General features: G+C 36.6%; 56 protein-coding genes and 1 pseudogene (2 of these 57 running past the window's edge). 21 read left to right on the top strand and 36 right to left on the bottom strand.

The window, feature by feature from the left end; genetic code table 11:
• From GAB14E_RS12280 to GAB14E_RS12290, 3 genes are all read left to right on the top strand, one after another.
• On the top strand, window positions 1–636 hold the 3' portion of the coding sequence (locus tag GAB14E_RS12280; RefSeq protein WP_033082210.1) for a response regulator. The gene continues 30 nt to the left of window position 1, outside the view; the window shows 636 of its 666 coding nt (coding positions 31–666); its start codon lies beyond the left edge, outside the window; the stop codon is at window positions 634–636.
• Complete coding sequence (locus tag GAB14E_RS12285; RefSeq protein ID WP_033082209.1) at window positions 626–1,999, top strand: ATP-binding protein; 1,374 nt, start codon at window positions 626–628, stop codon at window positions 1,997–1,999. The genes GAB14E_RS12280 and GAB14E_RS12285 overlap by 11 nt, the downstream gene beginning before the upstream one ends.
• Window positions 2,000–2,230: 231 nt before the next feature.
• Window positions 2,231–3,175, top strand: coding sequence for a class I SAM-dependent methyltransferase (locus GAB14E_RS12290; RefSeq protein ID WP_033082208.1), 945 nt, complete (start codon window positions 2,231–2,233; stop codon window positions 3,173–3,175).
• A 163-nt stretch (window positions 3,176–3,338) separates the two neighbouring features.
• Here GAB14E_RS12290 and GAB14E_RS24520 read toward each other — a convergent pair.
• From GAB14E_RS24520 to GAB14E_RS0122965, 5 genes and pseudogenes are all read right to left on the bottom strand, one after another.
• Window positions 3,339–3,461: pseudogene (locus GAB14E_RS24520) on the bottom strand (YdeI/OmpD-associated family protein); the annotation flags it as partial.
• Window positions 3,462–3,526: 65 nt separating this feature from the next.
• Window positions 3,527–4,099 (bottom strand): SEL1-like repeat protein, encoded by a 573-nt coding sequence (locus GAB14E_RS12295; RefSeq protein ID WP_033082207.1) that lies wholly within the window; start codon window positions 4,097–4,099, stop codon window positions 3,527–3,529.
• 118 nt (window positions 4,100–4,217) lie between these two features.
• The gene (locus tag GAB14E_RS25660) at window positions 4,218–4,646 is read right to left on the bottom strand and encodes an MAPEG family protein (RefSeq protein ID WP_033082206.1); all 429 of its coding nucleotides are present in this window, start codon (window positions 4,644–4,646) and stop codon (window positions 4,218–4,220) included.
• A gap of 119 nt (window positions 4,647–4,765) precedes the next feature.
• On the bottom strand, window positions 4,766–5,317 hold the full coding sequence (locus GAB14E_RS12305; RefSeq protein WP_033082205.1) for a hypothetical protein: 552 nt from the start codon (window positions 5,315–5,317) through the stop codon (window positions 4,766–4,768).
• A 418-nt stretch (window positions 5,318–5,735) separates the two neighbouring features.
• The gene (locus GAB14E_RS0122965; RefSeq protein ID WP_033082204.1) at window positions 5,736–6,071 is read right to left on the bottom strand and encodes a hypothetical protein; all 336 of its coding nucleotides are present in this window, start codon (window positions 6,069–6,071) and stop codon (window positions 5,736–5,738) included.
• A gap of 644 nt (window positions 6,072–6,715) precedes the next feature.
• Here GAB14E_RS0122965 and GAB14E_RS12310 point away from each other — a divergent pair.
• A complete protein-coding gene (locus GAB14E_RS12310) occupies window positions 6,716–9,880 on the top strand; it encodes a fibronectin type III domain-containing protein (RefSeq protein WP_033082203.1) in 3,165 nt (1,054 codons plus the stop codon).
• 176 nt (window positions 9,881–10,056) lie between these two features.
• On the opposite strand, the gene GAB14E_RS12315 is transcribed toward GAB14E_RS12310, so the two are convergent.
• From GAB14E_RS12315 to GAB14E_RS12325, 3 genes are all read right to left on the bottom strand, one after another.
• On the bottom strand, window positions 10,057–11,724 hold the full coding sequence (locus GAB14E_RS12315; RefSeq protein ID WP_033082202.1) for a hypothetical protein: 1,668 nt from the start codon (window positions 11,722–11,724) through the stop codon (window positions 10,057–10,059).
• Window positions 11,725–12,210: 486 nt separating this feature from the next.
• Window positions 12,211–12,636: a GFA family protein gene (locus GAB14E_RS12320; protein ID WP_033082201.1), complete on the bottom strand. Its 426-nt coding sequence runs from the start codon at window positions 12,634–12,636 to the stop codon at window positions 12,211–12,213.
• Window positions 12,637–12,780: 144 nt separating this feature from the next.
• Window positions 12,781–13,338: a helix-turn-helix domain-containing protein gene (locus GAB14E_RS12325; protein ID WP_033082200.1), complete on the bottom strand. Its 558-nt coding sequence runs from the start codon at window positions 13,336–13,338 to the stop codon at window positions 12,781–12,783.
• Between the two features lie 104 nt (window positions 13,339–13,442).
• Here GAB14E_RS12325 and GAB14E_RS12330 point away from each other — a divergent pair, with 104 nt between their 5' ends.
• Window positions 13,443–14,183: an SDR family NAD(P)-dependent oxidoreductase gene (locus tag GAB14E_RS12330; protein ID WP_033082199.1), complete on the top strand. Its 741-nt coding sequence runs from the start codon at window positions 13,443–13,445 to the stop codon at window positions 14,181–14,183.
• Window positions 14,184–14,281: 98 nt separating this feature from the next.
• Here GAB14E_RS12330 and GAB14E_RS12335 read toward each other — a convergent pair whose 3' ends face one another.
• The 17 genes from GAB14E_RS12335 to GAB14E_RS12395 form a co-directional block, all read right to left on the bottom strand.
• Window positions 14,282–14,734, bottom strand: a complete 453-nt coding sequence (locus GAB14E_RS12335; protein WP_033082198.1) for a hypothetical protein — start codon at window positions 14,732–14,734, stop codon at window positions 14,282–14,284.
• Between the two features lie 111 nt (window positions 14,735–14,845).
• Complete coding sequence (locus GAB14E_RS12340; protein ID WP_052093660.1) at window positions 14,846–15,445, bottom strand: CPBP family intramembrane glutamic endopeptidase; 600 nt, start codon at window positions 15,443–15,445, stop codon at window positions 14,846–14,848.
• A 230-nt stretch (window positions 15,446–15,675) separates the two neighbouring features.
• On the bottom strand, window positions 15,676–16,635 hold the full coding sequence (locus GAB14E_RS24130; protein ID WP_052093659.1) for a DUF7822 domain-containing protein: 960 nt from the start codon (window positions 16,633–16,635) through the stop codon (window positions 15,676–15,678).
• A 111-nt stretch (window positions 16,636–16,746) separates the two neighbouring features.
• Window positions 16,747–17,181: a DUF695 domain-containing protein gene (locus GAB14E_RS12345; protein ID WP_033082197.1), complete on the bottom strand. Its 435-nt coding sequence runs from the start codon at window positions 17,179–17,181 to the stop codon at window positions 16,747–16,749.
• 89 nt (window positions 17,182–17,270) lie between these two features.
• Window positions 17,271–17,951 (bottom strand): hypothetical protein, encoded by a 681-nt coding sequence (locus GAB14E_RS12350; protein ID WP_033082196.1) that lies wholly within the window; start codon window positions 17,949–17,951, stop codon window positions 17,271–17,273.
• Window positions 17,951–18,505, bottom strand: coding sequence for a pesticin C-terminus-like muramidase (locus GAB14E_RS12355; protein WP_033082195.1), 555 nt, complete (start codon window positions 18,503–18,505; stop codon window positions 17,951–17,953). Before GAB14E_RS12355 ends, GAB14E_RS12350 begins: the two co-directional genes overlap by 1 nt.
• A 66-nt stretch (window positions 18,506–18,571) precedes the next feature.
• Window positions 18,572–19,123, bottom strand: a complete 552-nt coding sequence (locus GAB14E_RS12360) for a hypothetical protein (RefSeq protein ID WP_033082194.1) — start codon at window positions 19,121–19,123, stop codon at window positions 18,572–18,574.
• 133 nt (window positions 19,124–19,256) lie between these two features.
• Window positions 19,257–19,751 (bottom strand): nuclear transport factor 2 family protein, encoded by a 495-nt coding sequence (locus GAB14E_RS24125; RefSeq protein ID WP_052093658.1) that lies wholly within the window; start codon window positions 19,749–19,751, stop codon window positions 19,257–19,259.
• A 145-nt stretch (window positions 19,752–19,896) separates the two neighbouring features.
• Window positions 19,897–20,322, bottom strand: a complete 426-nt coding sequence (locus tag GAB14E_RS12365; protein WP_033082193.1) for a DUF1761 domain-containing protein — start codon at window positions 20,320–20,322, stop codon at window positions 19,897–19,899.
• Between the two features lie 83 nt (window positions 20,323–20,405).
• The gene (locus GAB14E_RS0122950) at window positions 20,406–20,864 is read right to left on the bottom strand and encodes a helix-turn-helix domain-containing protein (protein WP_156115718.1); all 459 of its coding nucleotides are present in this window, start codon (window positions 20,862–20,864) and stop codon (window positions 20,406–20,408) included.
• Between the two features lie 205 nt (window positions 20,865–21,069).
• Complete coding sequence (locus GAB14E_RS12370; RefSeq protein ID WP_033082192.1) at window positions 21,070–21,378, bottom strand: hypothetical protein; 309 nt, start codon at window positions 21,376–21,378, stop codon at window positions 21,070–21,072.
• A 146-nt stretch (window positions 21,379–21,524) separates the two neighbouring features.
• Window positions 21,525–21,956, bottom strand: coding sequence for a hypothetical protein (locus GAB14E_RS0122945; protein ID WP_033082191.1), 432 nt, complete (start codon window positions 21,954–21,956; stop codon window positions 21,525–21,527).
• A gap of 172 nt (window positions 21,957–22,128) precedes the next feature.
• Window positions 22,129–22,722, bottom strand: a complete 594-nt coding sequence (locus GAB14E_RS12375; RefSeq protein WP_033082190.1) for a Crp/Fnr family transcriptional regulator — start codon at window positions 22,720–22,722, stop codon at window positions 22,129–22,131.
• Window positions 22,723–22,846: 124 nt separating this feature from the next.
• Window positions 22,847–23,272 carry a hypothetical protein gene (locus GAB14E_RS12380; RefSeq protein ID WP_033082189.1) on the bottom strand — a complete coding sequence of 142 codons (426 nt, stop codon included), beginning with the start codon at window positions 23,270–23,272 and terminating at the stop codon, window positions 22,847–22,849.
• Window positions 23,273–23,407: 135 nt separating this feature from the next.
• The gene (locus GAB14E_RS12385; protein WP_033082188.1) at window positions 23,408–24,010 is read right to left on the bottom strand and encodes a hypothetical protein; all 603 of its coding nucleotides are present in this window, start codon (window positions 24,008–24,010) and stop codon (window positions 23,408–23,410) included.
• A gap of 116 nt (window positions 24,011–24,126) precedes the next feature.
• A complete protein-coding gene (locus GAB14E_RS12390) occupies window positions 24,127–24,414 on the bottom strand; it encodes a hypothetical protein (protein WP_033082187.1) in 288 nt (95 codons plus the stop codon).
• A gap of 117 nt (window positions 24,415–24,531) precedes the next feature.
• Window positions 24,532–25,119 carry a hypothetical protein gene (locus GAB14E_RS12395; RefSeq protein WP_033082186.1) on the bottom strand — a complete coding sequence of 196 codons (588 nt, stop codon included), beginning with the start codon at window positions 25,117–25,119 and terminating at the stop codon, window positions 24,532–24,534.
• A 362-nt stretch (window positions 25,120–25,481) separates the two neighbouring features.
• Here GAB14E_RS12395 and GAB14E_RS25515 point away from each other — a divergent pair, with 362 nt between their 5' ends.
• Window positions 25,482–26,027, top strand: a complete 546-nt coding sequence (locus GAB14E_RS25515) for a phage integrase N-terminal SAM-like domain-containing protein (protein WP_156115717.1) — start codon at window positions 25,482–25,484, stop codon at window positions 26,025–26,027.
• Window positions 26,028–26,160: 133 nt separating this feature from the next.
• On the top strand, window positions 26,161–26,457 hold the full coding sequence (locus GAB14E_RS25510) for a tyrosine-type recombinase/integrase (protein ID WP_156115716.1): 297 nt from the start codon (window positions 26,161–26,163) through the stop codon (window positions 26,455–26,457).
• 421 nt (window positions 26,458–26,878) lie between these two features.
• Here the strand turns inward: GAB14E_RS25510 and GAB14E_RS12400 are convergent, their stop codons facing one another.
• The gene (locus GAB14E_RS12400; protein ID WP_231562029.1) at window positions 26,879–27,583 is read right to left on the bottom strand and encodes a tetratricopeptide repeat protein; all 705 of its coding nucleotides are present in this window, start codon (window positions 27,581–27,583) and stop codon (window positions 26,879–26,881) included.
• Between the two features lie 56 nt (window positions 27,584–27,639).
• Window positions 27,640–28,338 carry a thermostable hemolysin gene (locus GAB14E_RS24120; protein WP_052093657.1) on the bottom strand — a complete coding sequence of 233 codons (699 nt, stop codon included), beginning with the start codon at window positions 28,336–28,338 and terminating at the stop codon, window positions 27,640–27,642.
• Between the two features lie 522 nt (window positions 28,339–28,860).
• Here GAB14E_RS24120 and GAB14E_RS12405 point away from each other — a divergent pair.
• Complete coding sequence (locus tag GAB14E_RS12405) at window positions 28,861–29,625, top strand: LamG domain-containing protein (protein ID WP_033082185.1); 765 nt, start codon at window positions 28,861–28,863, stop codon at window positions 29,623–29,625.
• A gap of 55 nt (window positions 29,626–29,680) precedes the next feature.
• On the opposite strand, the gene GAB14E_RS12410 is transcribed toward GAB14E_RS12405, so the two are convergent.
• Window positions 29,681–30,007, bottom strand: coding sequence for a hypothetical protein (locus GAB14E_RS12410; RefSeq protein WP_033082184.1), 327 nt, complete (start codon window positions 30,005–30,007; stop codon window positions 29,681–29,683).
• 231 nt (window positions 30,008–30,238) lie between these two features.
• Between GAB14E_RS12410 and GAB14E_RS12415 the strand changes: the two genes are divergently transcribed.
• Window positions 30,239–30,907, top strand: a complete 669-nt coding sequence (locus GAB14E_RS12415; RefSeq protein ID WP_033082183.1) for a hypothetical protein — start codon at window positions 30,239–30,241, stop codon at window positions 30,905–30,907.
• 85 nt (window positions 30,908–30,992) lie between these two features.
• On the opposite strand, the gene GAB14E_RS12420 is transcribed toward GAB14E_RS12415, so the two are convergent.
• Entirely contained in the window at window positions 30,993–31,616 is a 624-nt protein-coding gene (locus tag GAB14E_RS12420) for a TetR/AcrR family transcriptional regulator (protein WP_033082182.1), read from the bottom strand.
• Window positions 31,617–31,763: 147 nt separating this feature from the next.
• Between GAB14E_RS12420 and GAB14E_RS12425 the strand changes: the two genes are divergently transcribed.
• Entirely contained in the window at window positions 31,764–33,839 is a 2,076-nt protein-coding gene (locus tag GAB14E_RS12425) for an NADPH-dependent 2,4-dienoyl-CoA reductase (RefSeq protein ID WP_033082181.1), read from the top strand.
• 163 nt (window positions 33,840–34,002) lie between these two features.
• Here the strand turns inward: GAB14E_RS12425 and GAB14E_RS12430 are convergent, their stop codons facing one another.
• Entirely contained in the window at window positions 34,003–34,611 is a 609-nt protein-coding gene (locus GAB14E_RS12430; protein WP_033082180.1) for a MarC family protein, read from the bottom strand.
• 375 nt (window positions 34,612–34,986) lie between these two features.
• On the opposite strand from GAB14E_RS12430, the gene GAB14E_RS12435 reads away from it, so the two are divergent.
• The 5 genes from GAB14E_RS12435 to GAB14E_RS12450 all read left to right on the top strand — a co-directional run bounded on the left by GAB14E_RS12435 (window position 34,987) and on the right by GAB14E_RS12450 (window position 40,788).
• Entirely contained in the window at window positions 34,987–37,143 is a 2,157-nt protein-coding gene (locus tag GAB14E_RS12435) for a YHYH protein (protein WP_231562028.1), read from the top strand.
• A gap of 61 nt (window positions 37,144–37,204) precedes the next feature.
• Window positions 37,205–37,813: a hypothetical protein gene (locus tag GAB14E_RS0122930; protein ID WP_052093656.1), complete on the top strand. Its 609-nt coding sequence runs from the start codon at window positions 37,205–37,207 to the stop codon at window positions 37,811–37,813.
• Between the two features lie 123 nt (window positions 37,814–37,936).
• A complete protein-coding gene (locus GAB14E_RS12440; protein WP_033082179.1) occupies window positions 37,937–38,293 on the top strand; it encodes a hypothetical protein in 357 nt (118 codons plus the stop codon).
• A 237-nt stretch (window positions 38,294–38,530) separates the two neighbouring features.
• Window positions 38,531–40,012 (top strand): ATP-binding protein, encoded by a 1,482-nt coding sequence (locus GAB14E_RS12445; protein ID WP_081967800.1) that lies wholly within the window; start codon window positions 38,531–38,533, stop codon window positions 40,010–40,012.
• A gap of 77 nt (window positions 40,013–40,089) precedes the next feature.
• Window positions 40,090–40,788, top strand: coding sequence for a response regulator (locus GAB14E_RS12450; protein ID WP_033082177.1), 699 nt, complete (start codon window positions 40,090–40,092; stop codon window positions 40,786–40,788).
• A 60-nt stretch (window positions 40,789–40,848) separates the two neighbouring features.
• Here the strand turns inward: GAB14E_RS12450 and GAB14E_RS12455 are convergent, their stop codons facing one another.
• Both GAB14E_RS12455 and GAB14E_RS24515 read right to left on the bottom strand, forming a co-directional pair.
• Window positions 40,849–41,841: a C45 family autoproteolytic acyltransferase/hydolase gene (locus tag GAB14E_RS12455; protein ID WP_033082176.1), complete on the bottom strand. Its 993-nt coding sequence runs from the start codon at window positions 41,839–41,841 to the stop codon at window positions 40,849–40,851.
• A complete protein-coding gene (locus GAB14E_RS24515; protein WP_081967795.1) occupies window positions 41,838–43,193 on the bottom strand; it encodes a carbon-nitrogen hydrolase family protein in 1,356 nt (451 codons plus the stop codon). Before GAB14E_RS24515 ends, GAB14E_RS12455 begins: the two co-directional genes overlap by 4 nt.
• Before the next feature lie 677 nt (window positions 43,194–43,870).
• Between GAB14E_RS24515 and GAB14E_RS12460 the strand changes: the two genes are divergently transcribed.
• The 6 genes from GAB14E_RS12460 (at window position 43,871) to GAB14E_RS12485 (ending at window position 50,666) form a co-directional block, all read left to right on the top strand.
• On the top strand, window positions 43,871–46,753 hold the full coding sequence (locus GAB14E_RS12460; protein ID WP_081967794.1) for an aminotransferase class I/II-fold pyridoxal phosphate-dependent enzyme: 2,883 nt from the start codon (window positions 43,871–43,873) through the stop codon (window positions 46,751–46,753).
• A gap of 113 nt (window positions 46,754–46,866) precedes the next feature.
• A complete protein-coding gene (locus tag GAB14E_RS12465) occupies window positions 46,867–48,312 on the top strand; it encodes a biotin carboxylase (protein ID WP_033082175.1) in 1,446 nt (481 codons plus the stop codon).
• A 282-nt stretch (window positions 48,313–48,594) separates the two neighbouring features.
• The gene (locus GAB14E_RS12470) at window positions 48,595–49,242 is read left to right on the top strand and encodes a redoxin domain-containing protein (RefSeq protein WP_033082174.1); all 648 of its coding nucleotides are present in this window, start codon (window positions 48,595–48,597) and stop codon (window positions 49,240–49,242) included.
• A gap of 317 nt (window positions 49,243–49,559) precedes the next feature.
• A complete protein-coding gene (locus tag GAB14E_RS12475) occupies window positions 49,560–49,991 on the top strand; it encodes a hypothetical protein (RefSeq protein ID WP_033082173.1) in 432 nt (143 codons plus the stop codon).
• Between the two features lie 49 nt (window positions 49,992–50,040).
• Complete coding sequence (locus tag GAB14E_RS12480; RefSeq protein ID WP_033082172.1) at window positions 50,041–50,346, top strand: hypothetical protein; 306 nt, start codon at window positions 50,041–50,043, stop codon at window positions 50,344–50,346.
• 2 nt (window positions 50,347–50,348) lie between these two features.
• The gene (locus GAB14E_RS12485; protein WP_033082171.1) at window positions 50,349–50,666 is read left to right on the top strand and encodes a hypothetical protein; all 318 of its coding nucleotides are present in this window, start codon (window positions 50,349–50,351) and stop codon (window positions 50,664–50,666) included.
• 39 nt (window positions 50,667–50,705) lie between these two features.
• Here GAB14E_RS12485 and GAB14E_RS12490 read toward each other — a convergent pair whose 3' ends face one another.
• The 4 genes from GAB14E_RS12490 to GAB14E_RS12505 all read right to left on the bottom strand — a co-directional run.
• Window positions 50,706–51,302, bottom strand: coding sequence for a DUF938 domain-containing protein (locus GAB14E_RS12490; protein ID WP_033082170.1), 597 nt, complete (start codon window positions 51,300–51,302; stop codon window positions 50,706–50,708).
• Between the two features lie 72 nt (window positions 51,303–51,374).
• The gene (locus GAB14E_RS12495) at window positions 51,375–52,511 is read right to left on the bottom strand and encodes a GNAT family N-acetyltransferase (RefSeq protein WP_052093655.1); all 1,137 of its coding nucleotides are present in this window, start codon (window positions 52,509–52,511) and stop codon (window positions 51,375–51,377) included.
• 47 nt (window positions 52,512–52,558) lie between these two features.
• Window positions 52,559–54,460 (bottom strand): nitrilase-related carbon-nitrogen hydrolase, encoded by a 1,902-nt coding sequence (locus GAB14E_RS12500; protein ID WP_033082169.1) that lies wholly within the window; start codon window positions 54,458–54,460, stop codon window positions 52,559–52,561.
• A gap of 186 nt (window positions 54,461–54,646) precedes the next feature.
• On the bottom strand, window positions 54,647–57,671 hold the 3' portion of the coding sequence (locus GAB14E_RS12505; RefSeq protein WP_197061189.1) for a translocation/assembly module TamB domain-containing protein. It continues 971 nt past the right edge of the window; the window shows 3,025 of its 3,996 coding nt (coding positions 972–3,996); the start codon falls outside the window, past its right edge; its stop codon occupies window positions 54,647–54,649.

The raw sequence follows: 57,671 nt of genomic DNA, 5'->3' as shown, positions 1-57,671 counted from the left end.
TTACTTGGTGAGGGTATAAAAACAGCACTTGACCGAGAAGGCTACCAAACCGATTGGTTAAAAAGTGGCTTGCAAGCAAAACAAGCGCTATCAACCGAAGCGTTTGAGCTGGTGATCCTTGACCTTGGTTTGCCTGATATTGATGGTATAGAGATACTTACTGGCGTGAGAAAGTCGGGGGTAGATATACCTATTCTTATTTTAACCGCGCGTGACGCAGTTGAAGATAAAATTACTGGATTAGACTCAGGTGCGGACGATTATTTAATTAAACCTTTTGAGTTAAGTGAATTAAAAGCCCGATTAAGAGCATTAGGTCGACGCCGTCACGGCCATGTAGAGCCAGTTATTGAACACGGTAGAATTACTTATAATCCAGCGTCATTAGAAGTGACTTTAGATAATAAGCTCATTGATCTTAGCCGACGAGAAACAACTCTGTTAGTCGAGTTTTTGAATAATCCTAATAGGGTGATGAGTAAAGCGAAGTTAGAGGATGTGGTTTACGGCTGGGATATTGAGGTGGAAAGTAACAGTATCGAAGTGCATGTACATCATTTACGTAAGAAATTGTATAGCAGCATCATCAAAACGATTCGTGGTGTTGGCTATAAATTAGAGAGCCATGAAAAATAAAACAAAACGTTATTCAATTCGCCGATATTTAACCTTACATGTTGTAGCATGGACGTTAGCTATGACCATTATTCCTGCTGCTTGGGTGTATTATGATACCGCTAAAGAGGTTGAAGAATTATTTGATGCCAGTTTGGCGCAATCAGCCCGTGTTTTACATGGCATGATCGGGCGGGATGGTATTGAAAAACATCATGGCTCAATGTTAGAGGCGTTACTGAACAAAGAAAAGGATCCGCATTCAATTCAGCATGACTATGAAAAGAAAATTTCATTCCAAGTAATTGATGATACTGGTTTAATTTTACGATCAGCGAGTGCACCAGATCACCCTGAGTCTGATTTAGAGCGAGGTTATACTTACATCGAGCTTGGTCAGTATGAATGGCGTATTTTTATACTTTATTCTAAAGTAGATGATTGGCATTTAGTGGTAGGTGAGCGAATGGATATTCGCGACGAATTAATTCACCATATAGCACTTGATCATGCCATCCCTTTATTTCTACTGACGCCCTTTTTTGTCTTGATTGTTAGTTTAGTGATCCGTAAAGGGCTTAAACCCCTTGAAGTGATTGCCAATGATGTACAAGAAAAAAATTATAGCAGTTTAGAGAAGCTGTCTTATAAAACCGAACCAGAAGAAGTCTCAGGCTTAATCAGTGCAGTGAACACACTATTTGATAATTTGAGTGAGCAGTATGATCGCGAAAGACGCTTTTCATCCGATGCGGCACATGAATTAAGAACACCATTAGCTGCGTTGATGATACATACTGAAAATATTTTAGAAGACAATAATGATATCACCCTAGATGCCTCTATTATAAATATCAAAAGAAGTATTAACCGCTTATCTCATCTAGTGTCGCAATTATTATCGTTAAGTCGTGCTGACACACAATTAATCGCAGATGACTTTACTGATGTAGATATCATAAAAACAGTAGAACAAGTGGCTGCTGATTTTAAGCATTTAGCGGAACAAAAAGAGCAATCATTAGTTTATATCGTCTCTAATGACAATAATGAGGCTTTACCTATTAGGGGGAATCGAGCACTAATTTATAATATGTTATGTAATGTAGTGACTAACGCAATTAAATACAGTCCAGAAAATTCTAGCATTACCATCACACTTAATTGTGCACAAAAACAAATTACAGTGGAAGACTCAGGACCAGGAATTGCCTCTGCGTTAAGAGAGCGAGTTAAAGACCGTTTTTATAGAGCGCCAGGTGCCACTGGAGAAGGGTCAGGGTTGGGGTTGGCGATAGTCAATCGCATAGCTGATATCCATCAAATAAAATGGCAGTTAAATGCAGCTAATGCAGGTGGTTTAGTTGTCGAATTTAACTTTTAGTTGCATGAAAGCTTATTTTTTATGTTAATAGTTGTGAGCAGACATCTGAATCAGTTGTTTGCTAATGATTAACATTCATAATGCAATTAACTTTGCATTGGCGCCTGAATACTTTTCAAATTGACTATTTATTTTACACATTTGATACTATTTTTAAAGCCTTAAGCTTGGTTTAAGCTTAAGGCTTTATTGTATTTAATACCTACTATCAATGCAAATAGAGCGCTTAATATGAATAAATTTTCTAAAACGTCGTCAGCTGAAAGCATGGCGTTAATACGAACCCTGGGTTATAAAGAAAATGGCATAACAATGCGTACAGAAGATTACATGGCCGAAGTTTTTTTGTCGAAATTTATGGCTTTTATATTATCTTTTTCATTTTTTCGGTCTTTAATTCTAGCAATATATTCGATAAAGCTACCTGGCGGTATGCCATATATTATGGCTAAATCAAGAGCGATAGACGATATGTTGTTGCGGGCGCTTGATGGCGATGAAAAACCTGAACAGCTGATAATATTGGGCGCGGGTTATGATACTCGAGCATATCGTTTTCATCATCAATTGGCTCATATCCAGTGCTTTGAAATAGATCATCCTGAAATGATTGCCCGTAAACGTGCAGCGATGAAAAATTTAGCTACAGAAAAAGGCACAGCGTCAACTCAGCATGAGAATGATGTAAGTAGTTTAAACTCGGTTCATTACTGCGGAGCCGATTTTAATGGCAAAGATCATTTTGACCTTGATTGGCTGGTTAGCCAAGGCATTGATAAAAACAAAAAAACTTTATTTATCATTGATGGTGTCTCATATTTCTTGCAAGAAGATGCGTTTAAAAATTTATTGTCAGTTATTTCCTTATTCCCAGAAACTAGCCAAGTTATTTTTGACTATGCCTATGCTGATATCTTTACCGGGGGTATTTACCGGGGTAGTGAAGCCTTTAAGTCCTCATTAAAAAAAATGGGCGAACCTGCTACTTATGGTATTCATCAAGAAGATTTAATGAATACAATGCAAGAATTAGGCTTTGATTTAACAGATTTAATGACACCAGAACAAATCGAACAACAATATTTAACCAAGCCTAATGGTGAAAGTGTGCAGCCATATGGTTTTTTAAATATCGCATTTCTTCGAAAGGGCGCTAAAACCTGTATTTCAGGATAACTTGGCCATTTAACGAGGTAGATGAAACCTATTGCAGTAACTCATCGCAGATTTTACATCGTTGAATAGGGGAGCTGACCTTATCTTGGCATTGATTAGGTCAGCAATCCCACTGTTTTGTTCCGTTTAAATGTATTGTTATGTCTTATGATCTTTTGGAAACCTAAGTTGGTTTTATTTGGCGGGCAAGCATGTTTATATCTTTTATAAATCGCTTATGCCTGGTTTCGACTTTCTTAGCGCTTGTCAATCCGTACGCTATGACATAAAGGTTCGATTTAGCGAGTTTTTCAAAAGTTAGTAATGAAACACAGCCAACTTATGTGGACTGATTTATTAGTTTATATATCTCTACAATGTAGATTGAGCAAACTCCATTGCTTTGCGAATATCTTTAGCTGAAAGTTCAATTTTGATACTTTTAGCTCCATCCACGGCATCTTGAAATACACTCTGATCAGTTTCATCTAAGGCCTCAAAATCAGGTTGGATAAGAAAAATAGACTCATACCAACCTAAGGCTTTAATTAAATCATTTTTTTGGTAATTTTTATCGGAATAGGCCGATGCTAAATGTCTTCTAGCTTCAAAGTCACCCTTTGATACTGCATCTTTCCAGTGTTGAACTGCGAGGTTCCTATCTTGTTTTATCCCTAGACCTTGATATGTTAAAAAAGTAACGGTACTGAGTGCCATTGCTTGAAATTGATCTTCACCTTCAAATTTTAGAGGTGCTTCAATAACATAATTCCAATGAGCAGCAGCAACACTGTAAACCTTATTTCTATATGCAGTTGTTCCCATATAAAATTGACACTCTATGTCGGTGTATTCAAGCTCATTTAAATACTCAATTTTACATTTTCCGGCCACAACAGATGAACTTAAAAACAAAAATGAAATAGTTAACAGATTAATATTCAATGCATCACTCCAGGTGTGATATAACGCCCGAAATAAGGGCTATGTATTACTTTACTAAGTTGTGTAGCTCAGCGGAACCGAGACAACTGCAAAAAATCACGCTTTAACAAGTCTCATTTCAGATTACGGTTACGACCATATATGCAAACTTGGCCAACATTACCCACAAAATAATACTAGAAATGAAATATGCATAAAACCTAGCCATAACACTTTTTGAAAAACAATGATAAAAACTGTGTATTATTCTACTAACAACATAACCCCAAGCGAAATATGCAAGGGTTGTATCTATTAAGTTAATGGAAACAGATAAAATACAAATCGAATAAAAGATGACTGGCATTTCAAATAAGTTTTTTAGATTATTCGAAGGTTTGTTAATATCACTAGGTAAAACAGAATTACACTGCTCTGGAGTTTCTAATTTTTGAGCTGATATTTTATTGGTAACAACATACCTCAAACGAAGAAAGTACATGTAGCACCATACAAAAAACGTCAAAGTCATTAACGCAATTACGGGTTGAATGACGAGGTTGGACATAACTTTCCTTAGTAAACCCCAATAAGAGGCTAAAAACAGTTGGTTAAAATAAGCGAAAAAGGAACAAAAGCCAACTGTTTTCTGTCCTTTTGAATGACTTGCATGGGTGTTTCCACTTGTTATACTTTTTCAACATCTAGCTCAACATCTAGCTCAACATCTAGCTCAACATCTTCTGCATCTGGGCAGACTGGCTGTGTTAATTGAGTCACAATAAAATCACCTTCTTTAGATAAAAGAACATTATCTACTTCAATGTACCAATGGTTATTTTCTATAAATGGCTTTTTAGTTATGGCTAAATCAAAATTTAAATTAATAATTTTAGTTTCTTGAGCTAGAGATATTTCAGTATCATTGAGCTCAGTAACAATGGCGCTATCTAAATAAACAGAGTTTGTTGAACTACTTCTTGCACTCGATTCTTTTTCTACAACAACACTACAAGTTTTATATATTGCGGTACTATCCGACTGAATACTAAGAAGTACATCTTTGATATCAAAACGAGTACTTGTTTCAACTTTATGAGCGTAATGCCATGTACCAATATACACTTGTTGAGAATCTGATAGTGTTATGGGAACAACCTCTGAACATCCTGTAATAAAAAACAATAGCGGTAAAATAATCTTTTTTAAAGCTTCCATTGCTAAACCCCAATCTGACATAAAAACATAACGACCTAATAATGGATAAAAATTAATTGCCTAAAACGCTAAGGGAGATAACTGTCAACTGTATTTTTATTAATTAATAGCAATTTCAGTTAACTCACCTTCATTATTAAAGTTAACAGCCATTAGATAATTAGTATGCCTTGAGAAAATTGAATACCTAAATAACATGTGACTCATTATCTTCAGCATACAATCCAACACGTTCGATTGAAAGTGCATTTAAGAATGTAGATATTGTTAATATCTGTAGTTCCAAAAACTTCAGTGATTTCTTTAGGTTCAAATTCATCAAGATGATGCTGCAAATAAAAACGAACTGTTTCAGATTCTTCATCCAAATCTCAGTTAGAAGAAATAGCCAAAGGTTGCAAAAGTTACAGCAGTTTAACTGTTGTAATTTTGTTTTTCATTAATTCTGCTTATCTCTTTTGCATTGCTGCCAAACTTGTAATGGACACTCCCTACAGCTCAAAGGTTCATCAGGGGTAGGTCTCATGCAAGTTCCCCCGCATATCATTAATATTTTGCCATAAGTATTATTGAAGTAATATATAAGGCCATCTAAAGCTGAGTTACAATCCATTTTTACCAGCTCACCACAAATTTCAATATATTTACAGCTTGAGTTCTTTTTGGAGAGAATATTGGGGTGAAGCTCATCTAAGGCATTTTTCTCAGCATAAACGGGTACATTTATACTGGCTAAAAATATTAAAATTCCTATTACCCTTACTAGTTTTCTCACATTTCCCCCACATTTTTTTACTTCTATTGAATGGCTATTTAAAAGTTATACCTAGAAAGTTAATAAGTAATTGAACTCTGCATAAGTAGCACTTGCTCAATATTCACCTTCCTTCGATTATTAGCGTTAAATGTCGATAAATAACCTGTTATCCATAAACGTTTTCCCTCGATAATCGATTAAATTGAACGAGCATAGATCTTCTCCAACCGTTAAAAAATTTTCTAAGTTACCACGAGTAACGTTGTACAAAAATAACGCATTATCAACCGTGTGGAAATACTGCAGTATATAAAATATACAATATATAATCTATTGTGTATTTTATTTACTCTAAAGGTTGATCAGTTTTAAACCCTATTTATGGCATTGTTTATAGTGTATTGATTTTAGTTAACTAATTGTAATTACGGTTTATATTTTATTTTTTCTGTTTGTTTTTAATTCGTTTTTTGACGTTTATTTATTGGTTTTTTGATTGATAATTCAACTGGTCTGTCCGCGGTAACCTAGACATTATTCCATTACAGATGTTAATTTGATGATAATGGTATGTTGCGTACTTGTATATTATTGCAAATTTATTACATTACCATTAAATTATTATTACAAAATTGTTCGATTAACATAAAGGATTATGCATTATGCGTAAACATGTTCAAAAGCCAATTAATAAGGCTTGTTCAAGAGTAGCTTTATTGGCTACTACGTTGTTATGTTCAGGGGGGATCAGTCAGACTTATGCCGCTGAATGTTCAGTCTTAACTCAGCCAGTAAACTTATCTGTAGTTGAAAATACCGGTACAGCAGTAACGCTAAAATGGGACCCTGTCGCGGGAGTTAGTAACTACAACTTACTAAGCTATATTAATGGCGCATACAAAAGAGTAAGTTCAACCGCACCTCAAGCTACTTTTTCTAATTTACCCGCTGATTATTATTATTTTGCGGTAACTGCTCACAATAGTTGTGATGAGCAAAGCACACCGAGTGACTGGTTTGCTGTTGATGTAACGGGTATTGGGCAATGTGTATTGCCTGAAATACCTCAACAATTAACAGGATCAAATATCACAGCAAGTGGTTTTACCGCAAGCTGGGCTGATATAACTAATGCAGATAATTATCAGGTACAGTTATATACTGGCTCAAGTTGGCAAGATCGCGCTGTAACTGTAACCAGTTCTTATGACTTCACAAATTTAAACCTTGGTAGTCAACATGTAAGAGTGAATGCCAGTAATAGCTGTGGAAGTAGTGAGTTTAGTGCTCCTCTTACGGTAGAAATTAAGGGGCAAAACTGTCCAAGCTATCTAGATCGTGCGACTAATCTAGTTGCCACAGGGATTACTGCAGATTCCTTTACAATTAATTGGACCGGCGTTGTTGATGCGGATCAATACCGCATTGAAGTATGGCAAGGTTACTGGGCGGAAGTTGGTACAACACGCGAGCAATCATTTAACCTTACCAATTTAGCAGCTAAATCGACTCAATATGTCCATGTTATTGCCTTAAATTGTGATGGCAGTGCCAGCAGTGAAAGTAACTGGCTTGAGGTAAATTTAAGTCAAGTAGATCCTTGTCCGGTAGAGATCCCTCAAGCTACGGGTCTTACCTCGTCAAATATCACTGCAAGTGGCTTCACTTTAACCTGGAATAGAGTTAATGAAGCGGAGCGTTATATTGTTGAGCGATTAGTTAATGGCACTTGGACTACCGTTACTACAACAACAGCTAACACATATACTTTCGGTGGTTTAAATCAAGCATCACGCCATGAAGTTCGTATAGTTTCCGTTGCCAGTTGTGGTAGCACTAGTACTAGTATTGCACTAATGGTCGACTTAGTTGAAAATTGCCCAACTTCTTTGGCTACGCCATCTAATTTACGTTTAGCTGATTTAACAAATAGTGGGTTTAATGCAAGCTGGGGTGCTGTTACCGGTGCTAAAAAATACCAAGTTCAGTTAGCGACAGCTGGTCAATGGCAAAACTTTGGTCCTCAAACTCAGTTATCTAAAACCTTTAGTAATTTAACTGCCGGTACTTATCAGGTTAAGGTTGCTGCTGTTTGTGACAATACTTACAGTGCTGAAACAACACCACAGCAAATTATTATTGAAGATGTAATTACTACACCAAGCTGTGACTTACCTGATGTTGATGGCGGAGTTACTATAAGCAAACTAAGAGCAAGTGATGAGATTACTGAAGGTTCATTAGAAACTTATGTTTCTGTACGTAACCTTGACAACAATTACAGCATGAAGATTACTTGTGCTGGTAAATATGGTACAGCTGAACGCTCTAGAGATGATGCACCTTATTACTTAGGTTTCAAATATAATTACAATCATTTAAATGCGCGTGCTGATAATGTTGAAGAGATTCAATTTGAAGTAACAAGCAATGGTCGTGTTAGCCGTAAAACATTAAGCTGGCCTATTAGTGTGCCAGTGGTGATGCATCCGGTACAACCATCATGTGCTAATGTGAATATCGATAATGATCAAGACGGTATTCCAGATTGTGCTGAAGAGCCGGGTAAAACTTTCTTTGGTATGCCTGTTTATGATTGGGGTGCTCGCAAAAACACCACTGACATTTTCCTTGAAGTGGATTACATGAGCAAAGAAAGTTCAAACGACTTAGGTACAGAGCCACGTAGAGAAGCGTTTGAAAAAGTGAAGCAAATATTTGCCGAGCATGGTTACAATCTACATTTCGATGTGGGTAACTTATATGGTCAAGGCCCTGAAAACTTCAACTTAGGTGGTGGTCAAGCCGTTCAATATTCTCCTTGGATTGGTCTATCTGATTGGCAAAATGAATATGATGGTTATCATGATGTCCCAGGCATGAAAAATAACGATTTATACCCAGGTGTATTTAGTTACATGCCAGTGTATTTTGATAATAAACCTGAACGTGCCCGTTTGTTCTATTATTCATTGTTTGCTAGTTCTCAAGCAGCCAGTGGGCAAGGTTCATCGGGTCAAGCGCCTGATTATTTTGACCAATACTTCTATGTGTCACTCGGGAGAAATAACTGGAACTTTAGTGTTGCTAGTGAAGCAGAGACAAATCGTCTGATTAACTCACAAGCCTCATTAATTATGCATGAATTTGGACATATTTTAGGTTTAAGCCATGGCGGTTGGCCTGATAAATATCCAAGTTATGAGCCTAATTACAAACCAAACTATACCAGTGTTATGAATTATTCATATGCTTTAAGTGGTACGCCGCATAATAAAAACGGCAATGAAGGTGAAATGATTTCTGATCGTCATCATGCGAGTGTTCGCTGGAACCAAAATGCTAATTGTGCAGAATTACTTAATAATAAGTATGGTGCAGGATCTGGACGACGCAACATTCCAGGTGGTTTAAGTGAAGACTGGAGAACTTTTAACTTAGATTATTCATATGGTTCACATGCTAACCTTTCTGAGAGTAGTTATAACGAAGCAAGTGTATTAGGTGGTCAAGATTTCAACTGTAATGGAAATATTGAAAACACTACTGGTCCGTTTGATTTGAACTATGATAATAGCCACAGCAATATGCGCGATTATAATGATTGGAGTAACATTTATAACTACTTCCGTTCATTAAATTACTCTACTGAAGGTGTTTTCTTAGCACAACCTAATCCAAGAGTCGCTTATGCTAACGAACCAGCTGATATTGTACCTGGTGCAATTGCTTCGCCAACAGGGGCGTTTGCTCCATCAATACAATCGGCCACCAAGGATAGCCGCCCAATTGGTGTTCCAGAAATGCCTATGTCACCTGAACATTAGTCTGATAATAAACAGGTAAAAAGGTAAGGGCTGCAATCGCAGCCCTTTTTTATGGCAATGTCTGTATCAGCTAAATATTTATAGTAATAGCAAGCCGATTAATTATCTGACCAACTTGAAACTACGATAGTGAACTTAGAACAAACAAAATTAGTCAAGCATAGTTATTATATATTTCACTCGTTGGGTACTGGAAACACCAAATCATCTGTATTTTTAACACCAAACGTAATCAAATACCGCCTTGCTAAATCATCTGACAACCAAGGATACTTAGTGCCTTCATGACTGGCTGCTTCTTTCTGCGGTTCCGGCTTCCCATTAAATGGGTAGGTAATAAACTCTGAATCAGGTTTATCAGGATTAATCGCCAACCATAAATCTTTCGGTTTTTCCCCAACCACACACTGATAAGGTTTTAATCGATAAGGGAATGCATCTGGTAGCATATGTTGCTCAATCAATAACATATTATCTAAAGCTGGACTTCTCTCTGCCAGTGAAGAAACAGCGTATAAAAGCGATGAAGAATACAAGGCTGACTTCCAAACTTTATCTTTTCGTTCCATTTTTTTAGTCAATGAATAAAGTTCTAATTTTTTATAAACATGCGTATTAGGTAAAACAAAATCGGTAAACACTTCTTGATTAACTGCTGGCACTAGCATCACCACTGCATTAAGCGTTGACTCGGTTCTATCACCTAAATAATTAATCAACTCAGCTGTTGGTATTGAACCGGCGGAATGTGAAAGTGTATTGATTTTAAAACTGCGCTTATCCTGAAGTTTTATTAACTCTTCAATAAGGTAGAGCCCCAAACGACCGTCAGAGAAGCATTGCTTGGCGTGATCTTTTACTCTATCCCAGTGAGCCTTACCTAACTTTCCAATTTTTAATTCATCTAATACTTCTTCTTGAATAGTCGCAACAAAACCATGGTCTACTTTTAGCGCAAAGCGAGCTAGGATTCTTAACACTCGTAATTTGGATAATGTCGATTTTTGCACAATAGCTTTATTATTATATGTCCTTTTCTCTAACGATTTTTCTGAAGTTAATTCATTTAATTTATCCGCTAGCCTATCAATACTCGATGGCGTCATTGCATTTTTAGATGGCAACTTTATATCTGAAGGTATCTTTTTTGCGGTCAAAATATCTTCAAAGTACACCCTTTGTTTTTCAGTCAGCTTGTACTGACTAGTTAATGACTTTATCTCATGCTGACCAGAAGCGGAGTAAACCATATTAAAAGACTTGTATGCCCATTCATTTTCTAGCGCTTCAATCTCTTCATCTTCAAGTCCCTTGAAGCCAAAAGCCGATTTAAACTCAATTTCTAAATCTTTATATAAGGTATCTTTCAGCAATTTCGATGTTTCATCAGTAAATTCATCCCAGCCTTTTTCACCAATAATATCAGGCAATGTGTCCTTTGGATGGGCATCATAACTTAAGAAAATAGGGTAGAGCTGTCTCTTTACATTAGGAAGTTCAAACATGCTTTTCATTAAGTTTTTTCCAAGAACGTTAATCATATAATCCTGACCACTTAACCCCCCATGAAAATAAAGCACCACATCCTGTTCTGAGTTTTCGATATTACTAATAATTTTGGCTACACGCGTTTTGTCCTCCACACTCCGATCATTAATTGCCATTCGGCAACCAAGAAAATGATCAGGAAACTCTTTGGACTTGAGGTTTTTGGGTGTTAAAACAGGATTAACCACTTGGGTAAATGATCGGTCAATTGGCTTGGTAAAACAACAAGCAGCAAGATACAAGACTAAAGCGCCTGTAACTGACGCATTTAAAGTCGTTTTAATAACGTTATTCATATCACTTCCTTTTATTTTACTATCCTAAGAGGTTAGTTAGCTCAGGTATTTTTTTATTGCAAAATCAATTCTACTTGTCGTTAAACTCTCAACAATAAGTTTACCAAGTCAAATTAAATTGTTCGATTCACTTATTGATAGGTCGCACCGCCAAATGAGATGAACTACCTGATTATTGCACTATTTATAATAGTGCAATAAAAGGAACAACTGGATAAAGATTAATTTTTTTTGATGCGGAACTGATCATGTTCCGCAGTGACTTTGAGGTTCAAATTCAAAAAACGGATAGAATACCAACCCCTGACTAAGGAGAAAACAAGTTGATTAAAATAAGCGACTAAGAAGCAAAACCAACAATTCACTGTTGGAAAACGTGATAAAGGAATGTATATAAGGCTGCAATGGATCGTATTAACTAGGGAAACTTAACCTTATCGTTATTTCTGTTTTAATTGGCTTGTTATATTGGCTTGTTATATTGGCTTAAGCTTCTGAAGCAAAATACGCTTTAATTTCGGCTTCAGTCATTTCCTGAGTTTGATTAGAAAAACAATAATAATCAGGACGTTGGTCACTAAAGTATTGCAAAGCCATCACCAAACCATCAACCTTTGAAAATAGGCCAACAGGCATATTATAACTACCACTCTTATTCAATCTGTAGAATAAATGAGTTCCACAAGTAGAACAAAAACCTCTCGCAGCCCAAGGCGATGAATTATATTCTTTGACATGCTCAGCCCCCTTAATTTCAACATCTGTTCCGCATTGAACAGCAAAAAATGGTCCACCACCCCAATTTCTACATGTATCACAATGGCACACTGTGAATTTAGGATTTATATTGGTAACGCCTATTTTTACGCTACCACATAAGCAACTTGCTTCGTTTTTAATTAACTCTGACATTCAGGATTACTCTAATTATTGGTGCAACTATCGACCTAACAATGGGCAAACAATAGTTGGTTAAAATAAGCGACGAAGGAAAAGCCAACTGTTTTTTGTCCCTTATTAAACGACTTGTATACGTGCAATATAAAATAGATCGGTTTAATTTTTATAGGCAACAAGAAAAGTTCCTTTAACAAGCTGACCATGCTGGTTTACAAACCTATGTGGAATAGATGCATTGAACTTAGCCCCTTGTCCTGCTTTTAGTTGAATTTTTTTAGAAGATAAATAAATAGTAAGTTCGCCTTGTTCAACCCATAAATATTTAAGTGAGTCGGATATAGGGTTTGCCGAAAAAGAAGTTTTTCCATGCTCCGTAAAATAAAATTGGTAGAAATCAGTTAACGATGTGCTTGATCTTGCCGTTAGTTGATGACAAATAAATGCACTCTCTTTTTTACTAACTATATTTTCCTTAGTTGATATTAGGACTTGTGTTTCATGTAAATTTTTCGGATTTTTAACGAAATCTTCTAGACTGATATTCATTGAATTAGCTAATTTAGCTAATATCATAATTGTAGGACTTTTTTGACCACTCTCTACCTGAGCTATCATAGATCGACTGACACCTGAGCGATCAGCGAGTGACTGTAGGCTCTCATCATTTGCCATCCTATAACTGCGGATAAACAAACCAATATAATCAAAATTCAATATTTCATCTCCTATAGTGGAAAATACACACTATAGGGTTTTTGTTGATAAATAGAAAGTCTAATATACCAAAACTTAGAATCACAATATCAATTGGAACAAAAATGAAAAAACGTGTTATCGCAATTACGGGTGGAAATTCAGGTATTGGCTTAGCCATTTCAGAACTTTTCTTAGAAAACGGCTATAAAGTCGCGGTATTTGCACAATCTATAGAACGACTGGAAGAGTTTAGAAATAAAGCACCTTCAGATATTTTCATTTTTTCAGGTGACGTAAGTTCTATTTCTGATGTGGAAAATTTTTACAAAGAATGCAATGAATTGTGGGGAGGAATAGATACTGTTATCGCGAATGCAGGCATTGCATTACCTGAATGTATAAGTGATGTAACTGAAGAAACTTTTGACAAAAGCATTAATATTAATTTTAAAGGGGTATTTTTTACTGTCCAGAAATCATTAACATACCTTAACAAAAATGCGTCTATCATCTTGATGTCATCTATTCAGGCTCAGCGTGGTGCGGGAATTTGGTCAGTATATGGAGCAACTAAAGCCGCAGTACGTTCGTTAGTTCGTTCTTTTGCACAAGAGCTTGGTATAAGCGGTATCAGGGTAAACGCTTTATCACCAGGAGTAACTGATACACCGATTTTAGAAAAATTTGGCTTTGAAGATGCTGATTTAAAAAACATTCTAGAACAAGTATCAAACAACACACCACTTGGTCGCATAGCAACACCTCTCGAAATAGCTAAGTCAGCATTGTTTTTAGCATCAAATAATGCCTCATTTATAACCGGCGCTGACTTACAAGTTGATGGTGGACTAGCTCAAATATAGCAAGTTTACTCATAGCGCCAAATTAATGGGCTAAAAATTGTGGGTGATAATGGCGTAAAGCGAACAGTCCACTGTTTTTAGTCCTATTAAATTGCTTGTTATATTTCGGATACACTTTGTACACGAAAAGCTGCAATTATAGGATTAGTTAAAAGAATGACAATAATAGTAAAAAATATATTATTGATATAATAAAAATACAGATTTAAATTTGGGATTAAACCATCAAAAACTGTAGCTAATAAAACATATATTAAAGCTATTATGCCAGAAGACTTAGGAAAATCATGGAATGAAAAAGTTAATACCATCCAAAAAAAAGCAGAAAATAAAATATAAAATCCAGTTCCATAATTTTGTATTAATCTAATAAAGCCTTCTAAATCGTATGAATGCATCCCAACTTTAGAAAAGTTTATAATGGAAAATAACCAAAAAAATGCAGCAATAAAAACACCTCCCCATAGAGAAATTTTATATCCAGCTTGAGTTTTGGTGTTTGGGAAAAGATATTCACTAAAATGGGTAAAAATATTTAGATTGATATGCATACAGAGCCTAAAGAAATATAACGCCGTTTTAAACGGCTTGTAATTGTTTGCTAAAATGTGGAACTAAGTGGTACCGAGCAAACAGTTACGAGTCCGACTTGGAAATCCTTGTTAGATGCGCTCTTTCAAATAGCCCAATTTATTTAATACTGCTGACTTTATTAAGCCTGGTTCGATTAAACCAGTAACTATTATGTGCGCGATAATGCAAAGAGCTAAATTTCTATCGCTCATTATATATATAAGGGCAAGACCAGAACCTAGGAAAAAAGTATACAAAGTAGCATTTATAGCCGCTGATAAAGCCTTACCACCCCATACTAAGTGTGCGGTTCCAAATGCTATTCCAGAAATAATTATTTGAAGGAAATCACTGAAACCTTCTTCTTGTAGGTAATCCATCAATATTTTTCGAAATAGTATTTCTTCAAAAAATCCAGAAACTAAAGCACCTAGTAGAGCTAAATATTTTAGGTTATTAAACTTAAACATGTGTTCGCGTACATTGGAAATACTTGCCGCACCCCAAACATATGAGATAACAACTAAAGCGGCTATACCCCATGACAGTATTCCTACATTTGATAATGTCGCAAAACCAATGGAGCCGAAGAAATTATCAGACGTAATAATCCAGTAAAGTAAAACGCCTCCTTGAACTAGAATAATTGAAGAGATTATCTTTAAAGTTTGATTATCAGCAGATTGCATGGAACCTCCTTGTGAACCTAACGCTTAAATAACAGGCTTAAAGTTGTTGGCTATAATACCGAGCGCAGCGAAGGAAGCCAACTGTTTTGTTCCCTAATGCAGGAATGCTTTTATTCATTCATTTGAGAGGTTTTTGCTGTGTTTGAAAATAAGTAACGGCAGCCAACATTTCGTCACCACCACAAAGGGTCAATAACTCTTTTTGGAATGTACACTCACTAAACCTTGGCTTATGTATTTTCTTTAAAAGAGTACTCTTCAGTACTTCCTACAGCTCGTAGAGTAATCTCACCATTTTTCTTTTCTAAAGACGAAGAACTCAGTCTCCATATACCTTCTTCTCCAAAACCTTTCATTAAACTAAAAATATGCATCAGATCATGCTTTGTTTTAGGTTCAATATTAAATCTAAAATTTAATTTATCATTTACTTCTCGGTTTTCATCAACTAATAAAGCGGTAAATTCTCGTCTATTTCGATGCTCAATAAGGTGGACTTGTTTAGACTCTCTATCGATTTTAATACTCTTAAACCATGCATAAGAATCGAGGTTAGAAAGTTCAAAATTAACTATTTTAAAATAATTATAGTTTGGTGTGACGGCTTTATCTTTTGGAGGGTAAGGCACATAGTATAAATTATTACTCCACTCGTTAAACCCCAAATGATTAAGAGAGTCTTCTAAATGACTAAAATCTATCGAAGGTTTTTTAAAAATAGATGTAAATTCTTTTTTATTATTTTTGCTATACCTATGAATGAAATCTTCAGCTATTTTATTAACGTCAAAAGACTTAAGTTCAGCCAAAAGATCTTGTTGCTGTTCATAAGGACTATCGCCATTCAAAAGGTAGATTTCATAGGGTTCCAATATTAAAAATTCACCTTTATTTTCATCTTTTGATAAAAACTGAATTGCTGACTTAATTATCTCAGATGAATAAATAGATGAAACTGAGTCTTTGAAACAGTAAATATTTTTAATTGCTACCTCATAACTAATAGAGATGGCCAGAGGTTCATCCAAGTCCCATATTAAAGACTGACACTCTACAGCTTTATTTCCAGAAAAAAGTACTTTGTATAAAAGAGGGATCTCATAATTCCATTCAGACAAACCGGTTAATACTAGTGAGTTACTATCACTAGGTTCTCCGTTAGATGAAAACAAATAAGTACGATTTGCCAATTGAAACTCCTAAATACCTAACGCCGTTTTAAGCGGCGAGTAATAGCTTGCTAATATGTGAAACGAAGTAGAACCAGACAAGCTGTTAGCAAGTCCCGCTTGAAATTCTTGTTAGCTACCTTTGAAATCGTATAAGAGTTTAGTTAAATCAGACCACTCTTCATCTTTATAAAAATTAATTTCTATCGGATAGCTTGAGTGTGAAGAAAGAGATTCATTTAGCTTATCAATAAAAGCATCTCTATCTGAAATGTAAAAAACAAACTCTTTTAAATCATTACCCGTTGCTGTGTACGCAGGTAAATAGATACTTTCTTCGCCACTAATTTCTTCAAGTCCATCTTCTAACGCTATCATTTGCTTATTGTCGGAAGAGACAGGCATACCGTTATTAGTTGAACCATCATATTTCCACGATATTACAGTTAACCAAGGTAACTTTTTTTGAATAGTAATATCGGGTAGCTGACTCATGAATTTATAAATGACAGGTTTACCCATAATATTCATTTTACCAACAGTCCATGTATCTTCGGCTTGAGCCATCGTAATTACTCCGAGTAAGGCTAATATTATAATATGCTTCATAGGTGGCCTAGGTAGTCAACTGTTACGTGTCCTTGTTTATTTTCTTGTTAGCACACTGAACCACAAACCTGTGGATAAACAGTAGCTTTGATATTTTTTCGTTCTTCTGGGTCATAAATGATGAGAGTTGAATAACCTCTATAGTTTCCAGATTTACTTTCATCTAAAACCCAAACAATCCAATCAGGAAGGGAGTTGTCATTTATCTTAGCCATAGCTACAGCTTCAATAGTAAACGCCCAATCTTCAGTTTCGACTTCCACCACATTATCAAAAGACTTAAATTGTTCAGGGAAAATTGATTTAAGTGTATGTGCCTTTTCAGTACCAGCCCTATGCAATGAAGAGGGGAATGTTCTAAGATCAAGTTTAGATGCAAGTTTTTCTCCAAAACTTGAGTCATTTATTATGCTATTAGTTACGCTTGACGAGTTCAATAAAATCTCTAAAGCATCACAAATCAAGTATTCACTTTTTACCTGTTGATTATAAACAGATTCATCTACATCATACTTTGAATTCAATAAAAAGTATGAGTTGCAGTTGTTAGCAACCTCATCATTATTAAATAGTAGGTTGCTTCGCCTTTTACTAAGTGAATTATCGATATCTTGATAAGATGATTCTAAAACATCATTTACGATATGATGGTTATTCTGTGAGCTAATATTTGAACACCCAGATAAAACACAAAGACTTAATAAATATGAATAAAGAGTAAACTTCATTAAATTTTCCCCAATAGTGCAGCTTCTTTTTTTCTTCTTGTTGGGTAGGCATCGCCGAATGCTTTCAACAATTTTATTGCCTCTACCCAATCCTGAGTTGTAACGGCTTTCCAAAATTTAGGGGCTCGTATATTTAAACCGATACCATACTGAAACGAAACAGATGTAATGACAGTTTGCGCTTGATGCGGTATATCTATGAATTTTTTTTTATTTCCTGCCGCTGCATTATATTTTAACTTTAATTTGCTTATATGATCTGCCTTTACGGCTTTATCAATTGCGCTAGCCTGAGTTGAGCTAATAACCAACGGGGTCTTTTTCAGTAAAGCTTGAGCATTTACTGATTTACTGCCCAAATATGGTTTTAATTTAGTAATCAAAGCAACATTTAGTTTTAATGATTTAAGGTCTTTTTCATTACGCTGACCTAAATCGAACCCTGTAGCTATAGTTACCCCACTTTTGCTTACACCTGCCGCAGGGACGTAACCTATAGTTTTACTTCCTCCCTCAAGATTGCTTAAAAATTTGTAATCAATATTCTCTGACATAAAATACTCCTTTATTTAATGTTCGATGTGAACTGTACAGTCCTTGTTTAATTTCTTGTTAGGTGATTAATCTTTCATTGGAGCTGACATTAACTTTTCGGCTGATATACTACCATTAAAAGTACTTTGTAATTTATCCTGATTTTTCTCAAAAAAACCTTTTTGAATACCAAACTCGAAATAATCACGGGATTTCGATCTAAGAGGTTTAAGTTTCATATGACAATTATAAAACTCATATTTTCGCCATTTTACAAGTTCGAACTCGCAAGATTGAATTTCATTAAGGTATATTTCAGGCTCATTTACATCAGTACTATTTTCGTTATAGCGATAAATACAGGTATCCTGAACTTCAACTTTTGTTGTTATAAAATCAAATTTTGAATTTAACCAAGCAAATAAATGAATCCCCAGATATCCAACAGAAACAAGGCCAGCGAAAACTTCAAGTATATTGATTTCATTTTCTAGTCTGTATACAAGAGATAATGTACTGTAGCTAACAAAACACATTATTAAAATTAAAGAGGCAAAAAGGATCTTAGAGATATTTGGAGCACCACCTCTTTTATTATATTGCCAATCTGAATAACCCGAAGGTTCATACCATTGCAAGATTAATACTCCTAAAAACCTAGCGCTGTGTTAAACGACTAAAAATGGCTGCTTATAATAACGAGGAACGAGCACAGCCAGCTGTTTGTGTCCGTTTAAGAAACTTGTTAAATGCAACTATCCATAAACTAATCTAAAACATTGTATTATTGTTTTTAGATTCCTTTGGAATAGGCTGTCCAACTCCCCAATGCTCAACAATTTTCCCTTCTTTCATTCGAAATACCTGAATGCCCGCACCACCAAGTGATTCCGGTGTATGTTTGACGTGAAGGTGGAGCCAAACAAGGTCACCGTCAGAAGCGGTTCGCTTGATAGCCATTGAAAGTTCTGGGTACTTCTTATAACGGCTTGCAAACAAGCTTAACAACGCATCTCGCCCATCAGGTATATTCGGAGCATGCTCAATAAAGTTTTCGCTGTAACATTCATTACGCAAAATATTTATCCGATCCGACGGCTCAAGATCAGGTCGATTCTCAAGTATTTCCATACAATACAAGGCCTTCTTTAAGTTCGCCTCCTCTAAAGCAGTTCCTGCGCTTTCTTTTGCTTTAAGTTCACCGACTAAAGTAAGTGTGAAAACGCCAAAGAGTAAGGCTTTAAGAGATATCATTCCAGTATTCATATATTTCCTTTATATCAGCTGTAGTCAGAATGTACTTGCCAACGCCCCAATAAGGGGCTGTAATAGTTTGCAAAATGTGTAGGGTAGCGGAACCGAGCAAACTGTTATCAGTCCCATGCTGAATACGCTTGTTAGGCTACTTTTATTAAGAAAATATACCAATAACTGCACCAATTAGAGCAAGTTCAACAACACTATGGGCAGAATTTATTAATGTTAATTTTGAAGGTGTGCGCGCGAAACCATTATAATAACCTAATGATGTGACAGTAAGTACAGTTGCAATTACCGCCCCCAAAAAAGCCCCGCTTAGAACACCAGATATATTTGTTGCCGACATAAGTAAAGCAATGAGTATAGTTTTTGTTAGCCCAGAAATTAAAGATATTACAAAAGCTCCGCCAAGACCTTCGGTATTGTCAGCTTCCTCTTTAGTGAGACCTAAGGCACTTGCCCATGCTTCACCGAAAATTGCCCAGTGATACCAGCCAAAGCCAAGTACATAGCTCACTATCGTTGCGACTGCTACACCTATGTAGTTTAGGCTTTGTAATTCTAAGATAATATTCATATATTTCCTCGGCTATATACTGAGTACCAACGCCCAATCAACGGGCTAAAATGTGTAGCGAAGTGAAACCGAGCAAACTGTTTTTAGTCCCGCTTAATTGGTTTGTTATGTTGTGTGTCCCAAGCTTGATTCTTATCGCCATACCTAATAAAAACAACGTGGCTATAAAGAACATACATCAATAACAGCGCTAGTCCTGTATGCGCAGTTTCAAAGTAAATCATTATAGTTTCAAAAACAGCTAAACCTAAAAGTACTAACTCTATTCTAACTTGAGCTTTCCGTGAACCTGTCCCCAAAGCAGACATTCTAAAGAACCAATGTTGCGCTTTCCAATGTTCCGATTTTTTATCTATCACTTTAATTTCCTCTGTTAGTTTTGATATATCAATTTCAAATACAGAGGCGATAGACTTAAGAGTTTCAATACTTGCACTTTGACCACTTTCAACTCGTTGAATAGTTCTAGTGCTAAGTCCACTGAATGTTGCCACCTGTTCCTGTGACCAATTTTTTTCTGCTCTTAAATTTTTTAATATCATTAATATCTCCTCGCTACTCTGAGCGATAATAATGTCAATTTTTTTAAAGTGTCGGTGACGAAAAGTATACGACAGATGCCGACAGAGCCAATTTTAGCAACATAACGCCACAATACTAAGCGGCACGAAATTGTTGACTAAAATGTACTAGGAACGAGTGATAGTCAACTGTTTAGTCCCGTCTTAATTGGCTTATTATACGTCACTACAGATCATAATAACCCGCTGATAATATGTTAGAATTTTCCATTCCAATTCCAACACAGGTAACAACCCCATTTTTACTCCAAGTTAATTTATAACTATTACCATTATTAATAATCTCTAAATCACGCTCCGCTTGTAACGTGCCGTTTTCATCAAAATACTTAATTTGGTATTTGCCTTCGAATTTAGTGTTTGAATCACCAATCGCTAGACCAGTTCCTTGACCGCAATCATCATGAATCCAGACGGCTTTTAATTCGCCAGCTTTATCACCTTTAGAATATCGAACATGTCCAATATTTGACATTTAAAACTCCATACTTGATATGACTTATAACACCGCCATCAGCCGGCGACTAAAGCGATTTTTAGGCTAAACTGACGCTTTCGCCAAGCCCAAAAAGCGAAACGGAAGGAGGTCGGCTTGATGGCTTTGTTATACATCTCTTACGGCTACCAAAGTATTGGCAGTAATCCAAAAACTAAAAAAGTACAGGCAATTAGTGATAGTAGTGACCCAGTACGTACCATAATCTTAACCGTAAATTCGGTAGTGACGGTTGCTGAAAATCCAGTCCCAGCGATTGGAAGCGCTTTACTCGCACCTGTTACAGACGCAATAGTTATTCCCAGCCAAATAAGTATGAATCCCAATGCTGAGCCATAAGCCACAAAGTTTTCTAAAGATAAAGGTAACTCAACCAGCGACCAAATAACACCAAAAATCGCCAGAGCCATTCCGCACTGAACCGCAGTCATATGACCAGAAAGAGCCATCCGGGAATTTTTTACTGTTGGTATCAATGCACCTTGTATTAAACCGACAAGAAAAAAGACAATTCCAATAAAGATGAGTTGTGTGCCTATCTGTGTAAGTTCCATCATGATATTCCTTATGTAAGCATAACGCTAGAGTCAGTGGAGCTACTTACACTCCAGACCTTGCCAATGTATGGCGGAGAGCTTTGTTCATGTGGGCTCTTAAATTTTTGAACAGTATTCATTGTTAACCTCCATTAAAAAAATACATGGTAAACAAAGGAATACTAAATTTCATTCACCTAGATTCATTTTTTAATTTACTCAATGTCTGGGGAGCGACACCAAGATAAGAGGCTATATGATATGACTTAACTTGATCTAATATAAGAGGGTATTCGTCAAGTAAACGTTCATATCTTTCGGCTGCAGTCTCTGACATGAGAGAAAGGACACGTTTGTATGTTGCAGAATAATAGGTGTCATGTATCCATATTCTAGCTAAACGCTCCCATTTTTTTTCTTGTGATATAAACTTGTTAATCGCTTCCAGAGACGCTACATAAAAAACTGAATCTTCAAGAATTTCAAAGTTAAGCATTGACCCTTTTTTTTCAGAAAAGCTTACACTATCGTCCATAAAGTGGTTTAAACCATGCTTACTTTTTCCTCTAAAATAGAGTTGCCAAGTATTATCTTTGCCATTCATATCACTAAAATATGATCTGGCTAAACCACTTTTAATAAACCATATATCACTAAATACGTCACCTGCGTAATGTATCATTGTTCCTTTTTTGACATGTTTCATGTCAAATATTTTGCAAGCATAAGCCCACTCATCATCATTGACAGGAATGTAATGCTCAATCATTTTTCTAAAATATTTCATAGAACTACAGTTGTGAGTTTTAAACCTAACGCCCACGTTAAGGGGCTAAAAATTTGTCTGCTATAATGTGTAGCGAAGCGAAACCGAGCAAATTGTTTTTAGTCTCGCTTTAAGTGCTTATACGCTAAAACTTATACCCTATGTTGAGGGTCAATGAAAAAGATGTTTCTGTATCATCACCTCCTAATGTTTCCTCTTGACGCCTAATACCGATGCCAGTTCCAATAACTAGACCGTTGTTAGAGAAACCATTAAAGTGATAATTATATGTTGCAAAAGCAAATCCATCTTCACTAGAAACGGCCTCAGCCCCGACAGAAAGTCCAAATGAATGCTTTGAGTTTTTTTGAAAAGTTGTTTCAAAACCCGCTGATGCACCTAACAAGCCAGTAGAAATATAATATTTGCTCAATTCAGTTTTATTTGCAAATTGAGCACCTAAAACCCCACCATACTGGTGGCCAAACCCCGTTGATATTTCTAATTCTCCAGCAGAGCTAGAAACAGAAAGTAAGCCTATAAATGGCAGTACAGCTAATATTTTGTTCATTATATATCCATTAATAACAAGCTAGCTATAACTCCACTAGCGTATAACGCCCGTTTAATGGGCAAATAATTGTTGGTTAAAATACGCGACGCAGGAGCAAAAACCAACTGTTTTTTGTCCTTGTTTAACAGCTTGTTATGTACTTTTACACAACTCTTCGATAATGCTACTTTTATGTTTAGAATACAACTCTGATATGGCTTTAGCTTCCATAGCTTTCCATGACGGAAACTTAGTTGTTTTGACTATGAAGTTATTCCACTCTTGAGAATTAAGATCATTCTGGTGATCAATTTCAATATTCGAGCTATCAACATACTCTTGCAAGGAGTTTACACCGGTATTATTTTGGATAAAGTTATCTGTTAAAACTTCAATAAGTTGAAAGTTACTCTTTAATTGAGATTCACCTTTTCTATTACATTTTGAGCACAAAAAACATAATTTACTACCAATATCCCACTCATGGATTTTCATTCTTGTTGTAAATTTTTTCGAGCAACAAGAACAGTTTTGAGCAACTAAATCGTCTTGTTTTTGACGTTTATTGAAACACTTTTTACATAGAGAATTTTCTTCACCATTGACCGTAATACTATATCGATTTTCTTTTTGGTGGCTTATTACGCTATTACAATCTAAACAATTAGATTGCTTAGGGTTTAAATAGTAAATAAGAATAACTACTGATGAAATGAAGGCAAAAATCAAAGCAACTGTACTTTCTAAATCATCCATAGTTAGCTAAAACTCTCGAAGTACATAACGCCTCATTAAGAGGAAATTTGTAGTTGGCTAAAATGTTGAACGCAGTGAAAACAGCCAACTGTAAATTTTCCTGCTTTAATGCCTTGTTATGTTTTGACTTTAACCCGAAAGGATTGCCAAAAGAAACCTAATGCTGCAATTGCATATCCGATAATTGCAAACCAGAATATAAATGGGTCTTCGGTTAAAGACCAACTGTCCCGATTAACAAAGATTGTCTCTTCTATATAACCTGAATAAGATTCATATAAAAAATATCCCGAAATGATCCAAAAGAAAACTCTTGTTGGCCAAATCGAATTTTTTGATACTTGGATCGTTTTAGGAGTATGAAAAAGAGGTGTATCAATATTTTTATCAGACTTAGGATTCACACAAATACTCGTTTAGAAACATAACGCCCTATTAACAGGCAAAAAATTGTTTGCTAAAATATTGAGGGACGAAAACAGCAAACTGTTTTTTGTCCTTGTTTAATAGCTTATGTACGATTAATCCCAACTTGGGTAAGGCCATGACATTGACGTCACGACAGGATTAGCCAAAATAATTTGTTCTTTGGTAACACCAACTGGACTCATATAATCCATTCCTTTATCTTTAAACTCTGTGCTAAGTGGAATCTCAACTGAGTAATAGATAAGATCATTACCAATTGAATTGTCGAAATGGTTTGCCGAGACGAGTAAATTTAAACCTCTTTTTATTATGATTTTTTTTACGTCATCACCGATACGAATACCGTATTGATCTATGATTTTAGAACTAGTAATAACCAACAAATCAATATTGTATTGGGATGTATCTTTATCTGTTTTTTCATCGAAATATGAAACAATATAAAAAAGTTGCTCCTTTTCATTATTTTGTATTTCTATTCTATGAAAGTCTGGTGAATCTCCAAAAGCTATCTCATGGGTTACATTATGATCAGGAAATGCCTTCTTAATTTTTTGAAATGAAATCAAAGAATCTTGAGATAATTTTAGAGAGCCTAAACTTGTTTTACTCAAGATTAAATCTTTAGCTGTTGAAATATTACTAAAGCAAATTAGTAATATAAATATAGAATATTTCACCAAACCTCCTTGAGTACATAACAGTGTATTAGTGCGCATTTCGAGTTAATACAAAATCAACCTTGAATTTTAACAAGCCCTAACACACATTTTTATTAATAATTTTAGCACGTTACCAGTAACTATTAGTCTTATCAAACATTACCGCGAATGGAGAAAGTGAGCATTGAGATATGTGTGCCATAACGGGGCACACTATATACAATTAGCAAGAAAATTATTATCAATAAAACAAAGAGTTAAAAATATCTTTATAAATATTCGTGCCATTTAAAAAATTACATAGTGAGCCATATCCTTGCATTTATTAAAAAATAATTGTAACTGTGATTATATACAGCTATCGCTTAGGAGTATTTAAGATGGGAAAGTCACCTTTTATAGAATTAGTTCGCAATGAGCTCAGAACAAGACGATATAGTTTGAGAACAGAAAAAGTATATCTGCAGTGGATTAAAGGTTTCATCATCTTCAATGATAAAAAGCACCCAAAAGATATGAGGAATCATGAAATTGAAAGGTTTTTGAATAACCTAGCAGTGAATCGCCAAATCAGTGCTGCAACACAGAACCAGGCTTTATGCGCGATTATATTTTTATATAGATATATCATTAATCGAGATATTAGTAATCTAGGTTATTCTTTCACAAAGCGCGAAAAAATAATGCCAACAGTTTTAACACATGTAGAAGCTACTACAATCATCAGTCACTTACATTCTACACACTGGCTGATTGCCTCTATATTATACGGTTGCGGTTTAAGAATAAATGAAGCGCTTCAACTCAGGATAAAAGACCTTAATTTGGCTGATAACACCTTATTTATTTTTCGGGGCAAGGGGCGAAAAGACAGGTATACATTACTCCCTAAATCACTCAACTGTGCAATTGAAGACCAAATTTAAAAAGTTAAAAAAATACATGATAAAGATTTACGTGAAGGTTTTGGCTTAAGTTCATTACCTCCATCGCTACTCAAAAAATATAGTAGTGCAGCTAAAGATATCAGCTGGCAATACTTCCTTCTAAACGCGATGTGTGCACCCGTATGATGGTTATATTTGTCGTCATCACATTCATGGTTCTGCCTTTAGAAAACAATTACGACAAGCAGTATTAAAAAGTGATATTTCAAAACGTGTTATTGCAAATACATTTAGGCATTCATTTGCCACGCAATTATTGATAAATGGTTCTGACATTAGGACAGTACAAGAGTTACTGGGTCATACTGATTTAAGAACAACTGAAATATACACTCATGTAGTTGGAACGCGGTTTAGTCATACTATGAGCCCCCTAGATAGAGAGTGGACTACTCCATTAGATCTTTAATTTTCAAGGTGTTAAATGTAATAAATATTGCAAACCATACCTTGTGGTGTTGTTGTGTCGGATTGTAAAGGTCTTTAATTAACAATTATTGTTCTTAACTAAAGTTATGTGGGAGTGAAGAGGTTTATTGCTGAATTCAAGGTCGCTTAAGCAAATCAATTCTATAAAATGTCTACATAGACAATGACGCCGACAGGTAAGTTTAATCGGAACAACTACAAGAAGAAATAATTGTGCCGTAACTGCTACCTTGATAGGTTTACCCTTGGGCTTGGTTTATATTTTTTATACTGTTAAGAGCATGTTAAATGCTAAAGCACCAAAATCAGGTGCTTTAGCATTGTTTTACCATCTTATACGCTATTGGCAGAATTTAGCGAAAGGAATGAACTGATAATAATCTATGCTTTTTCACTATCCTTTAGTTATCTTTCAATTCTTCATTTACTTGGGCAAGTAATGTCTGAACTTCTAATTGCCTAAATTTATCTGCGTCTTTACGGTTTGGTCTTGCTGGGGCAGAGCTTGCAGTATTTAGGTGAAGTTTTGCTTTTTTATACTCTTCCTTCTCAATATAAAACTCTGCTAAAAAATAATTTACATCAATACCTGTTGGGTTCATTTTTAGCGCAGTTGTTAAGTGGCTTTCGGCTTCATCGTCATCGCCGAAGCTAATTGGCCATCCAGGTACTTTCAAATACAAAATACCTAGGCTTGTATGCGCCGAGCCTTGTAATGCATTTTCGTTCATAGTGAGTGCTTTTTCTAATGCATTTTTTGCATCATCAACAAATGAAAGTGCTCCTAATCCGCCTTTAAAACCAGCATAACTTGATTGAATGATACCATGCCATATCCACGCCTCGGCTTGTTTAGGAAAAGCGGTTATTAGCTCTGTTGATTTTTCTTGTAGGGCGATAAATGCTGCTTTTTTAATGTTTTTATCCTGGGCGTAATTTGTCTCTGTCCATTGATGTTGCAATGCTATTAATGCTTGATTAAAGTCACTTGAAACAGCTGTTTCAGCATATACGTTAACGCTTAAACCGCTAACAAAAGTTAGCAATATTATTGATTTTATCATTGTTGTTTTAACTATTTTGTATAAGTTTTTAATATTTTTCATGGTAATACCTCTTGTGCTTATTAAATAATGGGTTGATGGGTTGATGGGTTGATGGGTTAGCGCAGTTGTCGACAAATTTTTGCAATTTGGCTATCAAGTGATTGAAACATTCTTGTATATAACGGGTGCTCAGAAATTACAGACATTACTTCTAAAAGTGAGACCGCCATAATTTTAGGATTTGTGCTGTAGTAATTACCCCAATCATCCGTAGATGTTGATATTTTTGTATGATCAGCATTACCGATAAATGTTGTTGGCACACCTGCATTATCAAGTAGCTTGATTACTTTTTCTGTACCAGAAAACACTAAATACTTATGATTACGACAAAATAATGATACTGCGGTCACCATAAATAATGGAATGGTAAAACGTTTCGCATTACTAAAAAGATGACTAAATTCAACAATTTCTTGCCGTTCAATCTTATTGTCGATAAAAATGGCTTGCTGCTCAATAGGCCCTGATAGGTATTGTTCTAGAAACAAATCATCACGGCCAGTGCGGATACCTAGGGCAGCTTTGAAGCTACCGTTTGATAATGCTAATAAGTACGGTGTGCTAATTGAAATTTTTGCATCATATGTTTTAGCAAACCCTTGTTTAATAAATGCTTCAATTTCATTTCTATGTTCACTGCCCATTGATGCAAGTTGAATATCAAAGTTTAAGTGTTTATTAATTAAATTCCCTTTATTCCTTTTTAATGAAATTGCCGTTTGAGAATGGCTGTTTGAATTTACATTTATCATCGTATCTACTCCTGCGTGTTGATAATGATAAATGTAATAGCTGAACCTTAAAGAAGGCTTAAGGCTTAAAATATATTTTTATAGATCTGGTTTATTTCTAGAAAAGAATAATATTTATGAATTATATGTGAGGGGTTTTCTGCTTGAATGAATAAGGATTATAATATTTTGCTAATTTATTTTTTTTAATAAGGTAAAATTAATAAGCCATTGATTCAACTGCTGATCAAGAAAACTAGCACTCTAAGCTAAGACATATGGCTGTTAGAAATTTATCAGTAAGCATGCCCATATTGCCTAGTATATCTATTCGCAAAATCATAAAGCTCTGTCATACATCTTCCTATTGTGAGAATAACTCTACAGTTTCAGCTTTGTTATCAATAAGATTTTTGGTAAGTGACTGTAAATTATGCTCTTTATAATACTGGCTTACTTGCTGCAATACTTCTCATGCAGGGTGAATAATCACTTTATTAATTACCTCCTATATAACTGTGGGGGGGTTAAGAGGAATTTTAAATGAAAACTATTAAAGTACTCATTGTTAGCTTAATTATATTTTTTTATAGTGCGGTAAATATTGCTAATGCTGGATTGATAGGGTTTTATACCCTCGATGGTAATGGCAATGAATTAACCGGTTTAGGTCCAAATTTAACGGCTCCATCAGGTATAATAAATTATGTTAGTGGACTTGATGGCCTTGCAGCTTCGTTTGATGGCACAGGGAGTTCTTGGCTAAGAGCTCCGATTGATTCGAGTGGTAATCGTGTTCCTAATTTTAGTTGGGGGTCATGGATAAAACTCAATGATCCCAATGTTTGGAATATATTTTTATCGAATGATAATGGAGGCTGGGACCGTTTTTCACAAGTTCAAAATGGTAAGTGGTCAGTTAGTCATGCGGGCGTTGTTAACTCTCCCATTGCTGCAACTTCTGATTGGACTTTTATTGCCCATACGTTTGATGGTGTAACACAAAAGCTTTATGTTGATGGTAATCCCGTATTTTCATTTACTGATGGTTTAAATAATTCACAACCATTTATCGACATAGGCCGTAATGCAAATAGTGCGTTTCCTCTTAACGGTTTAATGGACGGTGTATTCTTTTTTGATCAAACCTTATCTGCACTTGAAGTGGCAACTATAAGAGCTGGCGGAGCTGGTGGTAATGGCGCGCTTGAAGTTGAGGGGATTTCTATTCCTGAGCCAGCTACATCATATGTATTTTTAATGGGTTTGCTAGGTTTTACCTTACGTAGGTCTCTAGGACAAAAGTAAAAATAAAGCTGTGGTAATTTGTTGTGACACTATACTGTTTAAACCGTATTTGGGCTTAATGCATTGTACGTTTTTGCATATCCCAAATGCTGCCTTGCCAATTTGAAATAGTTCCAGTAGCTTCGCAGGTGTCGCAATGCCAATCAATGGTGCTAAATGTGCCAATGGAGCTACATTTTGCGGCGATATGCCCGCAACATGTTAGCCCATCAGCTCGAGTATTACATTTCAAATCAAGATCATTGTATGGCTGCTCGATATCCTTCGTAACCGATAAGACAACTTGCGTTAGAAAATTGAAAACCGGTTGTGCTTGCTCAGTAAGGGCAAGTACTTTACCGTCTTCGTCAAGAAAATCCCTCAAATCTACTTTTAATGCCATATGTTTTTTCGATCACAGAATGTTAATGTTGCTAACATATAGCAGTTAACGACTTGGGTATAGCTCTGGCTACATTATTTCTGATTTCAAATAAAACAAATTTAATATCTTATCTCGTTCGGGCTTTTTTGCTTGATAAAAACAACTATAATGTAAAAAATTGGAATTAAAACCTTGGTCACTGAAATCCCTTCAGCCTATATTCAATTTATATGAAATGAGAGTTTACCTATGAAAAAAGTGTTATTTGCTATTTTATTATTACCTTTATTAAGCCAACTGAGTTTTGCTGAGGATGAAGTCAAAAAATTACCACCGTTAGATCCTGACTATATGGGCGTTCATGGCATGGTTTTAGTCAACCAGGGCTCTAGTATTTATGCATCTCATTTACCACTTTATAAAAAGCCTCATAATGTGCAATTAGTGTATAAGCTAGATAATAATGATTTGGCAGTATTGCAAACGGTTAGAGATAGTCAACTAATTACGATTAAGCCCAAGCCATTTAATTTACAACGCTTAATGCGTGGCGATAAAATAGTTATAAAAGCTGATTTATATGCTGGGCATTTTGAGCGTGGTGGTATGTTAGTTTATAAAAACATAGAATTATCTTTTGATAAGCAATTGTATGTTCGTACCTTTGATGACATTAAACCGTCAAGTACCAAACAAGAGTATGATGTTGTTTCATTAAAACAAAATTACAAATTATATATTCATAGAATCCAGCAACGACCTAGCTTTGATCATATATTGGCTGTTGATTTAGAAGCCGGTTGTTTAGGGCGATTTAACACCTCATCGCCTGTGCCCAAAGAGACTGAACTTCAATTTAAGTTTATAAATTGTGGCACGATAAAACCTTTATATTTTGAAACTGAAGACTTTCAGTAATCACTTTTGATAAATAGCTCGGCCATAAACGGCCGAGTTAAAGGTAAAGTTAAAAGATCTGATTTTGAGCTACTCTTCGTATTCACTAATGCACTAGAAACATATCAACAGCGTAATCACATATCTCTTCAACATGAGCAACGTCTGTATAAATGCCATCAATAAGTAATTTAGCAATACCATGCACGGTGCCCCAAAGCACTTGCGATGCGCGTAGGGCACTTTCTTCACCGCTGTGATTGAGCAGTTTAAGCTGCTGCCATTCTCGGGTCATAGCCACCTGATATTGAAAACAAGGGTAGGCGGCATCGCGCAATTTTTGGGTACTTTCTTTGCTACTGTTCTCATGTTTCCAAATAGTACGACCAAACATCAACTCATAAAGATCAGGGTTAGCTTTGGCAAAATTTACATATTCATGAATAAAACTTGAGAACTTTTCTTTGGTTGACGGACCTTCAGCTTTAAAACTGCTTTTATTCATTTGATGTAATTGGGTAAATCCTGATTCTGCAATCCCACAAAGTAGGGCGTTTTTATCTTTAAAGTGGTGATAAGGAGCTGTCCTTGAAACACCTACCCGGGCTGCCAGTTTACGCAACGACACTTCTTCAATGCCACCTTCTTTGAGCATTTCCCCAGCAACGGTAAGTAAAGTCGTTCTTAAATCACCGTGGTGATACTTTGATTTTTCGGGAGTATTTTTCATAAAGGCTAATTTAGCAAGCTATTGTTTATTAATCAATCTTGACACCGTCATATTTTGGCGCTATTTTAATTTACATCAAACTAGACGGTGTCTAAATTCTGTCTACGAATTGAGCATATTATTTGATAAATAAAAAGAGAGTGAGTTATGTCCGAACTTAATACACCAGCCAAAGAAAGCAATCAAAGTAATAAAAGCAAAAAAAACACCCAATTTTCAAAATTGTTAGCACCACTTGATCTTGGTTTTACCACCTTAAAAAACCGAGTGTTAATGGGCTCAATGCATACTGGTCTTGAAGAGCATCCAGACGGTGCTAGGCGTATGGCGGCATACTTTGGTGAACGTGCCAAAGGCGGTTGTGGCCTGATTGTTACCGGTGGTTATGGCCCAAGTAAGCGCGGCGCAACTCACCCAAATACAAACATTATGACCAGCGCAGAGGATATTGCTAAACATAGAGTTATTACCGATGAAGTGCATAAATACGACAGTAAAATTTGTCTGCAAATACTGCATACAGGTCGTTATGCATATAACAAGAAGCTCATTGCACCATCAGCGATACAAGCACCAATCAATCCATATAAGCCCGAAGCGGTAACGGTTGAAATGATTGAAGGAGAAATTCAATCTTTTGTTGATCTAGCCCTTAAATCGCAGCAAGCGAATTACGACGGTGTTGAGGTAATGGGCTCAGAAGGTTATTTCATTAATCAATTTACCGCCTTAAGAACCAATCAACGTGATGATGAATGGGGTGGTTCGTTTGAAAATCGCATTAAGTTTGGTGTTGATGTAGTGCGCCGTATTCGTCAAGCAGTCGGCGAACATTTTATCATTATCTTCCGACTTTCGATGATGGACCTTGTTGAAGGCGGCAGTAGCTTTGAAGAGGTGGTTAAGTTCGGTCAAGCCATTGAAAAAGCGGGAGCAACCATCATTAATACCGGTATTGGTTGGCATGAAGCGCGTATTCCTACTATTCAAACTAAAGTGCCAAGAGCTGCATTTACTTGGGTAACCGCTAGGTATAGAGAACACTTTAGCATTCCGGTAATCACCTCAAATAGAATTAATACCCCTGAAGTTGCCGAAGCAGTATTACAGCGCGGCGATGCCGATATGATTTCAATGGCAAGACCCTTTCTTGCCGATGCTGAATTTGTTAACAAAACGGCAGCAGGGCGAAGTGACGAAATTAATACTTGTATTGGTTGTAATCAAGCCTGTCTTGATCACGTTTTTAACGGTGAAATGGCCAGTTGTTTAGTTAATCCTCGTGCTTGTTTTGAAACTGAAATCAATATTGTACCTACCAAAGCTATTAAGAAAATTGCTGTAGTGGGTGCAGGACCAGCAGGTTTGTCTGCCGCTACAGCACTTGCAGAAGCGGGCCATGAGGTAACACTTTTTGATGGTGACAACGAAGTTGGCGGGCAGTTTAATATCGCTAAACAAGTACCTGGTAAAGAAGAATTCAGTGAAACTATTCGTTATTTTTCACGACAATTAGAGCTAACGGGCGTTACCGTTAAACTAAATACTCGCGTTACGGCAAATGAATTAAACAGCAGTGATTTTGATGAAGTCATTATTGCGACGGGTATTAATCCTCGATTGCCACCGATTGAAGGTATTGAACATAAAAAAGTGCTCAATTATATCGATGTGCTTAAACATAAAAAGACGGTTGGACAAAAGGTTGCTGTTATTGGCGCAGGCGGCATTGGCTTTGATGTTTCTGAATATTTGGTCCATTCAGGCACTTCAACCAGTCAGAATATTGCAGCTTATATGAAAGAATGGGGCGTTGATATGACCTTAACAGCGCGTGCTGGTATTGAAGGGGTAAAAGCCGAAATTACAGCGCCTGCGCGTGATGTTTACTTACTTCAACGTAAAGACACAAAAGTGGGTGCTGGCTTAGGTAAAACTACCGGCTGGATCCACCGAACAGGGCTAAAGAATAAACAAGTTAAAATGCTGTCATCGTGTGTTTATCACAAAATTGATGATGCTGGTCTGCATCTTTCAATAGCCGGAGAAAGACAAATATTAGCTGTGGATAATGTCATTATTTGTGCCGGACAAGATCCAGCAAGAGAGCTGACAGAAGGCTTAAATAAGCCTTATCATTTGATTGGTGGCGCTGATGTGGCAACCGAGCTTGATGCGAAACGTGCGATTAAACAAGGCTTAGAAGTTGCAGTAAGGCTTTAAGTATTAGGTAAATAGCTTTATGAATATGCCTAGTTATACAAAGATAACATGTTAATTTAACGATGTGTGACTAGGTATTTTGATTGGATTTTATGAAAGAAACAACCGGTATATGTTGGGCTACTTATTTCATCGAGTATTGCCTTGGATATGTATATTGAGGCTAAAGTGAAAAATATAGTTTTATACCTGACAAAACACTGTTTGTAGCCACCGCAGCTAAAATCATTCCCATTACCTTACTAACAATACTTGCGCCACTGCTGCCAATAAATCTATGAATCCAACTTGCCGTTAACATAAATATAAATGCAATGAATAAAACAGAAATCATTACACCGGCAGTCTGAACTTGTTGGAGAATGGTAAAGTTTGAGTTTTCGGTTAACAATACAGCAGCAAGCATTGCTCCTGGGCTAGCAAGCGAGGGAACGGCAAGAGGAAATATAGCAGTTTCACTATCATTCCTCACTAAACCAACTTCCTCATCAGGTTTACTCTCACCAAATATCATAGTTAAAGCAAATATAAATAATATGATGCCACCTGCTATTACGAAGGCAGGTAATGGTATATCAATCGCTGTTAAAATCACCTCTCCAGCAATCATAAAAAACAATAAAATACCGGTTGCCGCAACTACTGCTTGTAGCGCTATTTTGCGTTTAACTTTGTCATCAAAACGACTGGTAACAGCGATAAATACAGGGATAGTGCCGACGGGATCAATAACAGCAAAAAAGAAGATAAACACTGAAACATAATCGATCATAATCATCACCGTCAAAATGGTAAGTTGGCAGACATATGCATCTTTTCGATGCATATGTCATATTTATTACCCTATTTTACACTAATTAAAGCGCTATACTTCGGTCATTTTGTATCAGCATTTAGCTAAGTGAATATTTATATTGTTGATAGGCTACACATTTACCACACAATTGCTGTAAATCAATGCTATATCAAAAAAGATATAATTATAATCAAGGTAATACAGTGAGTTATAAAAAAATCAATCTTCATTTTTGCTGCACATTGCTTAGCCATAATTAACTTATTGAAACAATGACTAGTTTGTTAATCATTTTCAAGTTAATCAGATTAGGGTTAACCACATTCAGATTAAAAAAGTGAGGGTATTATTATGAAGAAAAATTTATATGTAATGATCAGCGTAGTTGTGAGTTTACCTTTGATAGGTTGTGGCTCTGATACCAGTGCTGATGAAGACACTGCAGCTAATGTGAATAATACAACGATCGTCAGTGATGGCACGGATGGTGGCACGAGTAGTGACTCAAGTGAAAACACTGCTGGTGAAGAAACTTCGTTTGCATTGACCAGTAATGTAATGCAAACAGGTAGTAGTTTACCAATCACCTATACCTGTGATGGTGACAGTATTTCACCACCATTAAATTGGAGCGGCGCGCCTGACAATACCACAGAATATGCCTTAGTTATGCATCACATAGCCGCTCCCGATGATGTGCATTGGTATTGGGTAATGTACAACATGACCACGGACATTAGCAGTTTACAGGCAGGTGAAATTCAAGGGACTTTAGGCACTAATGGCGTAAATGGTTTAAATGAATATGCACCACCTTGCTCTCAAGGCCCAGGTATAAAATCTTATATGTTCACTCTCTATGCATTATCAGATACACCTGATTTAAGTAACTCACTCGATGTTGATAGAGACACGTTATTAACGGCAATTACCGACCTTACTTTGGCGTCAGTTGAACTTTCCGTCAGTTATGAACGTGGTAGCACTGCCGATTTAACTCGCTGTCAAACAATTCAGCAGTCTGTAAGTGTGTCAGGATTCAATGAACATGTTGGCGTAACTTGTGATGATGACTATGCCTATATTTCGGCAGACACTTATCCTGATCATGATTTAATGAATGGTATTATCGGTACCAATGAGCAAATTCCTGTTCCGGCTACTAATTATGATGCACCAATTAAACTAACGCCGCAATTTGCCAGTGTTTTAACCACGATTGATGCAGCCGTGGGTGTAGCAATAAATGGTGTGCCTATCTACGATTATTCCTCTCAAGGTGAATTAGATTTATATAACTACAATGCCGATAGTGATACTTATGTAACCGGGCAATTAGATAACTGTGGTGGTCATGCTGGCCGTGGTGATGACTATCATTATCATGTTGCACCTACTTGTATGATAACGAGTATGATGAACCAAGGTGATGATGCCATAATTGGTTGGGGCTACGATGGTTATCCGCTATATGGTGATAATAATCCTGATAGTAGTGAAATTAGCGAGGGTGACTTGGATGTTTGCAATGGTCAAATTGATGATGATTTTGGCTATCGTTATCACACCTCGACTAAACCGCCTTATATTATCCAGTGTCTTGTTGGTGAGGTCGATACAGCTATTCTGCCAAGAGTAGCACCGCTAACCGAAGACAGTACTAATAGTGGCGCTAGAGCAAATCTTACACCACCACAGGGCGGGGTAGATAATCTAACACATTCAATTGCCGATGATGGTAGCCGTACCATGACTTATAGCTACAGCGGTAATGATTATTATGTAACCTACAGTCCATCTAGTTCTCAAGATTATTGTTATGACTTTGAGCAAAAAACAGTGAGTAGTGGCGGTAATATTGAAACGGGAACCTTCTGTCGTGACGAACAAGTTGATAGCAGTCAACAAACAGAACTAACGACATTTAAGTTAGAAGCTTGGTCAGACAATTGGTTTGCAGCTTACTTAGGAAGTGAGCTAATTGTAGAAGACGCTGTTTCTATCAATACTGAAAGATCATTCAATGCTGAAACCGCTACTTTTACTGGCAGTTATCCACTACAACTAAACTTTATTCTCAAAGACTATAAAGAAAATGATACCGGCTTAGAGTACATAGGCGAGAGCAATCAACAGATGGGGGATGGTGGTTTTATTGCTCAAATCACCGATATCGTTAGCAATACAATTATTGCGGTAAGCAACAGTGATTGGAAGTGTGAAGTACTTCATCAAGCGCCTTTAGATAAGTCGTGTGCAAATGAGGCTAATCCTATTGCCGGTGTTGGTGCATGTGGCTTTTACAGTATTGAAGAGCCAGATGATTGGAAAGCCAGCAGCTTCAATGATGCTGCATGGCAGCAAGCTACAGAGCACAGTGAAGCCGATGTTAGTCCAAAGGATGGTTATGACGAAATTACTTGGCATGCCAATGCACAACTTATTTGGGGAACCGACCTAGAAACAGATAATACCTTAATTTGCCGAGTAACTATTAGCGCCCCATAGCTGAAACTAGTTTAATCAACGGGCATAACACTGCTAAAGAATTTTTAAAAAGGATCTGACAATGAATACCAAGGCAAAGACAAAGACAAAAATAAATTCTAATTTTATTACTAAAACTATCACTAACGCTAAGACTAAAGTTAAGAGTGAAGCTAATATGAGCTTGGCTCTGATGTTAGTCATAATGGTAGTAATGATACTGACAACATTACCTATAACTGCTAATGCCCATGTTTTAAAAGAAACCAGTGCGCGTATTACCTTAAGAGATGGTCAAGTTGAAGTACGTATTTTTACAGATTTTAAGGGGTGGCAAACTCGTTTGCAAAATAATCAAGCCTGGTTATTAGGTGATATTAAGCAAATTATGCCACTTGGCTTAACGACTAAAGGGACTAAAGATTTTGTCGCAAGGTTACTGAATGAAGAAACGTCTTTGATGATAAATAATCAATTGTTCCCCTTAACATTGCAGACTATATCTGTCCCTCCAAACAGCACTGACCATCATGGATATACTGAGTTAGTGTTGACGGCTAAACATGCCTTTTCGTTAGTGGAACAGGTCACTATTCTTTTTCCTAAAAGTTTAGGCGCTGTTCATGCAAGCTTTGTTAAACCAAAATATCAATTAGTTACTGCAGGCAGTACTGCTCAGGTATCATTTTAGAAATAAGACTAAGACCGAAATAAGCTAGAACCTAACTTAACTAAAACCCAATTAGTAACTAAGTACTCATCAGAATAAAGCTTCAAATACTTTAAAATGTTTGAGGGCACTCAAGGAAAAATTATGAAAGATATATTTGTTTTAAAAACTGTTGGCACTACATTGATCTTATTGTCATTACTTACCTCACCAACGTTTATGGTGGTGGCAGGCAGTGATACTAACAATCAAAAACCTATACTCCAACATCAACATGGCAAGCCGCCACAACCAGCTATTGATATATGCCTGTCGAAAGAAGAAAACAGTGCCTGTGAATTTCAGGGGCCACAGGAAACTGAAAAGGGTATTTGTGAGTTTACGCCTGATCAACGGTATTTTGCCTGTAAACCGAGTAGGCAGGGCAGACAGCCGCGGCCTTCTACAGATAATCATCGAGTAAAACAGATGCCATCACATTTAGCTGACAAAGTTAATTAATTCAGTTATTTTGTCATGAGTAGAATAAAAAGTGCATTATATGATAATTCCTATTATGGCCATGCACTTAACTGATCATTTCTGTTGATTTAGCTCATACTATTCTCAGGTGAAGTGATAGCTGTTAGTAATTGTATTAAATACCTTTAACAAGAATAGAAAGGAAGACAACGTTTGAAGTTGCTGTATAAATTCTTTTTTGCATTTTTTATTACCAACCTTACCCTTGTAGGGGTAATGCTGATATTAATCACGGTGAATTTGTCATCAGGATTTAATGACTTTGTCAGGTCAACAGAAACTAAGCATTTGAGCGAGACTAAACAACAGCTCATCAGTTTGTACCAACAAAATAACAGCTGGCAACCAATCATTGATAACGTGCAAGTGTGGCGTGATATTGTTGATCCACAATCTAAACGTCCACCGCCACCACCTAGGCCAAGAGCAAGAGCAGATGAGCCGCGAAGAAACGAGCTTCAAAACAATAACAGTGATGGGCAAAGGTTAAAGCAAAGACCCGAACCAAGACCGGAACAAAGACTAGAGTTAAGGCAAAAACCAAAGCCTAAAAATGAACGACAGTCTGAGCCGCCTAGACCTAGCGACTTCCTACAAACAGGAAAGCGACTGAGTTTATACGATCAAAAGAAAACAGTTATCGTCGGTAAACGTTATTTAGCAGATAACGAATTAAGTGAAAGTATCATAGTTAATGGCGAGATTATTGGTTGGTTGGCATTAAAACCATCATCACTTGTTGAAAATAGCCCAGCAAGCGAGTTTTTGAGTCAGCAATATAAAAGTTATTATTTAATCGCCGTTGCCGCTATTTTACTGGCCTTCATCATGGCGTTGATATTCTCTAAACACTTAATCGCACCAATAAAACTGCTTATCGGCGGTACTAATAAATTGATCAAAGGTGATTATCAAAATCGCATCAACAAGACAACTCATGATGAATTAGGCATGTTATCGGACAATGTTAATGTACTGGCAGCAACCTTAGAAAAGAACCAAAATAATCGTTTTCAATGGATGTCTGATACTTCACATGAATTACGGACACCATTAACCGTGTTAAGAGCGCAGCTCATTGCCATTCAAGATGGAATTTTTGTTGCCGATGAAAAGCGGGTGCAATTATTCATTAATGAGATTGATAATTTAAGCCATCTTGTTAATGATCTTTATCAGTTATCTAGCTCTGATGCTGGCGGACTTACTTATCAAAAGGAAGCCTTAAATCCAATTGCCTTGTTATTACAAGTGATTGAAAATTTTAGCGCTAAATTTGAGAACAATACCTTAACCATAGATTACCCATCACTTGAAAGACTTATTGAGAATAAGCGCTGTAACTTACTTGCTGATAATGAAAGGTTAAGGCAGTTATTCACTAACTTATTGGAAAACAGTTGTCGTTATACCCAAGCGCCAGGTAGGATAATTATCTCTGCACATTGTGATAATAACTTTGTTGATATACTTATTGAAGATTCTGCTCCTGGTGTTGCCAGCGATGAACAACAAAAATTATTTGAACGTTTTTATCGGGTTGAGCCATCGCGTAATCGTAGCCATGGCGGCTCAGGGCTAGGATTATCTTTGTGTAAACAAATAGTTGAAGCGCATCAAGGCAGCATAAGGGCGTTAGACTCAGCATTGGGCGGTCTGAGTATAAAAATATCTTTCCCTGTTAATAAGACGCTTTAATAAGAAGTTGTTAATAATAACTTTAAACATAAATCTTAATAATTACTTTAATTAAAAACCTTGATTAGAAACATAAAATGGACAAACAAAAAATATTAATTGTTGAAGACGAAGAAAGTATTGCAGAAGTATTGGTCGCTTATTGTCAGCGTAATGGCTATAGCGCTCATCATTTGAATCGCGGTAGCGGCGTTATTAATTACATTAAATCAAATCAGGTTGATTTAATGCTGCTTGATCTAATGTTGCCTGATGTAGATGGTTTTGAAATTTGTAAGCAGCTAAGGCTTTTTTCACAACTGCCCGTTATTATGGTGACAGCCAAGAGTGAGGAAATTGATAGGCTCTTTGGTTTGGAATTTGGCGCTGATGATTATATTTGCAAACCTTTTAGTCCCCGAGAAGTCATGGCTCGCATTAAAGCGGTATTACGTCGTTTTGATAATAATGCTACTCAATCATCTTCGATCAATATTATCGAACAGTCGGGGTTTATTATGGAGCCCGACAAATATAAGGTGACCTTTAAAGGAACTCCGCTAGATTTAACACCTATTGAATTTAAAGTTTTAGAATTACTGTTAAATAATGTTGAGCGTGTATTTACTCGTGATGAAATTATGAATAAGGTTTATCTTGATACGGTTGATGTTTCAGACCGTAATATAGATACCCATATTAAAAATATTCGTAAAAAAATTCATTCAATCTCTACAAGCTCAGATCCCATTTGCTCTGTGTATGGTGTTGGTTATAAATGTCAGCAAACAAATTAACCAGGGTTTTGGCTTCAGTTTTCAATTTTGTATCAATAACAACCTTAAAGCAGATGCGTATTATAAGTATGCTGGTGAAGTGACACTGATATCGCCCTCAATAAAGTTATCAAAACTTTGTCGTAAAATTTGACCGCCAGGCCAGTGTAATTCAACAATGCCGAGTAACGGCTGATACCGAGCCGTGTATAATGTTCCCCAGCCGTGCCAATCGCTCGATTTTCTTAACAATGGTGACTGGAGGAATAAGCTAGTTAGTGAGTTTTCTGCTTCTCGAGGATCGTTGATTCGGGCAGATAAATACTGAGCCCTAGTGTAACTATCGGCAATGGCATCAATATCCTCAATTGGGCTACCGTCTTGATGATTAGTGGCAAAAGCTAAGGAGTTAACCAGAACCTTTTCGCCGGGACAAATTACAACGGTTTTACTAATACCGTGACGGTCAACTAAGGTGACGTTATACGGCATATGAATCGGCACACGATTTAATACTTTAACGGCTTGTTCAGTGTTTTTACAAAATTCTAATAGGTAACGCAGTACAATAGTAATAGCAAAGCCATCACCATGTACTTGTCGGCCGCCATAAGCGAGTGAAACTGCTAAGCCATGTTCATTCATGCCATCAATGACGCCCCATAAACAATCTGTCATCGCGATAACGCGAGTACCATTCCAATTGGTATGTAGTAATAAGCGGTCACATAATTGCGAAGGGAAATCATAATTGCGCACCAGTTCAATACCGTTTGTTGTTTTACTTGCTTGTGAACAACCTGAACGAAAAACCGGTGGTTTGTATAAACATAAAAAAGCACAAGTTTGTTCATCGGCACCAAATGCATGACATAAGCCATCATAGGTGCTGATTAGCTCTGGCATATAATGACGTATCTGCTCTCTACCTTCCTCTGCAGTTACTCGCTCTGGCGCACGACTTAACCAGCGATGATAAGCTGGCCAAGTTTTAGCGTAGGTTAACGCCAATTTCTCTCCAAGGAAGTGTTCTTGTTGTGACGAAAAACCTAACTTAGGCGTTTGCTCAATCATGATTTTATATATTGCTTAATCTGCGTTGAAGCTTCTTTTAGCCATTTCAAATTGTCACCCTTTGGTTTTTCCTCACTGTTACCTTTATTGCTGCTGTTATTGATATTGTAATTGGCATCGATATCGGTTGCCGGAGTTATGTTAACTGTTATGTTCACTGCGGCATCATTTTCTATACTTTCATCGCTTGTAGTAATAGTTGGCTTCTCGATGACAGACTGATCGACCAAGAAAGTATCAGCAAGGTCTGGTTCTTCAAATACTAACTCTAATGGTAAATGCTGCGCAGTTACTAATGATGCAGTAACCACTGCTGGGCCTATGGCCAAGTTATTATACTCAGCGATATCTGAGCTTGTACTTAAGCTAACCGTTTGTTCAGCAGTTTGATGAATAACAGATTCTGCTATAGCTGTATTTTCAAGTTCTGTATTCTCGAGTTCACTACTAGCCAGCTCTTTATTAGAAATAAAGGCTGGCTCAGTAGCCATATTAGTTTTGCTATGCCTTGTCGCTTTTTGTAATGGTCCCAAGCTCTCTAAGTAATTGTTATCTCGTTGTGCTTTGTTATAAACAGTAAAGTTTATTTTTGAGTCTCGGAAGCTTTTAAGTGGTTGACCTAGGTTACGTAAACCCACTTCACGTTGGCGTCGAATACTATCAAAATCAAGTTCGGTAACCAAAAACTCATCCGTTGCGCCTGCTTGGTATACAGTTCTTCCTGCAGGGTCGATAATACAAGACTGACCGATGCCGCCAACACCTAAGCCATTAATATCAATAATATAACTTTGAAAAAGAGCGCCACTACTGCGGGCTAAATTTAATTCTATATCACGATCGTTAGTGCCAGTGAGTACTGGATGTAAAATGACTTCTGCGCCCATAGTGGTCAGGGTTCGTAGTACTTCTGGGAACCACATGTCGTAACAAATACATAAACCAAAACGACCAGCACCGGGCACATCAAAAACGACAAATTCATCGCCAGCTTCTATACCTTCCTCAAAAGGACGAAATGGGAATAGCTTTCGGTGACGGGCGATAACTTCACCTTGTGGGTTGATCACAGGTGCAGTGTTAAAAATTGCTTCATTCTTAAGTTCAAAAAATGAACCAGGGATAAGCCATATATTATGTTTTTTAGCCATGGCACAAAAACGTTGTTCAGTTAAGCCAGGCATGGTTTCGGCAAAGCTATCTAAAGGGCCGTGAGCGGCAAGTTCACTCACAATGACCATCTCTACCCAGGGATACAAACACATCAATAGATTAATTTTATCTTCAATGGCATCGACATTGTTACCGTGCTGCAAATTCATTTGTATGCCAGCTATACCAAATGGCGTCATAAGTAATGTATCCAGAATGAGTGATTATAATGTGGAAAGCCTTTAAATCAGACTAGCCAATGTTTGTTATTAATGTTGTAAGTAAAGTTTGAGCACTGTCGTTAACAAACTATTTTTTGTTGTGCTGGGAAATCTATCAAACTTTATTGAGAATATGAAACATCAAGGTATAGCCATTTGTCACTAGTGCATAACTCAAGGTTAACCTTAATGATTTCTTATACAATATCGGATTGAATTTTAGCCTGCACTATCAAGAGGAAGTATGGTTAAAGCAAACCTTCAGAAAACATCCATAACAATCAAAAGCCAATACCATAAAGTATAAATACATTAATAACATGAACTTATCTCGTCAGTTATTTGTCTTGAGCTAATTACAAGCCATAAACCTTATTGTTGCTAATCTGAGCAAGTCATATTTATTCAGCTCACAGTCTTTCCCTAAAAACAGTATCAAGCCATCTATAACTAAAGGTTATTGATTAGGTCAATAACAGAATGCAATAGTTACGATTTTTCTGGGTATATTAATACTTAGGTTGATGGTATTGCAGGAAAAAAACCTCTGCTTTGTGTGTGGAAATTCTCTGCAATACTAATAACGTACTATTTTTAAGCTTGACGGTAAGCCTTGATTTTGATGCGAATAAACATGGAATAATGGATAAATATAAATGAGTAATGTTAAAAATAAAAAAACTCAACAGATGATCGGCTTTTATCATCAGCTTAACAATAAGCGGCAAGATACTTGGGTGAAATTGAAAAAGTATACTTTTCATCTTTCAACCAGTAGTCGAAGTGGAAAAGGGCATAATCGTTTAAAAAAAGCGGTTGAGCTTTCATTAATATCACTTGAAACTATTGAGGATTATACTGCTTTCCCATCGAAGGAAAATTTTCGCTATTTATGGATTCAATTTAAACAAAAAGATTATGTTGGTCTAAGCCATTCTGTCGCACAAATTCATTACTTTTTAGAAAATGGTACCTATCGCCGTAAAGACATTGATTTATCGTTATCTACTACCGAGCCAAAAGTCAATTTAGAAACAGAGGATGAAAACCCTAATAGTATTCAAGGCGCAAATAATTCCCGCTCTAGGCCTTATTTTGAAGTACTTATTGTTGATGATTTATTGATTGATGCGGAAAATCAATTGCTCAATGCAATGCGTACTATGCGCCATCACGATGATCAATTTACTTACAATGCCATCGTAGTACCTACTTTTGAAGATGCCATTATCGCGGTGTTAATTAACTCGAATATTCAAGCTTGTATATTACGTCCTAGCTTTCCGATGAAATCAAAACGTAATAGCGGCCTTATTACTCATGTGGTGGCCGCAATTGATGAAAAGTTGCGTAAATATGTCTATAACAGCAAAAATCAAGGCAGTGAGTTAGGTCGCTTAATCAAATATTTACGACCTGAATTAGATTTATACCTAATTTCAGATATGGCAATGGAAGCAGGTAATCAAGATGATGATGGATATTTTAAGCGAGTATTTTATAACGAAAATTCTAACTTAGATTTACATCACAGCATATTAGGCGGGGTCAACGAACGGTTTGATACGCCATTCTTTTCAGCCTTAAAAAAGTATAGCCGAAAGCCTACCGGTATTTTTCATGCCTTACCTATTTCTCGAGCAAAATCCATTGAGAAATCAAACTGGATTGGCGATATGCTCGATTTTTATGGCGCTAATATATTTCTTGCTGAAACATCGACAACATCGGGTGGTTTAGACTCCTTATTGCAACCTAAAGGCCCACTTAAAAAAGCGCAAGAATACGCATCACGCGCCTATGGCTCTCGTAGCTCTTATTTTGTTACTAATGGCACATCAACCGCTAATAAAATCGTCGTACAGGCCTTGGTGCAACCCGGCGATATTATTTTGGTAGACAGAGATTGTCATAAATCACATCATTACGGCATGGTACTTTCAGGTGCTCATGTAAAGTATTTAGATTCTTATCCAATACATGACCTTTCCATTTATGGTGGTGTGCCGCTAAAAGAAATAAAGCGTAACCTATTAAAATACAAAGGATTAGGGCAGTTAGACCGCGTTAAAATGTTGCTACTGACTAATTGTACCTTTGATGGTGTGGTATATAACGTGCGCCGAGTCATGGAAGAATGTTTAGCAATAAAACCAGATTTGGTATTTTTGTGGGATGAAGCTTGGTTCGCTTTTGCTAGTTTTAACCCGATTTACCGCACACGTACGGCAATGTATTCAGCAGCATCCTTAACAAGACGTTTTAAACGTTCTAAATACCGTAAAAAATATCAAGAATTTCAGCAACAACTTGCGCTGATATCACCTGATGAAAGGCATGTCTGGATGCTGGAAAATGAACTGGTACCTAATCCAGATTTAGCCCGAGTCCGCACTTACACCACACAATCGACCCATAAAACACTGACCTCATTACGCCAAGGTTCGATGATCCATATTTATGATCAGGATTTTCGTCAAAAAGTCGAAAGTACTTTTAACGAAGCGTATATGACACATACGTCGACCTCACCTAATTACCAAATTTTAGCATCTTTGGATATTGGCAGGAGGCAGGCTGAGTTAGAAGGTTACGAAATGGTCAACAAGCAACTTGAATTGTCGATGACCATGCGTCAAACAGCCTATCAAAGTCAGCGTTTGAAAAAGTACTTTGATGTATTGGTGAATAAAGATCTGGTTCCAGCGCAATACCGTGAATCGGGTATTGAAAGCTATTTTAATGTTGATACCGGCTTTAGCCAGATGGAGGAGGCATGGGCTAATGATGAGTTTGTCGTCGATCCGAGCAGGATCACAGTGCACGTTGGTAAAACGGGTATAGATGGCAATACCTTCAAAGATAAATATTTGATGGACAAATACGGTATTCAAATTAATAAAACCTCCAGAAATACTATTCTCTTTATGGTTAACATTGGTACCTCACGAAGCTCAATCATGTACTTGCTAAATTGCTTATACAAAATTGTTAAAGAATTAGAAATACGTGATGAAGAAATGAGTCCTGCCGAGCAAGCTATCCATCAAAAGCGGGTTATTTCATTAACCAAAGAGTTACCGCCTTTACCTGACTTTAGCTGCTTCCATCGTGCTTTTTTACCTGGACGAACACTAGGCACCGAAGAAGGTGACATTCGAAAAGCCTATTTCTTATCTTATGATTGTGAAAATTATGAGTATATGAATTTAGACAGTGGTGAGCTTGAAAGAAACATGCAAGCGGGTAGAGAGCTTGTTTCAAACACCTTTATCATTCCTTATCCTCCTGGTTTCCCTATTTTGGTACCAGGGCAAGTGATAAGCCCAGAAATATTGGCATATATGAAAGCGCTCGATGTAAAAGAAATTCATGGTTATAACCCTGAGCTGGGTTTAAGTGTTTTTACTGAGCAAGCATTAAGGCGAGTTGAACAAAAATTGCCACTTGAATTGACGGTGAATAATCCAACTGCAGATAAGGTCAAAGTAATAACAACAATAACTAAACAAAAAGAAAAACAAAAAGTACTGCAATAAAGTGATCGATAACTACTTAATCAACTTGGTATAAAACATCCGCTTCTGGAGCATAACTCACAGACGGTTAATCACATTCACTTTCACATTCATAATAAAAAGAGAATACCGCTATGAAAAAACTTAATGGTTTAACTGAAATATATAAATTTTTTCGAACCTACAAAAAGCCGATATATTTTGTTTCAGCATCGCCTTTTAATATTTTAGGGCTAGGTCAATTAGTTCCTTCGTTGACCTATGTTAACTACTTTGATTGCTTTGATGGTGTCCATCATCGAGTTTTTACCCCAAAAGACCGTGGTTCGCCAGAATTCACCTGCTTAGAGGATGTGGTAAATTACCTGTTAGATCATAATGAAACCAAAACCTTTATGGAAAAACAAGGTGAGGGTGGTCATATGATGGCCGTGATGTTTAATGAAAAAACTGAACAACTTGCCAAAAGTAGGGGAATTAATCTCGCGATGCCATCCTATGAATTGCGCAATCATTTAGACTCAAAAATTGTCACCACACAAATGGCTAATGAGGCAGGGGTTGCTAGTGTGCCAAATGTATTAGGTGAAGCTGATACTTTTGAACAACTTATGGATTTGGCTAAATCAGGTAAGTTAGGTAAAGATTTAGTGGTGCAAACACCTTACGGAGATTCTGGTAAAACTACCTTTTTTATCGCCTGCAAAAAAGATTGGCAACAAGTTGAAAAATTAATTGTTGGCCAAGAAATAAAAGTGATGAAACGTATTGATCCACGTTGCGGCACTGTTGAAGCCGTAGCAACTAAACACGGTACCATTGTTGGTCCTATTTTAACTGAGCTTGTTGGTCATAAAGAGCTTACACCGTATAAAGGTGGCTGGAGCGGTAATGAAGGTTTTGCGAATGTGCTGGAAAAAACTGCCCGTACAAAATTAGAACGCATGGTGAAAAAATTTGGTGAGCGACTTTACCAGGAAGGTTATAAAGGCACTTTCTGTATTGATTATTTAATTGATAAAAAAGATGGTCGTATGTATTTGGGTGAATTAAATCCACGTATCAGTGGCGCTTCACCTATTACCAATTTACTGACACAAAAATATGGCGGTATACCCTTATTGATGTTTCATTTACTTGAGCACATGGGCATTGATTATGATATCAACATTCGTGAGATCCAGAAACGCTGGAGTGATTTTGATACCTGGTCGCAAGTCGTGTTTAAACATACCGGTGATGATGTTCGATTGTTGAAACAAGTACCCCGCTCAGGTATTTGGCGAACCACACAAAATAATGATGTTGAGTTGGTACGACGTACTGCCGATTGGAGCAATGTATCGGGTATGGATGAAGCATTTTTTCTTCGGATTTTAGGACCGGGTGAATACATTTATAAAGGTGCTGATATGGGCGTATTATTAGTCAGAGGTCATTTACAAACCAAAAATGACAAACTTACCCCCCGGGCAAAAAACTGGGTTGGGGCGATGAAATCTCGATTTCAATCGGCAAGCCTAGAGACTGAAATACATCCAAGTTTATCTGATACAGATATTCTAGGTAAGATATTCTAACCCTAAGTCCTAGTGAGAAAACCCTACTGTATTAGTATCAGTTAATAAAATGTAGTTAACCGCAATCACCTTACAAGCCCTCGGGGATTTGCGGTTAGTACATTGTTTATATTGCATAAAATTAACGTATATTGCTATCCTATTCCTACGCAATACTTCTAGAAATGATAAAGAGAAAGGTAAGTGTTTATTGCTAGAATACTGAGTTATCTTTTGGCATATATTGTCTTAAAATAATTAACGTTCTACAATTAATGTAACTTTAAAAAAGAACATCTCATTATGCCTTCACTTACTGATCGATTAAGAAAATATAAAAATTCCTTCGAAAAATCAGTACCAGCTGAAGTACTTGAAGTTTTAAGCCGAAATATTTCTTTACTTCAAAAAAAGCACAGCCTGCAAAATAAATTAAATGTCGGTAGTGTGATAGAACATGGACAAATATATGGCAGTAAAGGTCATATTGTGGAATTAGATAACGTGTTGTTACAAGCACCGATCATTATCAACTTCATCAGAGGTGCCTGGTGTCCGTACTGTATGTTAGAGCTACAACAATGGCATAAATTTATAAAATCAGTTGATGAACCAATAAATTTCATCGTCGTTTCTGGTGAAATATCTTCTCTGTCTGACCAAGCAATAGAAGATAATAAACTGGGTTTTCCTATCTGGGAGGATAAACATTATCGGTTAGCAACAAAATTTGGTCTGACTTATGGCGTAAACGACGAAATGAAGGAGTTATTGCTAAAGTGGGGCATTGACCTAACAATACGTACCTGTATTGATGACTTTGTTTTGCCTACCCCAGCTACCTATATTATTGATAAGAGTCATACCATTCGTTATGCTTTTTTAGAAGAAGATTACACCGAACGAGCAGAGCCACTAGATGTGTATAATGAATATAAAAAATGGTTGTAGCGAGTTAATCTAAAACTAACCTAAATTTTCGACAGCACAATAATTTTTCGAGTTATTCAGCAAAGGCTGTTATCAAGGTGATTGGCTTATTGTTTTTCTTCTAACTTTAAACATTCTCTTCTTTCTACCTTCTCTGTAAGGCATTCAGCCTAACTTCTTTGTACCATTAAGCTCACAGTTTCTAACACTTCTACTACATTAACTAAACAGTAAAGTACATGTCTTGGTTACAATAAATCGTATAATTGTCACACGTTTTATCACTAATGTTTAGTCACTAAACATTAGTAAATCACATTAACAATAGGTAGGCATATATGCCGATAAAATTGAAAAGTATATTTGGGCTTAGTTTTTTTCTCATTGGTGGATGTAGCCAGCTTCACCATGTTCATATAGGTGAGATAGATCAGTCACAGGGGACGTTAACGCCATTTGCTATTCAAGTAAATGAGCTTGGTTTTGATGCCGCTAAAGCTGCAGAGATTGGCTCAGAAGTAGCAAAATCAGCTTCAACAAGTGAAGATTTAGAGCTGGTGGCATTTATCTTAGCAATCAGTAACTTTGGCCCAACAACCGGTAATCCGGTATATGACGATGCATATGCTGATCAAGTGCTGTCTGAAGTTATCAAAGCCTGTCCCAGTAAAAAAATAACCGGCTTAACGTCTGTTCGTGAAGCGACCAATGTTGGACCAGTAAGTGGCGAGGTTGTACGCATCAAGGGCTACTGTATTAATTCAATTTAGTGAAATCTAGCTCAATCCAGACAAATCTAATTCAATTTAGGAAAAACATATGTTTAAAAATACATTATTAGTATCACTAGTTGGTATAACACTCAGTGGTTGTGTTGGTTTAAATACAGTATCAATGACACAGGTACCAGCAGAAAGAGAAAATATAATTAGTACCAATTCATCTAGCTGGAATCTCATTGGCATCAATTTTAGCAATGCTTTTGTTGATGAAGCCATTGGAAATCTTAAGGCACAATGCCCAACAGGAAAGATAGAAGGGGTATATACCAAACATCAAACTACAGGTTATGTACTTGTCTTTAAAAGAGAAGTTATTGTATCTGCTTACTGCAATGAGGTGTAGTGATGAAAAATCTATTTTTGTTGCTTAGCATACTTACCATAATGATGTTAAGTGCGTGTACTAGTAGCATTCATATGTCACAAGTTGATGTTGGCAGTAATAGTCAAAAGGAACTTGAGCATGGCAAAATCATTGCGATTGAAAAATCTCAAAAAAATATTCTCGGCTTTGTTTATAACACCGGTTATGTTGACCAAGCATATATTGAGCTTTTACAGCAATGCCCAACGGGCACCGCTATGATCAATGTTGAGTATTTAACGAATCATGGTTTTCTCAGGTGGACAGACAAAATCCGCATTAAAGCTATATGCCAATAGATACTGTCAACAAAATGTGGCTGATTTAGCTACATTTTGTTATATCTTCGAAAAAACCAATAGACGGTTATTAGCAGGCATAACATGATCGTCTATTAACTTCAGGCCTGCGGTATTTGCTAAGGTAAGAATCGCTTCTATATCACGAATACCACTCTGGCTGTCTCGCTCTTTAAGCCAAATATCAAAATTAGCATTGCTTTCGCTGGTAAATTTCCCTTGGTAATTAAACGGACCATATATGCAAATATTAGCTTGTGATGGCAAGTTTTGTGCAAGGCCTTCAAAAAAGTTAACCACTAATGGCCAGCTTATTATATGCAATGTATTCGCTGTATATATAGCATCAATAGGCTGAGTACAGGCAGGCCAACTATTATTTAAGTCAGCAATAATAGGTCTTTGGATGTTGGTTAAATCGGCTTCGTCTAACCAGGCATTAATGCCTGGGTGATTTATTGCTAAATCACTAGTCTGCCAAGTGATATGTGGTAAGTGCTGGCCGAAGAAAATAGCATGCTGACCTGTTCCTGAGCCAATCTCTAATACATGATTAGTGTTTGAGAAAACCTTGCTCAAAATATTTAAAATAGCTTGTTTATTATTTTCACAGGCTTGGGAGAATGGTTTGTTCATTATGTTTTCTTATAGTAGATATATTTATTATGTGGGATCGGTAACTTACTTAAAGTCTGACGTTTTAAAAGTTTATTGCTTAAAAGGCAGCATTTGCCGACATTGTTGTTGATACGTTAACATATGCCGTTGCTCTTGTTGGCAAAAATCTTTAATTGCAGGTCTAAATCCGGGATGTTTTATCCAGTGATAAGAGTAGGTTAATACCGGTTCAAAACCTCTTTGAATTTTGTGTTCGCCTTGAGTGCCAGGATTAAAGCTTTGCAGTTTGTTGTTAATGCAAAACTCGACGCCTAAATAATAACAAAGCTCAAAATGTAAGTTATTAACTTGTTTAGTACAGCCCCAATACCGACCATACAATTGATTATCATCATAAAAGAACAGTGCAGAGGCAATATCTTCTTGCTCATCACTGGCGATGATCAGTAAAACGTTGTTCGCCATGTTAGCGACTATCTGGTTAAAAAACTCAAAACTTAAATGAGGTTGGTGACCACGTTTCATGTAGGTTAGCTGATAGGTTAAATAAAAAAACTCGAGGTCTTGTTGATTTATTTGGTGATTTTTCAATTGACGCACTTTAATATTTTGTTGGGAGATAGACAATCGTTCTTTACGGGTATTTTTTCTTTTACGTGAGGTGAATGTACTGAGAAAATCTTCGAATGTTTTATAATCACGATTAAACCAATGAAATTGCACGGTGTTACGTTGATAAACATCCTTAGGTAAAGGTGCTTTAATTTCATCGCAATACAATATATGCCAGCTATTAATATTTTGTTGTTGGCAATGTTCAACTAAAGGTTCAAATAACTGCTGTATTTGCAGTTGTGCAGAGAGTAATTTATTACTACTAATCGGCGTGAATGGGATAGTAGCAACTAATTTAGGGTAATACTCTATACCATTACGCTTAAAAGCATCCGCCCAGTCCCAATCAAAAACATATTCGCCCCAAGAATGACTTTTCAAATACATTGGCATAATTGCCGCCATTTCAGTTGCCGTTGTTGCGACTAAATGGTGTGCTTGCCAACCTTGCTTAGCACAGACAGATTGGCTTTTTTCAAGGGCATCAAAAAATTCATATTGTAGAAAAGGGCAGGAGGCGTTATTTAAATTCTGCCAATGACTCGCAGTAATGTTGTCAATATTGTCTACAAAATTAAAAGTTATGTCGGCATTCAATTGATAATTTCTCACTAGCGTGGCTGTTTATATAATACCTTTTTGAAGTCGCTTGGGTATATTTACTTAGTACAAGCGGCAATGGGGTGAATTACTGCTTTGGTGATTTTACCATATTGAAGTTTAACCAATGGCTGATTGATATAACCATTAAATTTTTGTGTCTTCCACTGAGGTAACAACTCTGGCTCGGTGGATAAATTAGCAATAAGCCCCGTAGATTTCTGTGCTTTAACTTTATTCTTATGATAAATATTGTTTTTAGTGTTAGCTGCCGGTAACTCGGGGACAAAACTTTTTTCGCGACTCGCGGCGACAATGCAAATTCTATTTTCAGCGGCGCGAGCTATCAAGTTATATGCTACTTCACACGGCTCTTGAATATCAAAAGGTACCAGTAATAAGTGGCAGCCATGTAAAGCTGCTATTTGAACTATTTCTGCTATGTTAGCATCATCAGCGGTTAGCATCGCAAGGTTAATACGACCTTGTTCTAAGGGTAATTCTATAATATTTAATTTTTCACCTAATTCAGTCCATTGATATCGTTGGCAAAAATGTAATTGCTGCTGTGTAGCTAATAAACCCTGTTCGCTTATTAATACCGCTTGATGTACACCTTCAATAATTAAACTTGTGCATAGGTACTGAAAAGGTCTAAGCACGGCGCTTACCTGTTTAATTAGTTGCTCACTTAGGTTGGCTATTTGCTCTCTTTGTTTAACATCATTAGTAATTGTTTTATCGGCAATAAAGAATAATTCTGGTAATTGAATGATGTCAGTGAGGTTATTCTCAATGTAATGACAAACATCTTCAATGGCTTGTTCATTAGATTTGTATGTTGCAAATATAGCCACATTGGCCGTCACAGGAACATTCTCGACCTTCATAAATGTATTTTGGAATGTGTGTTTAATACTCGCTTTTAGCCTTTGATAAAGTTCCGGGCGCAGCTGTTTAATAAGCTGTGTGCCGTCAGGGCGGAATTTATTATTTAAACCTACAGTTATTTCCACTTCTGTTTCGGGACTAGCGGCTGTTTGGGTCACAGATAAGTCGATGTCAGCAAAAATAAAACCTTCTTGTTTGTTATCAAGCTTTGCTAGGACTCTACCGTTGGCAGCAACTATTTGGCTTTGACCTGCGCCAACGCGAGTACTGAAAAGCTCGTCTTCGAGCATTAAATCCTGTGTTTCTGCTATTGCTTGCGATTGTTCCAGCATTTGCTCAGTAGAAAGTAGGGACCCGACTTTATTGGCGGTAGCAAAAAAAACGTTATTTTCGCAGGCGCGAGCAGGATCATGTAAATGACTTTGATCTAGAGCAAATGAATTAATAGAGTTACACAATAATTGCGCACCACTGAATGCTAATTTTCGTGCTGGATCGAAGCTCATGGTATCGCTTAACAGGCCCAGTTTACCGATAGGTGTTGCTATCACCTCAGACACTTTACTCGTGCTAATGAAATATTCTTTTTCAGAGCCAACTAAATTTTGTTTATCTTCCTGGTGAATAAGCTTACCAAGCGGGCAGTACAAACATGAAGTGATGCTGATATTAGATTTAGTGTTTGGTTCTGAGTTCGAGCTGGCTAGGCCGCCGCTGTCATTATCGGGTAGATTAGACGAAATATTTCGGCGTAAAGTCACATTGATCACAATGTAGCAGTTATGCTGTTTTGCTTGCTCAGCTATAGCTTGTAAAAAAGGCCCCTCAATGGTTAGGGCTTCATGCCATGCTTGGTCATGATTGGCGTAACAGGTCAAACTTTTATCAAACTGTGTTTTACTCTGTGGTACATAAGGAACAAGTACATTAGAAAACAGTGTATTACAAAATTCAGGTAGCACGATCAGTGATGGTTTACATTGAGCCGCCTGATTTATCATACGAATACAGCTTGCTAGGTTTTCTTGAACATTTGAGGAGGTGGCAAACTGAACAACGGCTACGCGCATGATTTTTATTTTCCAGGTAACTTAAGATTATTTGAATTTAACAATGTAAATGAACTATGCCAATGCACTGTGTGAAAGATATAGCCTAGCCGATAGATTTTACCTTAAAATATATAGGCTAGGCTATTTTTATACATTTTTTATAGCGGCAGTTTTTATCGTTCAAAAAAAACGCAACTGTAAACATCAATCAATATCAAATGAATAATAAAGATCACTTGATTGTTCAATGCCACTGACAATCTCTAACCATAATCGATTAAGTAAATATAATCTTACCGTCAATTCATTAATAGGTTCGTATACACCAATACCGTATTTCAAGTAGACACGATCACCCACATAACCACTAATGGTTGCTTGTGTGGTATCGCCTTCACCTTCAGTATCAACGGCAATATTACTAATCAGTGGAAGTTTCTCTAGTTGATCAAATAAACCAACACTATTTGTTACCCCAAAACCTATCAGCATGCTTGCGGCTGCGGAGCTACTGCCGCCACCTGAATCTAAACCGCGTCCTCGCGCTAAATAAGATAACATTTCAGGGGCTTCCATCGTAGGCGTGGAGAATAATTGCATATCTAAATTGTCAGCTAAACCGGTTATTTGCAGTCCAACTTCAATATCTTCGGCTTTAATATGTCTACTGGCGCGTAAATTAAAATAGGGGTTAGTGAGCGGGCCGTTAAAGGTTAATTCGCCTTTTTCAATCGTTAGCTTTTGTCCGTAAGCTTGGTAGCTGCCATTTACTGATTGAATATTACCGAAAAGTTGCAGTGGTTGTTTTTGTTGTTGAGTTACTTGTAACTGGCCAAACAAATGGCTTTCTAAACCTTGTCCTGTCACGTTAAATGCTTTTTTGATATTAATACTGACATTGGTTTCAATCGCTAAACCAGATTTTTCTTTAAATACCTCTTTACCTTGAGCATCAATAATAATGACATCATCACTCAAATCAATACTACCATGTGGCAGTTTTTCAATATTATAATTCCCTGCTAGTACATCAAGGTTGCCGGTAATTGTTAGTATTTTTTCTTTGAGTAAAAAATTTAATCTTGGGGATACTTTCACTGCCAATTGTGGCGGAAATACGAGCGGTAACTGCTCGGCATAAAGATCGATATCCATAATGAAGTTATTTTGCCATGCAAGCTGACCTTTGATCTTTGCTTTGTTATCTTTTATTGAAAACTCCCCAAGTAGGTTTGCTTGATTATTGTTAATTTGAACTTCAGCATTAATATGCTCAAGTTTATTGGGGTTTTGACTTAACAATAACTCGCCATTATTGAGTGCTAAATAGCCGTTTATTAAAGGCACCTTTATCGTGCCCTTAACGGTTAGCATCGAGGATATTAGGCCTTGTAAATTAACTACATTACCAATAAGGGATTGAAAGGGTTGTAAATTAAACTGATTAAGTTCTATTTGAGTATTAATAGCAAAGTCATCAACCAAGTTTACTTTTGAGTTGATGTTGATGAGCCTTCGATCTTGAGCGTCATTTAGCTGGAATTTACTGCTGAGTAGATTTTCATTCAGCTTGAACGAGAGTTCGCCATCGCGCCACTGACTTACTTGTTGCTCACGGTACTCGTCATGCACTGTTATGTTACCCGATGACACTGTAAAATTAGCTTGAGCTGATATTGCTTGCGTAGGTGACCATTTCGCCTTTATCTCACCTGAAACTTTACTCTGCAGTTGCACCTCTTTGGGCAAAACCAATGCATCTATTAACGATAAATCTAAGTTTAATCCGAGACTTATATCACCTGATTCACCAATAATGGCATCATTTGGTAAACAAATATCAAGACCTGTGCCTTGCCAGCAATGTTTATCGATAAATAACTGCTGTTTATCGACATTAAAATTTAATGAAAAATCGTGAGTGTTTTGCCAAGTTTCTTGTTGATAAGTTAAGGCTGCCTCTTCAATAGTGCTTTGCCATTGGTTAAGTGATTCATGCCATTGGCTGGTGAATTTCAACTTGCCCGCAAGGTCGCCTTGCCAACCGAGTTTAAATTTTTGCTTATTAATGTCTCCAGAAAATTTAAGAACAATATCTTGCAAACTCAAGCTGTTATTTTTATCTGTGATCTTTAAACGTTTATTGTTTAAAGTTAAGTTTATTTTATGTTTTCTAAAAGGTTGATAACTAGCAATTATATCGAGAGAAGGGCTATGAAACTGCTGCCAATTTAGCTGACCGAATTTATTATGTAAGCTAATAACGGGGTCTTTTTTATCACCTGTTATGGTGAAATAACTGTCAATAGATCCACTAACCAATGCATACCAGCGATTTATTTCAGTAATCACGAGTTGGCCCTTTACCTGCCAGTTTTCATTACCAGATGTTTGTAAGGTTAATTGGTCTTTATCAACGGCTATTAGCAGCTCTGCTTGCGCTAAATCACCTGATGATAAGTAGCCAGATTGGTTTAAAGCGATGTCTCCTTTAATTATTATCACAGAATCATTGATGGTGGCAGAGACATCGGTATTGTTAATAAAGAGTGACCATTGTGACTCTGACCAAGAGCCAGCACTGGTTATTTTTCCTAAAACTCGACCATTAATAACGTCCGGCAATATGTCTTCAATAACATTCGCTTGGCTTTGGGCATTCACACTGGGGTTAACACTATTTTTAGCGCTACTGTTAATAGCTTGCGGAAATACTAGCGCCTTGAGGTTTATTTTTGGCAAGGTAAAACCAGGCGATTCAGCAAATAATTGCCAACTTGTTATTTCTGATTGAAAATCAATACTTCCGTGTATGTCTAATTGGCTGTGAGAGTCTTGTTCGTTAAATGCTAATTCTTTAAAAGTGATCAAACCTTGTTGATGTTTGGCTGATACATTTAATTGAGCATCTTTATAACCATAACTATTAAGCCGGCTAGTTAAATTAATCGTTTGCTCAACTAAATTACCCGCTAGCTCTAAGGACAACGATGATGGCTTGCCGTATTGCGCTAAAGACAAGGGGAGGGGCAGTTTGTCCGCTGATAATTGTAGTGTAAAAGGCAGTTGTTGTTTTGTTAAATTAATGTGTGCTTGGCTGGTTAAAACAACGCTGCCTTTACTGGTAGTACTGACAGTTAAATCATCAAAAGAGCCTTGTAGTGATAAGTCTATTGTTGAACCAGACGCTTGTGGCCAATGTGCTATGTTAGTTAGTTGGGCAACTAAC

Origin of the sequence: Colwellia psychrerythraea, assembly GCF_000764185.1 — a bacterium.
GTDB lineage: Bacteria > Pseudomonadota > Gammaproteobacteria > Enterobacterales > Alteromonadaceae > Colwellia > Colwellia psychrerythraea_B.
Note: the sequence above shows the minus strand (reverse complement) of the source record. Positions and strands in the feature narration are given on the sequence as shown.

What these genes read in the sequence shown, in the direction of transcription:
- GAB14E_RS12285 (WP_033082209.1), top strand. Translation starts at nt 626, where the DNA reads ATGAAAAATAAAACAAAACGTTATTCAATTCGCCGATATTTAACCTTA.
- GAB14E_RS12290 (WP_033082208.1), top strand. Translation starts at nt 2,231, where the DNA reads ATGAATAAATTTTCTAAAACGTCGTCAGCTGAAAGCATGGCGTTAATA.
- GAB14E_RS25660 (WP_033082206.1), bottom strand. Translation starts at nt 4,646, where the DNA reads ATGTCCAACCTCGTCATTCAACCCGTAATTGCGTTAATGACTTTGACG.
- GAB14E_RS12305 (WP_033082205.1), bottom strand. Translation starts at nt 5,317, where the DNA reads ATGTCAGATTGGGGTTTAGCAATGGAAGCTTTAAAAAAGATTATTTTA.
- GAB14E_RS12310 (WP_033082203.1), top strand. Translation starts at nt 6,716, where the DNA reads ATGCGTAAACATGTTCAAAAGCCAATTAATAAGGCTTGTTCAAGAGTA.
- GAB14E_RS12315 (WP_033082202.1), bottom strand. Translation starts at nt 11,724, where the DNA reads ATGAATAACGTTATTAAAACGACTTTAAATGCGTCAGTTACAGGCGCT.
- GAB14E_RS12320 (WP_033082201.1), bottom strand. Translation starts at nt 12,636, where the DNA reads ATGTCAGAGTTAATTAAAAACGAAGCAAGTTGCTTATGTGGTAGCGTA.
- GAB14E_RS12330 (WP_033082199.1), top strand. Translation starts at nt 13,443, where the DNA reads ATGAAAAAACGTGTTATCGCAATTACGGGTGGAAATTCAGGTATTGGC.
- GAB14E_RS12335 (WP_033082198.1), bottom strand. Translation starts at nt 14,734, where the DNA reads ATGCATATCAATCTAAATATTTTTACCCATTTTAGTGAATATCTTTTC.
- GAB14E_RS12340 (WP_052093660.1), bottom strand. Translation starts at nt 15,445, where the DNA reads ATGCAATCTGCTGATAATCAAACTTTAAAGATAATCTCTTCAATTATT.
- GAB14E_RS12345 (WP_033082197.1), bottom strand. Translation starts at nt 17,181, where the DNA reads ATGGCTCAAGCCGAAGATACATGGACTGTTGGTAAAATGAATATTATG.
- GAB14E_RS12350 (WP_033082196.1), bottom strand. Translation starts at nt 17,951, where the DNA reads ATGAAGTTTACTCTTTATTCATATTTATTAAGTCTTTGTGTTTTATCT.
- GAB14E_RS12355 (WP_033082195.1), bottom strand. Translation starts at nt 18,505, where the DNA reads ATGTCAGAGAATATTGATTACAAATTTTTAAGCAATCTTGAGGGAGGA.
- GAB14E_RS24125 (WP_052093658.1), bottom strand. Translation starts at nt 19,751, where the DNA reads ATGAATACTGGAATGATATCTCTTAAAGCCTTACTCTTTGGCGTTTTC.
- GAB14E_RS12365 (WP_033082193.1), bottom strand. Translation starts at nt 20,322, where the DNA reads ATGAATATTATCTTAGAATTACAAAGCCTAAACTACATAGGTGTAGCA.
- GAB14E_RS0122950 (WP_156115718.1), bottom strand. Translation starts at nt 20,864, where the DNA reads ATGATATTAAAAAATTTAAGAGCAGAAAAAAATTGGTCACAGGAACAG.
- GAB14E_RS12370 (WP_033082192.1), bottom strand. Translation starts at nt 21,378, where the DNA reads ATGTCAAATATTGGACATGTTCGATATTCTAAAGGTGATAAAGCTGGC.
- GAB14E_RS0122945 (WP_033082191.1), bottom strand. Translation starts at nt 21,956, where the DNA reads ATGATGGAACTTACACAGATAGGCACACAACTCATCTTTATTGGAATT.
- GAB14E_RS12375 (WP_033082190.1), bottom strand. Translation starts at nt 22,722, where the DNA reads ATGAAATATTTTAGAAAAATGATTGAGCATTACATTCCTGTCAATGAT.
- GAB14E_RS12380 (WP_033082189.1), bottom strand. Translation starts at nt 23,272, where the DNA reads ATGAACAAAATATTAGCTGTACTGCCATTTATAGGCTTACTTTCTGTT.
- GAB14E_RS12385 (WP_033082188.1), bottom strand. Translation starts at nt 24,010, where the DNA reads ATGGATGATTTAGAAAGTACAGTTGCTTTGATTTTTGCCTTCATTTCA.
- GAB14E_RS25515 (WP_156115717.1), top strand. Translation starts at nt 25,482, where the DNA reads ATGGGAAAGTCACCTTTTATAGAATTAGTTCGCAATGAGCTCAGAACA.
- GAB14E_RS12400 (WP_231562029.1), bottom strand. Translation starts at nt 27,583, where the DNA reads ATGAAAAATATTAAAAACTTATACAAAATAGTTAAAACAACAATGATA.
- GAB14E_RS24120 (WP_052093657.1), bottom strand. Translation starts at nt 28,338, where the DNA reads ATGATAAATGTAAATTCAAACAGCCATTCTCAAACGGCAATTTCATTA.
- GAB14E_RS12405 (WP_033082185.1), top strand. Translation starts at nt 28,861, where the DNA reads ATGAAAACTATTAAAGTACTCATTGTTAGCTTAATTATATTTTTTTAT.
- GAB14E_RS12410 (WP_033082184.1), bottom strand. Translation starts at nt 30,007, where the DNA reads ATGGCATTAAAAGTAGATTTGAGGGATTTTCTTGACGAAGACGGTAAA.
- GAB14E_RS12415 (WP_033082183.1), top strand. Translation starts at nt 30,239, where the DNA reads ATGAAAAAAGTGTTATTTGCTATTTTATTATTACCTTTATTAAGCCAA.
- GAB14E_RS12420 (WP_033082182.1), bottom strand. Translation starts at nt 31,616, where the DNA reads ATGAAAAATACTCCCGAAAAATCAAAGTATCACCACGGTGATTTAAGA.
- GAB14E_RS12425 (WP_033082181.1), top strand. Translation starts at nt 31,764, where the DNA reads ATGTCCGAACTTAATACACCAGCCAAAGAAAGCAATCAAAGTAATAAA.
- GAB14E_RS12430 (WP_033082180.1), bottom strand. Translation starts at nt 34,611, where the DNA reads ATGATCGATTATGTTTCAGTGTTTATCTTCTTTTTTGCTGTTATTGAT.
- GAB14E_RS12435 (WP_231562028.1), top strand. Translation starts at nt 34,987, where the DNA reads ATGAAGAAAAATTTATATGTAATGATCAGCGTAGTTGTGAGTTTACCT.
- GAB14E_RS0122930 (WP_052093656.1), top strand. Translation starts at nt 37,205, where the DNA reads ATGAATACCAAGGCAAAGACAAAGACAAAAATAAATTCTAATTTTATT.
- GAB14E_RS12440 (WP_033082179.1), top strand. Translation starts at nt 37,937, where the DNA reads ATGAAAGATATATTTGTTTTAAAAACTGTTGGCACTACATTGATCTTA.
- GAB14E_RS12445 (WP_081967800.1), top strand. Translation starts at nt 38,531, where the DNA reads ATGCTGATATTAATCACGGTGAATTTGTCATCAGGATTTAATGACTTT.
- GAB14E_RS12450 (WP_033082177.1), top strand. Translation starts at nt 40,090, where the DNA reads ATGGACAAACAAAAAATATTAATTGTTGAAGACGAAGAAAGTATTGCA.
- GAB14E_RS12455 (WP_033082176.1), bottom strand. Translation starts at nt 41,841, where the DNA reads ATGATTGAGCAAACGCCTAAGTTAGGTTTTTCGTCACAACAAGAACAC.
- GAB14E_RS24515 (WP_081967795.1), bottom strand. Translation starts at nt 43,193, where the DNA reads ATGACGCCATTTGGTATAGCTGGCATACAAATGAATTTGCAGCACGGT.
- GAB14E_RS12460 (WP_081967794.1), top strand. Translation starts at nt 43,871, where the DNA reads ATGAGTAATGTTAAAAATAAAAAAACTCAACAGATGATCGGCTTTTAT.
- GAB14E_RS12465 (WP_033082175.1), top strand. Translation starts at nt 46,867, where the DNA reads ATGAAAAAACTTAATGGTTTAACTGAAATATATAAATTTTTTCGAACC.
- GAB14E_RS12470 (WP_033082174.1), top strand. Translation starts at nt 48,595, where the DNA reads ATGCCTTCACTTACTGATCGATTAAGAAAATATAAAAATTCCTTCGAA.
- GAB14E_RS12475 (WP_033082173.1), top strand. Translation starts at nt 49,560, where the DNA reads ATGCCGATAAAATTGAAAAGTATATTTGGGCTTAGTTTTTTTCTCATT.
- GAB14E_RS12480 (WP_033082172.1), top strand. Translation starts at nt 50,041, where the DNA reads ATGTTTAAAAATACATTATTAGTATCACTAGTTGGTATAACACTCAGT.
- GAB14E_RS12485 (WP_033082171.1), top strand. Translation starts at nt 50,349, where the DNA reads ATGAAAAATCTATTTTTGTTGCTTAGCATACTTACCATAATGATGTTA.
- GAB14E_RS12490 (WP_033082170.1), bottom strand. Translation starts at nt 51,302, where the DNA reads ATGAACAAACCATTCTCCCAAGCCTGTGAAAATAATAAACAAGCTATT.
- GAB14E_RS12500 (WP_033082169.1), bottom strand. Translation starts at nt 54,460, where the DNA reads ATGCGCGTAGCCGTTGTTCAGTTTGCCACCTCCTCAAATGTTCAAGAA.